This window comes from Cupriavidus sp. 05N39 (assembly GCF_056397325.1).
The window spans coordinates 1-57671 of the sequence record NZ_JBFTNE010000023.1 but is presented as its reverse complement, the minus strand read 5'-3'; the positions used below and the strand labels follow the sequence as shown (position 1 = coordinate 57671).

Here is a 57671-nt window from a genome sequence, read left to right as displayed (position 1 = left end):
AGGCAGCGCTCACCGATCGGCGTTGTGTTTAAGACCGAGTGCCCTTCTCAGGCCAGCCAGCGCTTGCGGCGGCGATAGCTTTTCACGTCGCGGAAAGAACTCCGCCCGCCGCCCTCGCCGTCGTTCGCCGCCACGCCCAGGTAGAACTCCTTCACATCCTCATTGGTGCGCAACGCCTCGGCCGCGCCATCCATCACCACGCGGCCGTTCTCCAGGATGTAGCCGTAGTCGGCATAGCGCAGCGCCACCATGGTGTTCTGCTCGGCCAGCAGGAAACTGACCTTCTCGCGCTGGTTGAGGTCGCGCACGATCTCGAAGATCTCCTCGACGATCTGCGGCGCCAGGCCCATCGACGGCTCGTCGAGCAGGATCATGCTGGGCTTGGCCATCATGGCCCGGCCGATCGCGCACATCTGCTGCTCGCCGCCGGAGGTGTAGCCCGCCTGCGATTTGCGGCGCGTCTTCAGGCGGGGAAAGTACGCGTAGATGCGTTCCAGCGCATCGCGCGTCTCGCTGCGCGACAGGCCGCGCGTATAGGCGCCGGTCAGCAGGTTTTCTTCCAGCGTCAGGTGGGCAAAGCAATGCCTCCCTTCCATCACCTGGATGACGCCGCGCTTGACCAGCTCGTTGGGCGTGAGCCGGTCGACCCGGTTGCCGCGATATTCGATCGAGCCCTTGGTGACGTCGCCGCGCTCGGCATGCAGCAGGTTGGAGATGGCCTTGAGCGTGGTGGTCTTGCCCGCGCCGTTGGCGCCCAGCAGCGCCACGATCCGCCCTTCCGGCACGTCGAGCGAAACGCCCTTGAGCACCAGGATGACGTGGTCGTAGATGACTTCGATATTGTTGACGGACAACAGGCTCATGATGCGGCTCGGTTGGTGGTTCCTGGCTGGCTTCATCCCCGCTCCCCCGTGCGCGGGAGAGCGGAGTCAACAACAAACGCCTCGCGGCGCCCGCTCAAGACTTCATGCACGTAGGCGAAATGCCCTTCTCTTTCGCGAACTGCGCGGCACTCGCCTTGAACAGCGGATGGATCAGGTTCTTGTTGCCTTCGATCCAGTCCGACACCACCACCCACTTGGTGCCATCCCACTGCTGGATCTTCACCTTGCCCGAACCCTCGTGGTTGTCGCAGCTGGTCTTGATCTCCGGCAGCAGGCCGGTCGCGCCCAGTTGGGCAAGTCGCGCGTTGGTCAGGTTCAGGTTCTCGAAGGCCCAGCGCATGTCATCGCCGCTCATGACCTTGCCCTTGCCATACTTGGCCTGCGCCACGCGGATCGCTTCCACCGTCACCACCGCGGCGGACACGCCGCGGTTGTAGAGCACCGAGCCGACCTTGTTGCGGTCCTGCATATTGCCCTTGCCGGCGCCGTAGACCACCTTGTCGATATCGGCGATCACCGGCACGGCCTTGCCGGCCACGTTCCAGGTCGCGCTCATATAGCCCTTGGCTGCGTCACCGGCGGGCAAGGTGTCTTCCTCGGAGCCAGCCCACCAGGAGCCGACCATCTTGTCGCGTGCGAAGCCCACCTTCTGCGCGGCCTTGAGCGCGGTCTGGTTCATCACGCCCCAGCCCCAGAAGATCACGTAGTCGGGATTCTCCTGGCGGATCTTCAGCCACTGCGCGCCCTGCTCGTTGCCGGGGTGCGCCACCGGGATCTCGACGAGGTTGAACTTGCCGAGCTTGGCTTCGGCCTCCAGCGCCACGATCGGCTCCTTGCCATAGGCCGAGTCGTGATACAGGTAGACGATCTTCTTGCCCGCCAGCGAGCCGCCGCTCTTGGAGGCCAGGTACTTGACGATGGCCGAGACCTGCATCTGGTAGGTGGTGACCAACGGGAAGGCATAGGGGAACACCGAGCCGTCGACCGCATCGGTACGGCCATAGCCCATCATGACCAGCGGCACCTTGTCGGCCGCGGTCTTGTCCACCAGCGCGTAGGAAATGCCGGTCGACATGGTGTGATACGCGGTGCCCTTGCTGGCGGCGCTCTTGCTCTTGAGCCGCTCATAGCACTCCACGCCCTTGGCGTTGTTGTACTCCGTCTCGCACTCTTCCCATGAGAGCTTGACGCCATTCACGCCGCCTTCCTTGAGGTTGACGTAGTTAAGGTAGTCGACGAAGCCGCCGTAGAAGGACTGTCCGTTGGCGCCATAAGGGCCGACGCGATAGCTGGGCAATGCGATGAACTGCTCGCCGCTTTGCGCCTGCACCGCCAGCGGCGCCAGCAGCGCCGCGGACGCTCCCACCGCCAGGGCAATGCGCTGCAGATTGCGAATCAGGATGGTCATGACTGTCTCCTTCACCTTGGCAGGTGTGTGTTTGTTATCGAATACCCGTTTGTTTGATCCGGCCTGGAAAACGTCAAAGCGTCAGTGCGTTGGTACTTAATGGGGGAATGGCCACAGCCGCAGCTTCTCCTTGGCGATCTGCCACAGCCGCGCGAGACCGTGCGGCTCCACGACCAGGAAGAAGATGATCAGCGCGCCGAACACCATCAACTGGATATGCGACACCGCGGCATTGGTAAAAGGCAGGTGCAGCAACGCGGCCAGCGGCGGCAGCGCGTTGTCCAGGAAGATCGGCAGCAACAGGATAAAGGCCGCGCCCAGGAAGGAGCCGAGGATGCTGCCCACGCCGCCGATGATGATCATGAACAGCACGCGGAAGGACAGGTCGAGCGAGAAGCCGTCGGGTTCGACCGAGCCCAGGTAGCAGAACGCATAGAGCGCGCCGGCCACGCCGCAGTAGAACGAGCTGACGGCGAAGGCCAGCAGCTTGGTGCGCATCAGCGGAATGCCGATCACCTCGGCCGCCACGTCCATGTCGCGCACCGACATCCATGCGCGCCCGGTGGACGAGCGCACCATGTTCTTGGCGGCGATGGCCAGCACCGTCACCAGCATCAGCACGAACAGATACTTCTTTACCGGGGTGTCGATGGCGATGCCGAACAGGTTCAGTTGCTGCGCGGTGATCACGCCGGAGGAACTGTTGTTGGAGAACCAGGGAAACTTGGTCAGCGCCCACACCACGAAGAACTGCGCGGCAAGCGTCGCGACAGCGAGGTAGAAGCCCTTGATGCGCAGCGACGGCAGCCCGAAGGCGACACCCACCAGCGCCGCCGACAATCCCGCGAGGATGAAGGTCAGCAGCACCGGCAGCCCTTCGATGCGCAACTGGAAGTTGTAGGCGGCATAGGCGCCCACGGCCATGAAGGCCGCCGTGCCGAGCGAGAGCTGTCCCGCGTAGCCGGTCAGGATATTCAGCCCGAGCGCGGCCAGCGCGAAGATCAGGAACGGGATCAGGATGGCCGAGAACCAGTATTCCGAACCGGTCAGGGGAATCGCGATGAAGGCCACCGCCATCAGCACCGCAAAGCCGATGCGGTCCTGGCGGATGGGGAAGATCTGGCTGTCGGCCAGGTAGCTGGTCTTGAACTGGCCGGATTCACGGTAGAACATGGGTTGTCTCCTGGGGCAAAGGCCGGTCAGACACGATCGATATGTTTCTCACCGAACAGCCCCTCGGGCCGCACCAGCAGGAACAACAGCGCAAACACGTACGGGAACCAGCCCTCGATGCCACCGAAGTTGCCCCCGAAGGCGGACTGAAAAACGGGCGGGATGTAGATCTCGGCGAGCTTCTCCGAGGCACCGATGATCAGGCCACCGACGATGGCGCCCGGCACCGAGGTAAAGCCGCCGAGGATCAGCACCGGCAGCGCCTTGAGCGCCGTCAGCGTCAGCGCGAACTGCACGCCATTGCGCGAGCCCCACAGCATGCCGGCCACCAGCGCGACGAAGCCCGCCACGCCCCACACGATGGCCCAGATATGCTGCAGCGGAATCCCCAGCGACAACGCGGCCTGGTGATCGTCAGCCACGGCGCGCAGCGCGCGGCCCACCTTGGTGTACTGGAAGAACAGGGCCAGCGTGCCCACCAGCAGGCCGGCGATGCCCGCCGCCGCCAGGTCGAACTTGGACACCACGATATTGAAGCGCGTCAGGATGGATTCGATCGGCTCGTCGACGATGCCAAGGTTGATCGGGCGGACTTCATTGCCGAACAGCAGCGGCCCCAGTCCTTCGAGGAAGAAGGACAGCCCGATGGTCGCCATGAACAGCGTGATCGGCGGCTGGTTGACCAGCTTGCGCAACACCAGGCGTTCGGTGCTGATGCCCACCACCACCATCACGCCAAACGCGCCGATCACCGCCGCCCACATCGGCAGGCCCTTGTCCATCAGCCCGACCACCGCCAGCGCGGCGAAGTAGACCATCGCGCCCTGCGCGAAATTGAATACGCCCGACGCCTTGTAGATCAGCACGAAGCCCAGCGCCACCAGCGAGTACATCAATCCCGACAACAGGCCGCCGATCAGGATTTCAAAGAAGAACGTCATGGTTATCCTTGTATCGTTCCGTGCGTTGCGTCTGTGTCAGTGACCGGCGCCGAGGTAGGCGCGGATCACGTCCGGGTTGGCCTTTACCGCCTCCGGCGTGCCGTCGCCGATCTTCTTGCCGTAGTCGAGCACCACCACGCGGTCGGAGATATCCATCACCACGCCCATATCGTGTTCGATCAGCACGATGGTGGTGCCGAACTGGTGGTTCACGTCCAGGATGAAGCGGCACATGTCCTGCTTCTCCTCCACGTTCATGCCTGCCATCGGCTCATCGAGCAGCAGCATGGAGGGCTCGGCCGCCAGCGCGCGCGCCAGCTCCACACGCTTTTGCAAACCGTAGGGCAGGCGTCCCACCGGCGTCTTGCGGATGGCCTGGATTTCAAGAAAGTCGATCACCTCTTCGACCTTCTGACGGTGGCGCATTTCCTCGTTGCGCGCGGGGCCCCACCACAGCGCATTGGCCAACAGGCCGCTGCGGAACCGGGTATTGCGCCCCGTCATGATGTTGTCGAGCACGGTCATGCCCTTGAACAGCGCGATGTTCTGGAAGGTGCGCGCGATGCCCTGACGGGCCGCGGCGGTGGGATGCATCTTGCGCCGTTCCTCGCCGCGGAACACGATGCGGCCCTGCTGCGGGTGATAGACCCCRTTGATCACATTGAGCATCGAGCTCTTGCCCGCGCCGTTGGGCCCGATGATGGCGCGGATCTCATGCTCGCGCACATCGAAGGAGATATCGGTCAGCGCCTTCACGCCACCGAAGGACAGCGAGATATGCTGCAGGTCGAGTATCACTTCGCCGGCCTGCCGCGCCTGCGCCTGCGCATGCTCGGCCTGCACACCGCCTTGCAGCTCCGCCGTGGCTCCCGCCACCGCGGACGCACCGCTCCACACCGGCTGGCCGTCGCCGCCGCGCTCTACGCCTTTCCATGCCATTTGCGTCATCCTCCCGCCCCTGCTCATGCCGCGCGTGCCGCGCCGGCGGAGGCCGGCGGGATGCGCTTCACGTCAACCAGCTTCAGCGTGGCCGATACACTGCCCTCGCGGCCATCCTCGAACTTCACGCGCGTCTCGATAAACTGCTCCGTCTTGCCGGCGTACAGCGCCTCGACCAGCACGCCGTACTTCTCGGCGATGAAGCCACGCCGCACCTTGCGGGTGCGCGTGAGCTCGTCATCGTCGGGATCCAGTTCCTTGTGCAGGATCAGGAAACGCGAGATCTGCGAGCCGGCCAGCATGGCATCGGTGGCGAGATCGGCATTCACCTGCTCGACGCACTCGGCGATCATGGCGATCACTTCCGGCTGCGCGGCAAGATCGATGTAGCCCGCGTACGCCAGGTGGCGCCGCTCGGCCCAGTTGCCGACCGCTTCGAAATCGATATTGATGAAAGCGCACACGCTGTCGCGGCCAGTGCCGAATGCCACCGCTTCCTTGATGTACTGGAAGAACTTGAGCTTGTTCTCGATGTACTTGGGCGCGAACATGGCGCCGTCCGACAACTTGCCCACATCCTTGGCGCGGTCGATGATCTTGAGATGGCCGTCGGCATCGATCACGCCCGCGTCGCCGGTCATGAAGTAACCATCGTCGTTGATCGCCTCACGGGTGGCATCGTCGCGCTTGTAGTAAGCCTTCAGCAGCCCCACGCCACGCACCAGCACCTCGCCGTTGTCGGCAATGCGGATCTCCATGCCCGGCGCGGCCGGCCCTACCGAATCGAACTTGACGTTGCCGTCCGGCTGCAGGCAGACATAGGCGCAGGTTTCAGTCTGGCCGTAGAACTGCTTGAGATTGACGCCGATCGAACGATAGAAGCGGAACAGGTCCGGCCCGATCGCTTCGCCCGCCGTGTAGCCCACGCGGATGCGGCTCATGCCCAGCACATTGCGCAGCGGCCCGAAGATCAGCGCTTCGCCCGCGGCGTAGCGCAGCCGGTCGGCCAGCGCCACCGGCTTCCCGTCGAGGATGTCGGTGCCGCAGCGGCGCGCCACGCCCATCGCCCAGTGGAACAGCTTGCGCTTGATCCAGCCCGCGTCTTCCATGCGGATCATCACCTGCGTGAGCAGGTTTTCATAGATGCGCGGCGGCGCGAAGTAATAGGTGGGACCGATCTCGCGCAGGTCGGTCATCACCGTCTCGCGCGATTCCGGGCAATTCACCGTAAAGCCCGCCGTCATGGCCTGCGCGTAGGAGAACAGGTTGTCGCCGACCCACGCCATCGGCAGGTAGGACAGCACATCGTCCTTCGCGGTCAGGCCGTCGAAAGCGCAGCCGTTGCGCGCCGAGCCGATCAGGCCGTGGTGCGAATGGCACACACCCTTGGGCTTGCCGGTGGTGCCGGAGGTATAGAGGATGATGGCGGTGTCGTCGGGCGCGCCCGCGGCAACGGCCTGATCAAACAGGCCCGGATTGGCGCGATCGAATTCACGGCCGATTTCCTGCACGCGCTGGTACGACATCAGCGCCGGATGATCGTAGTCGCGCAGCCCGCGCGGGTCTTCATAGATGATGTGCCGCACCTTGCGGCCCTGCGCGGCGAGTTGCTCCTCCACTTCGAGCAGCTTGTCCACCTGCTCCTGGTCCTCGACGATGGCAAAATCGATCTCGGCATCGTTGAGCACGTAGATCATCTCGCCCGCGATCGCGTCCTGGTACAGCGGCACGGGCACGCCACCCAGTGCCTGCGCCGCGCACATGGCCCAGTACAGGCGCGGCCGGTTGTCGCCGACCACCGCCAGGTTCATGCCGCGCGCAAAGCCCAGCGCGGCCAGTCCGCACGCCAGCGCACGAACCTCCTGCGCGGTCTGCGCCCAACTATAGGTTTGCCAGATTCCGAGATCCTTCTCGCGGTAAGCCGGGCTTTCCGGCCGCTGCTGCGCATGCGCAAGCAGCAGGCGCGGGAAGGTCGTCGCCGACGGTTCCTGCATCGCTGTCTCCTGTCCCTCCGAGGCGGGGATCCGCCACCGGTGTCAAGCCTGCTTCCGCTGGTTATACTTGGCCTGTTCTGCCCGGCGCGGATTCTGCCGCAGCGCAACAAGTCCTTCGTGCCTTGTCCTGGCGCGCACTCGCGGTTGGTGTGATCGTAAGATAGTGCATGCCATTTCCCCCGGTTGTCACGCCGATGACAATTCCGGGTTAATCCCTACGGGAAGGTTTTCCAGCTCATGCTCAACGATTTTGTCGACCGCTGCGTGTGGGCAGCCGACCTCAGTCCGGAACAACGCGACGTGGTCCGCCGCGCCATGTGCGTGCGCGAATATAGCCAGGGCGACTACGTCTGTCACAAGGGTGACAAGGCCGAGCACTGGCTGGGGGTGCTGGAAGGAATCGTCAAGATCACTACGGTGTCGCCTTCCGGCAAGTCGGTGACATTCACTGGTGTGCCTACCGGCGGCTGGTTCGGCGAAGGCGCCGTGCTCAAGGGCGAGATCCGCAAATACGATGTGATGGCGCTGCGGCGCTCGCGGATTGCTTTTCTTCCGCGCGAGACTTTTCAGTGGTTGCTGGATACCAGCCTGCCGTTCACGCGGTTCCTGCTGACGCAGTTCAACGAGCGGCTGGGTCAGTTCATTGCCGCCGTGGAATATGAACGGCTGCTCGATATCGATTCGCGGGTGGCGCGCGCGGTGTCGTCGCTGTTCAACGAGCACCTGTACCCTGGCCTGGGGACCACGTTGGAGATTTCGCAGGAAGAAATCGGCCTGCTGGCGGGCATATCGCGGCAGCGGGCCAACCAGGCGCTCAAGGTGCTGGAGCAGCAGGGACTGGTGAAGGTCGACTATGGCGTGATCGAGGTATTGGACCTGGAAGGGCTGCGGCAGTACGGCGAGTAGGACCGCCGCGCCCCTCGCGGCCACCTTGCGCCACGACCCGCTGCGGTTTGTCGCGCAATCAACGGAATACGCCGACCGCCTCCACCAGCCGGTTGGCCTGCTGTTTCAGGCTCTGTGCGGCGGCCGCGCTCTGCTCCACCAGCGCCGCGTTCTGCTGGGTGATGCGGTCGAGGTCGCCGATGGCATCGCCAACCTGGCTGATGCCCGCGCTCTGCTCGGACGTAGCCAGGCTGATCCCGGCGATCAGGTCGGAGACGCGCCTGACCTGGGCCACGATGTTGTCCATGGTCTGGCCGGCGTCGTTGACCAGTTGCGCCCCCGAGTCGACCTTTTCCACGCTGGCGCCGATCAGCGCCTTGATCTCCTTGGCCGCGCTGGCGCTGCGCTGGGCGAGCCCGCGCACCTCACCGGCCACCACCGCGAAACCCCTGCCCTGTTCCCCCGCCCGCGCGGCTTCCACCGCGGCATTCAGCGCAAGGATRTTGGTCTGGAAGGCGATGCCGTCGATCACGCCGATGATGTCGGCGATCCGTTTCGAGCTACTGCTGATTTCCTCCATGGTCGCCACCACCTGCGACATCGCCTTGCCGCCCTTGGCCGCCTCGGTGCTGGCGGAGCCGGACAGCGCGTTTGCCTGGGCCGCGGTCTCGGCATTGCTCTTGACCGTGGCCGTCATCTGCGTCATCGACGACGCCGTATCCTGTACGTTGGATGCCGCCTGCTCGGTGCGCTGACTCAGGTCGCTGTTGCCCTGCGCGATCTCGCTGCTTGCGCCTTGCACGTTCAGCACCTGCTCGCTCACGTCGTCGATCAGCCAGCGGAACATCAGGCCAAGCTGGCTGATCGTGCGCAGGGTCATGCCGATCTCGTCCACGCGGTCCATATGCTCGACCTGCTGGCTTTCGCCTGACGCGACGCGCAAGGCCTGTGCCATGACCCGCTCCAGCGGCCGCGAGATCTGCGCCTCCAGCCAGCCGGAGACCAGCAGCAACATGGCGGCAACGATGCCGCTCAGGCCGGCCAGCGGCATCCCGCGCATGCCAAGCGCCGCCGCGCCAATGACCAAGGCCGGCAGCAAGGTCGCCAGGGCGCCGCGGATGCGCCAGCGCACCGGCATGGTCTTGAAGGCCGACGCCCACCGCTTCCAGCCGCCCTGAATGATCAGGCCCTTGTGGAAACGCCGCTGACCCGCACTGCCCTCGCGAAAGTCCTGGTAGAGCCGGGCGGCGGCGTCAATCTCCTCGCGCGATGGCCGCGTGCGCACCGACATGTACCCCACCGGCTTGCCGTTGCGCACCAGCGGCATGGCATTGGCGCGTACCCAGTAGTGGTCGCCGTCCTTGCGCCGGTTCTTTACCAGCGCCGTCCAGGGCTCGCCGCCCTTGAGCGTGGCCCACATGTCGGCGAACGCCTCGGCCGGCATATCCGGGTGCCGCACGATATTGTGGGGCTGACCCTGGATTTCCTCGCGCGTGARGCCACTGACATCGACGAAGGCCGCGTTGGCATAGGCAATGCGACTGCTGGTGTCGGTGGTCGACATCAGCGTCGCATTCTCAGGCAGTTCGTATTCGCGCTGCGAGACGGGTTGGTTGTTGCGCATAAAGATTCCCCATCGGTTTTCCAAAGCACGCGACGCACAGGCAGTGCCACGACTGCGGCGGCGCGTAGTGCATTTCAGCGTTTACGGAAATGTCTATACAAAGCTTTAGCGATTAGGGACAAATTAAGACATTCACCCAGTTTCAGCTGGATCGAAATTGATTCCACTCAGTGTTAATTGGCTTTATCGCCGCCAAAGGCTTGACAATATTTTTTAATACGATCGTTCTATTTAACGCCTGTTGATACCGATTCTTGTTTGAAAATTCAAGCAGACAGCAAATCGTCAGGAACCGGAAGGGGCATGGTTCATTGATCACGACATGCTGGAGAACCGGCAGGCAGGGGCGTTCCGCAAACGAAAAAAAACTGGCGACGGATCGCTCCATTGCCAGTTTTCTTAGCTTCCCCCCGCCCCGTGGAAGGGGGGCTTTCCATCTCTTACTGCTTCAATATCACTTGCTGTAGACGTACACGCCGCGGCCCGTCTTGCGGCCGAGATAGCCCGCTGCCACCATTTCGCGCATCAGCATGGCCGGACGGTATTTCGGGTCGGCAAATTCGGTGTACAGCACCTCCATCACCGCCAGCATCGTATCCAGGCCGATCATGTCGGCCAGCGCCAGCGGGCCGATGGGGTGATTGCAGCCCAGCTTCATGCCTTCGTCGATCTCTTCCGGCGACGCCAGGCCTTCACCCAGCACGCAGAATGCTTCATTGATCATCGGGCAGAGAATCCGGTTCACCACAAAGCCCGGGTTGTTCTTCACGGTGATCGGGTACTTGCCCAGCGCCTTGGAGAGTTCTTCCACCAGCGCATGCGTGGCATCGCTGGTCTGCAGGCCGCGGATCAGTTCCACCAGCGCCATCATCGGCACCGGATTGAAGAAGTGCATGCCGATGAAGTTGCCCGGCCGGGTCGTGACCGCCGCCAGCTTGGTGATCGAGATCGACGAAGTATTGGACGCCACGATCACGTTGTCGCCGACAATGCTGTCGATCTGCTTGAGGATCTTGACCTTGAGGTCGAAGTTCTCGGTGGCGGCTTCGATCACGATGTCGGTGGCCTTGAGCGATTCATAGGCGGTCGAGCCCTTGATGCGCGCCAGTGCGGCTTCCTTGTCGGCTTCGCTGATCTTGTCCTTCTTGATCAGGCGGTCCAGGCTGCCCGCAACGGTGGCGATGCCCTTGTTCACCGCTGCGTCGCTGATGTCCACCATCACCACGTCCAGGCCCACTACGGCGCATGCTTGCGCGATGCCGTTACCCATGGTGCCGGCGCCTACGATGCCAACTGTCCTGATTCCCATCTTCTCTTCCTTGTTGCTGGTTGCTTGATGCAGATCCGGCCCGCCGCGGGTGCGGCGGGCCGGTGGTTCATAGGGTCAGGCGTCGCGCAGCGCGGCGATGATGCGATCGGCGTGCTGGCTGAGGATTTCCGGATCCTGCATGTCCGTGCCGTGGCCGCGCAGCGTGCGGTCGGCATAGCGGGGCACGATGTGGAAATGCACGTGCGGGACGGTCTGGCCCGCGGCGCTGCCGTTGAACTGGCCGATCGAGATGCCGTCCGGCCTGAAGGCGGCGCGCACCGCGCGGGCTACGCGCTTGGTGGTGCGGATGGCGGCTTCGGCGCCGGCGTCGGAGAGGTCGAAGATCTCCGCGGCCGGCTCCTTGGTCACCACCAATACGTGCCCGTCGGACTGGGGCATGATGTCCATGAAGGCAACGGTGTCGGCGTCTTCATACACCTTGTTGCAAGGCAATTCGCCACGCAGGATGCGGGCGAAGATATTGTTGGGATCGTACACGGTGCTCCTGATTGGTCTTGTCTTGATCTTGTCTTGATCTTGTCTTGGTATTGGCTTGGCCCTGGCGCTTGGCGGCCGCGCCATGGCCGCGTTATGGCGGCGTTATGGCGGCGTTATGGCCTTACGCAAACGTCAAGTTTAACGCAGGGGCCCCGCATGAAACAGCCCCTGGCCGACACATCACATATTGCGCCGGTACTGTCCTCCCACCTCGAACAGCGCATGGGTGATCTGCCCCAGCGAGCACACGCGCACCGCATCCATCAGCACCGCGAACACATTGTCGTTGTCGATCACGGCCTGGCGCAAACGCTGCAGCGTCGCAGGCGCCGCATCCGCATGGCGCGCATGGAAATCCGCCAGCCGCGCGAGTTGCCCCTGCTTCTCCTCCTCGCTGGAACGCGCCAGTTCGAGCGTCTGCGTGGCGGGCTCGCCGTTGGGATTGCGGAAGGTGTTGACGCCGATGATGGGCAGCGTGCCGTCATGCTTGCGCTGCTCGTAGTACAGCGACTCCTCCTGGATCTTGCCGCGCTGGTAGCCGGTCTCCATCGCCCCCAGCACGCCGCCGCGCTCGGCGATGCGCTCGAACTCCTGCATCACCGCCTCCTCCACCAGATCGGTCAGCTCGTCGATCAGGAAGCTGCCCTGGTTGGGGTTCTCGCATCTGGCCACGCCCCATTCGCGGTTGATGATGAGCTGGATAGCCAGCGCGCGGCGCACCGATTCGCCGGTGGGCGTGGTGATGGCTTCGTCGTAGGCGTTGGTGTGCAGCGAATTGCAGTTGTCGTAGATCGCGATCAACGCCTGCAGCGTGGTGCGGATATCGTTGAAGTCGATCTCCTGCGCATGCAGCGAGCGGCCGGACGTCTGGATGTGGTACTTGAGCTTCTGGCTGCGTTCGTTGGCGCCGTATTTGTCACGCATCGTCACGGCCCAGATACGGCGCGCCACGCGGCCCATCACGCTGTATTCCGGGTCCATGCCGTTGGAGAAGAAGAACGACAGGTTGGGCGCGAAATCGTCGATATGCATGCCGCGCGCGAGATACGCCTCCACATAGGTGAAGCCGTTGGACAACGTGAATGCCAGTTGCGAGATGGGGTTCGCGCCGGCCTCCGCGATGTGATAGCCGGAGATCGACACCGAGTAGAAATTGCGCACCTGGTGATGCACGAAGTAGGCCTGGATATCGCCCATCACCTTGAGCGAGAACTCGGTGGAGAAGATGCAGGTGTTCTGCCCCTGGTCTTCCTTGAGGATGTCGGCCTGCACCGTGCCGCGCACGTTCTGCAGCACCCACGCGCGGATCTTGGCCTCCTCGTCGCTGGTGGGATCGCGGCCGTTGTCGGCGCGGAACTTGTCGAGCTGCTGGTCAATGGCGGTGTTCATGAACATCGCCAGGATGGTGGGCGCGGGCCCGTTGATGGTCATCGACACGGAGGTCGACGGGCTGGTCAGGTCGAAGCCGTCGTACAGCACCTTCATGTCGTCGAGCGTGGCGATCGACACACCCGAATTGCCGACCTTGCCGTAGATATCCGGTCGCGTATGCGGATCCTCGCCGTACAGCGTGACCGAGTCGAAGGCGGTGGACAGGCGCTTGGCATCCATGCCCTCGGAGACCAGCTTGAAACGGCGGTTGGTGCGGAAGGCATCGCCCTCGCCCGCGAACATGCGGGTGGGATCTTCGTTCTCGCGCTTGAAGGCGAACACGCCGGCGGTATAGGGGAAGCTGCCGGGCACGTTCTCGCGCATCAGCCACCTGAGCACTTCGCCATCGTCCTCGAAGCGAGGCAGCACCACCTTGCGCACCGTAGTGCCGGACAAGGTGGTGGTGGTGAGCGTGGTGCGGATTTCCTTGTCGCGGATCTTCACCACGTACTCATCGCCGCTATAGGCCTTGCGCATCTCCGGCCACATCGCCAACAGCTTGCGCTCCTGCGCCCCCAGCGCGGCGTCGCGCTCCGCGGCGAGCGCCTGCAGCGCGTCGGCGGCATCGCCCGGCGTTGGCTCCGGCGCGGCCAGCAGCATGCGGCGCGCCTCGCGCAGTTGCTGGCGCTCGCGCGCCAGCCGGCTTTGCGCGTCCACGCGGCGGTGGTAAGCGCGCATGGTGTCGGCGATCTCCGCCAGGTAGCGGTTGCGCGCCGGCGGCACGATCACGTTCTGCCCGGTGGAGATGCGTCCGCTCAGCAGCGGCAGCACGCCAGCCGGCGCGCGCATGCCGCGCGCGCACAGCGCTTCGCGCAGGCCTTGGTAGAGCATGGTGACGCCGTCGTCGTTGAAGCGGGACGCCTGGGTGCCGTACACCGGCATCTCCTCGGGCTTTGCATGCCACTGCTCGCGGTTGCGCTGCACCTGCTTGGCCACGTCGCGCCACGCGTCGCGCGCGCCCTTGCGGTCGAACTTGTTGATGGCGACGAAGTCGGCGAAGTCCAGCATGTCGATCTTCTCGAGCTGGCTGGCGGCGCCGAACTCGGGCGTCATCACGTACAGCGACAGGTCCGCATGCGGCACGATGGCCGCATCGCCCTGGCCGATGCCCGAGGTCTCGACGATGATCAGGTCGAAGCCACTCGCCTTGCACGCTGCCAGCACATCCGGCAGCGCCTGCGAAATCTCGGAGCCGGCCTCGCGCGTGGCCAGCGAGCGCATGAAGATGTTCGGATGATTGATCGCATTCATGCGGATGCGGTCGCCCAGCAACGCGCCGCCGGATTTGCGGCGCGAGGGATCGATCGAGATCACCGCGATCGACAGCGCATCCTGCTGGTCCAGCCGGATGCGGCGGATCAGTTCATCGGTCAGCGAGGACTTGCCGGCGCCGCCGGTGCCGGTGATGCCCAGCACGGGCGTCTTGACCTTTGCCGCTTCGGTGCGCAGCGCATCGGCCAGCGACGGTTCCGCCTTGYCGTTTTCCAGCGCGGTGATCACTTGCGCGAGCGCACGGCGGTCGCCGCCCTTCACCGCGTCGAGCGTGGTCGGCGCATAACGCGCGAGGTCGATATCGCAGCGCTGCACCATGTCTGCGATCATGCCCGCCAGGCCCAGGCGCTGGCCGTCTTCCGGGCTGAAGATGCGCGCCACGCCATAGGCCTGCAGTTCGCGGATCTCGTCCGGCACGATCACGCCCCCGCCGCCGCCGAATAGCTGGATGTGCCCGCCGCCACGCTGGCGCAGCAGGTCGATCATGTACTTGAAGTACTCGACGTGCCCGCCCTGGTAGCTGGAAATGGCGATGCCCTGCACGTCTTCCTGCAGAGCCGCACTGACCACTTCCTGCACCGAGCGGTTATGCCCCAGGTGGATCACCTCGCAGCCCGAAGACTGCAGGATGCGCCGCATGATGTTGATGGAGGCATCGTGGCCGTCGAACAGCGAGGCCGCGGTGACGAAGCGCACTTTGTTGACGGGGCCTTTCGGTCCCTGCGCCTGATGGGAAACGCCGGGTTGGGCGCCCTTCTGCACATCGGAAAGATCGGTCATTTGTCTCCACCATGTTCGGTGTTCTGGCTGCTCGCTTGACGCCCATGTCTGCCGCTCTGGAGTCGGCTCGGATCCCGCATGCGAACGGTCTGGCTGGCGCCGGCCCGGCGGCTTGATTATATGACGTTTACGTTAACGGCAATCAAGCCAGGGACACCCTGCTTGCCGCGCGGCGCGGGCTGCCATGACGAACATCCTCGCACAGTTGGCGAGACGGTGTGATGGATTCTGAGGGAGAAAACGGGCGGGGCGGCGGCATCCGCGGCGCGCGCAAGCGGCCTCGGGCTCCGTGGGCGGGCCGGGAACCGGCGCGCCCGTTGCCGGCCGGCGCGGGGCCACGTGCCCGCGCGAGCCAGCCTGCATCACGTCAGAGACCCGGCTCCGGGCATTCGCCCGCGCCGTTGCCCCGGCGCTCGGCAAACCGGCGCTTCAGCGCGCCAGTCATCCCGCCCAGCCAGCGCCACCACAGGGGGGCGGCCGACTCGGCGAGCGTGAAGCGCGCGCCTTCGCTCTCGCCCGACAGCCATACCGTCGCGCCGGCCGGCAGTGCGTACACGGCGCCCGGCAGCAGCCAGATATCGGCGTGATGGCCCTCCAGTGTCAGCCACAGGCGCCCTTCCAGCACCTTGACGCTCTGCCCTTCGGGGGCGCGCCAGCACACCGGCCGGCCGGGTTCATCCAGTTCGAAGATCCGTAGTTCGCGCATTTCGCTACTCCTTTCTGCATTGCGGTGATGTCTCGTGCCGCCCGGCCTGGCCGGTGCCGGCCCCCTCCTCCGCATGCCTTCCATTATTCACAGCGGCTACTACAATCCCATGAACAGTTGCGAACAGTTTTCCATGCACTGTTCAGTAGTTTTTCCTGACACTTTGCAAGCGCGCCCGTCATGAAGCTGACCCTAGTCCCCGCCACCGGCGTGCCCCTGACCGACCAGATCGTCAACGAGGTCAAGACCTGGATCAGCACGCGCGAGGTGCGTCCCGGCGCCCGCCTGCCGTCGATCCGCCAACTGGCGGCGGAGCACGGCATCAGCCGATTCCCGGTGATCGAGGCCTATGACCGGCTGGTGTCGCAGGGCCTGCTCGACTCCCGCCACGGCTCGGGCTTCTTCGTCGCGGACAGCCCGCTGCTGGCGCGCGCCGCCAATGGCTGGTCGGACCCGAAGCTGGCCGAGGACCTGTCGGACCATATCCTGGAGCAGTTCAATCACCCCAGCGCCACCCTCAAGCTGGCGGGCGGCTTCGTACCCGAAACCTGGCGCGACCTGGACGGGCTGACGCAGGCGATCCGCCAGGTCTCGCGCACCGACGTCTGCAGCGTGATCCATTACGCCACGCCGATGGGCCTTCCGGAACTGCGCCAGCATGTGCTGACCCGCGTGCGGCAACTTGGCATCGCCGCCGAACTGCCGCAGGTACTGATCACCACCGGCGCCAGCCAGGCGCTGGACCTGGTGGTGCGCCGCCTGCTCAAGCCAGGCGATACGGTATTCGTGGAAGACCCCGGCTACTACAACCTGTTCGGCCTGCTGCGCCTGCACGGCGTGCGGCTGGTGGGCGTGCCGCAAACCCGCAATGGCCCGGACCCGGACGCCGCGGAGGCGTTGCTCCGCGAGCACAAGCCCAAGCTGTTCTTCACCAACAGCGTGCTGCAGAACCCGACCGGCTCGACCCTGGCGCCGCCGGTGGCATTCCGCCTGCTCGAACTGGCACGGCGGCATGGCTTCCGCTTTGTCGAGGACGATATCTTCTCGGACTTCCAGACCCACTTCACCGATCGCCTGGCCACGCTGGACCAGCTCGAACATGTGATCTATATCGGTGGCTTTTCCAAGACGGTGTCGGCCTCGCTGCGGATCGGCTACCTGGTCGCCGACAAGGCGCTGGTGAAGGAACTGGTGGACGTGAAGGTGCTGACCAGCGTGGCCGGCTCGCATTTCGCGGAAGCCGTCACCACGGCCTTGCTGGAGCGGGGCGCCTATCGCAAATACATGGAGCGGCTGCGCCTGCGGGTGCGGCAGGCGACCGCCGGCGCGGTGCGGCGCCTGGGCGAGTTTGGCTGGGAGGTGTTTTGCGAACCGGCGGGGGGCAATTTCCTATGGGCACGCGCACTCGGAATCGATGATTCACGCGAACTGGTGACGCTCGCGGAGCGGCACGGCGTGACGCTGGCGCCCGGCAATTACTTCCGGCCGGGCGGCGAAACCTCGGCCTGGATCCGCATCAACTCCGCGTTTGTCGAGGAGCCACGCGCGCTGGCGTTCCTGCGGGAGGCCGGCGCGCGCGAACTGTAACGGGGGCGGCGTCAGCCGCCGTGCAGCACCGCGTTGCGGCGCGCGTAGAGGAAGTAGATGGCCAGCCCGATCGCCAGCCAGCTGGTGAACGCGATCCAGGTCAGCGCCTGCAGGTGAGCCATCAGGAACAGGCAGAAGCCCACGGACAGCAGCGGCACCACCGGCACACCGGGGCAGCGGAAAGCGCGCGGCAGGTCCGGCCGGGTCTTGCGCAGCACCAGCACCGCCACCGAGATCAGCGTGAAGGCCGACAACGTGCCGATATTGATGAGCTCCGCCAGCACGTTGAGCGGCACGAACGCCGCGATAAACGCGAACACGATGCCCACCGTCCAGGTGGCGAAGAACGGCGTGGCATGCACGGGATGCACCTTCGACAAGCGCTCCGGCAGCAGGCCGTCGCGCGACATGGCGAAGATGATGCGTGTCTGGCCGAAGGTCATCACCAGGATCACCGTGGTCATRCCCAGGATGGCGCCAAGATCGACGAAGCCCGCCACCCAGTTCTGCCCGGCATACTGCAGCGCAAGCGAGACCGGGTGATCGATGCCGGCGAACTTGGCGAAGGGCACGATGCCCGTCATGATGGCCGCAACCGTCACGTACAGCACGGTGCACACGGCCAGCGAGCCGATGATGCCGATAGGCAGGTCGCGGCGCGGGTTGCGGACTTCCTCCGCGGCCGAGGTGACGGCGTCGAAGCCAATGAAGGCGAAGAACACCAGCGCCGCCGCATTGAAGATGCCGTCCAGCCCGAAGGGCGCGAACGGATGCCAGTTGGCCGGCTTGACGTGCCACACGCCCACTGCGATGAAGAGCAGCACCACCGCGATCTTGATGGCCACCATCACGTTGTTCAGGCGCGCCGACTCGCGCACGCCGTAGGACACGATCCAGGTGATCAGCAGCATGATCACGGCAGCGGGCAGGTTGAACAGCGTCTGYGCGCCCGGCACAGCACCGGGTGCGGCGGTGAGCATGACCGGCAGGTGAATGCCGAAGCCTGCCATCAGCGACTGGAAATAGCCCGACCACCCCACCGACACCGCCGAGGTCGCTAGCCCATACTCAAGCAGCAGGTCCCAGCCGATCATCCACGCCACGATCTCGCCGAGCGTGGCGTAGCTGTAGGTGTAGATGGAGCCGGAGACGGGGATCGCGGACGCGAACTCGGCATAGCAGAGCGCGGCAAACCCGCAGGCCAGTGCGGCGATCACGAAGGACACGGTCAGCGCCGGGCCGGCCGTGAGCGCGCCGGTGCCCGTCAGCACGAAGATGCCGGTGCCGATGATGGCGCCGATTCCCATCAGGATCAGGTCAACGGGACCGAGCACTTTTTTCAGGCCGTCGTCGCGGGCAGCGGCCAGCATGGCCTCGATGTTCTTGGTGCGGAACAGACTCATCGGCGGGTACTCCTGACGCGCTGGGCGGCTTTGAAAAGCGGCGTATTTTAGCGCGGTAGGGTGGGCGGATTCGTCACTTTCGGGGTGGTCGCTGTTTCTTTGGGCGGCGATGGCTATTGCACCCAACAGCCATACGACATCCCCCCTGCGGGGGGCTGCCGGTCACTCTTCTTTGCTTCGGCAAAGAAGACTAACGAGAAGAAAGCCGACCCTGCCGGGGGCAGAGCAATAAGGCTCTCGAATATCGGTGGTTTCGTCGTACGGCCCAGAGTGCCGGCGGGCATCTGCCGGTACCGGCTTGACTGACCACGAACCTGCCAGCTTCCGGGATTGACGGTGGGGCCCCCGGTAGCGGACATCACTTGCTTCAAGCCGTCTGTCGCTCGCGGAGTGACCGGCCACGAAGTTGCAGGCGCACCGGTTCCGTCGTGGGCGCGGTGGCACCGGATTGATATGCCCGAGACCTTGACCACCGCGCCCGCCCCACCACGAAACCATTGACTGGCGATGTGTCGTGATGGCCCGTGCCGGTAACGGCAGATTGCCGAATGGGCAAGGTTCCGCTACCGGGGGCCGTACTACGAATCCCGGAAGCTGGCAGCGTCGTGGCCCGTCAAACCGGTTCCGGCAGATGCCAGCAGAACTGTGGCCGTACGACGAAACCAGCACCCCTAGCGCCCGCGATTGCTCTGCCCCCGGCAGGGTCGGCTTTCTTCTCGTTAGTCTTCTTTGCCAAAGCAAAGAAGACTAACCGGCAGCCCCCCGCAGGGGGGATGTCGTATGGCTGTTGGGTACAAGAGCCAACACCGCTCAAAGAAACACCGACCAACCCCGCAAAAAAACGTGACCCCCACCATCATCCAGCCAAAACCAAAACCCTCACTTAGCCACCGGCATCGTAAATTCCGCACCCTTGCCGATGCTGTCCGGCCAGCGCTGCATGATGCTCTTGTACCGCGTATAGAAGCGAATGCCTTCTTCACCGTAAGCATGGTGATCGCCGAACAGCGAACGCTTCCACCCGCCAAAGGAGTGCCATGCCATCGGCACCGGAATCGGCACGTTGATGCCGACCATGCCAACCTGGATCTGGCGCGAGAAAGCGCGCGCCACGCCGCCGTCGCTCGTGTAGCACGACACGCCATTGCCATACTCGTGCGCGTTGATCAGGTCCACCGCCTGGGCAAAGTCATGCACCCGCACCACCGACAACACCGGCCCGAAGATCTCTTCCTTGTAGATCGTCATGTCCGGCGTGACATTGTCGAACAGCGTGCCGCCGACATAGAAGCCATCTTCATGCCCTTCGACCTTGTGGCCGCGGCCATCGGTCACCAGCTTCGCACCTTCTTCCACGCCCTTGGCGATATAGCCTTCCACCTTGGCCTTGTGCGCGGCGGTCACCAGCGGACCCATCTCGGCATCGGCTTCCATGCCGTTGCGGATCTTCAGCGACTGCGCGCGTTCGGCCAGGCGCGGGACCAGCTTGTCGGCGACGTCGCCCACCGCCACGGCTACGGAGATCGCCATGCAGCGTTCGCCCGCCGAGCCATAGGCCGCGCCGATCAGCGCGTCCACCGCCTGGTCGAGGTCGGCGTCGGGCATCACCACCAGGTGGTTCTTGGCGCCGCCCAGGGCCTGCACGCGCTTGCCGTGCTTCGTGCCCTCGGTATAGATGTACTCGGCAATCGGGGTCGAGCCGACAAAGGACAGCGCCTGCACATCCTTGTGCGCCAGCAGCGCGTCGACGGCTTCCTTGCCGCCCTGCACCACGTTGAACACGCCGTCCGGCAGGCCGGCCTGCTTGAGCAGGTCGGCGATCAGCAGCGAGGGCGAGGGATCGCGCTCGGACGGCTTGAGCACGAAGGTGTTGCCGCAGGCCAGCGCCACCGGGAACATCCACATCGGCACCATCACGGGGAAGTTGAACGGCGTGATGCCGGCCACCACGCCCAGCGGCTGGCGCAGGTTCCAGTTGTCGATGCCGCCGCCGATGTTGTCGGTGAAGTCGGTCTTGAGCAGGTTGGGAATGCCGCAGGCGAATTCCACCACCTCGATGCCGCGGGTGACTTCGCCCTTGGCGTCCGAGAACACCTTGCCGTGCTCGCGCGTGATCAGCGCGGCGAGGTCGTCATGGTGGCGGTCGAGCAGCTCCTTGAACTTGAACAGGATGCGGGCGCGCTTGAGCGGCGCGGTCTCGGACCAGGCCGGGAAGGCCGCGTGCGCGGCGGCTACCGCGGCATCCACGTCCTGCGCGGAGCCTAGCGCCACGCGCCCGGCCACCGCGCCGGTGGCGGGGTTGAATACGTCGGCATAACGGTCCGACGAGGCGGCGCGCACGGTGCCGCCGATGTAATGCGCGATGTCGGCGATCTGCCGGTTTTCTGCGATGTTCACGTCAGTGTTCCTTGTGTTGTTCCTGCCATGCGTGCGTACTTACTGCACGTCTTGCAGGACCTTCTTCACGGTGTCGAACATTTCGCCGATCTGCTCTTCCGTGATGATCAACGGCGGCGAGAAGGCGAGGATATCGCCGGTGTAGCGCACCAGCACGCCGCGTTCCAGGCATTTGAGGAAGGCCTCGTAGCCGCGCGCGCCGGGCTGGSCGGGACGCGGCTCCAGTTCGATGCCGGCCACCATGCCGAGGTTGCGGATGTCCTTCACGTGGGGGGCGCCGCGCACAGCGTGCACAGCGGCTTCAAATTTGGGCGCCAGTTCGGCGGCACGGCCGAACAGGTTCTCGTTCTTGTAGATATCCAGCGTGGCGATGGCCGCGGCCGCTGCCAGCGGATGGCCGGAATAGGTGTAGCCGTGCAGGAACTCGATCGCGCCCGGCGCGGCGGAGTTGACCACGGTGTCGTGCACTTCGCGCCTGACCGCCACCGCGCCCATCGGCACGGCCGCATTGTTGATGGCCTTGGCCATCGTGATCAGGTCCGGCGTGACCTTGAAGCGCTCGGCGGCGGTGGCCGCGCCCAGGCGGCCGAAGGCGGTGATGACTTCGTCGAAGATCAGCAGGATGCCGTGCTTGCTGGTGATCTCGCGCAGCTTTTCGAGATAGCCCACCGGCGGCACCAGCACGCCGGCCGAACCGGCCAGCGGCTCGACGATCACGGCAGCCACGTTCGACGGATCGTGCAAGGCCAGGATGCGCTCCAGGTCCTCGGCCAGGTGCCCGCCCCATTGCGGCTGGCCCTTGGAGTAGGCAGCCTCGGCAATATTGAGCGTGGCCGGCAGGTGGTCCGTGCCAGGCATCAGGTTGGCCGAGAAGACCTTGCGGTTGCCGCCGATGCCGCCCACCGCCATGCCGCCGAAGCCCACGCCGTGATAGCCGCGCTCGCGGCCGATAAAGCGGGTGCGCTGGCCTTCGCCGCGCGCGCGATGGTACGCCAGCGCGATCTTCAGCGCGGTGTCGACCGATTCCGAACCCGAGTTGGTGAAGAAGATGCGGTCCAGCCCGGACGGCATGATGGCGGCCAGCTTGGTGGCGGCCTCGAATGTCAGCGGGTGGCTCATCTGGAATGGCGGCGCATAGTCCAGGGTCTGCACCTGGCGCGCGACCGCTTCCGAGATCTCCTTGCGGCAGTGGCCGGCGGCCACGCACCACAGGCCGGCGCAACCGTCGAGGATCTGGCGGCCGTCATGCGAGGTGTAGTACATGCCGCTGGCCGAGGCGAGCAGGCGCGGCGCCGCCTTGTACTGGCGGTTGGCGGTAAACGGCATCCACAGGGCATCGAGATCGGGGATCACGGTCTTGGCGGCATCCATACGTCCTCCTCAGGGCATTGGCTCGGGCGGCGGCGGTTGCGCCGCACCGGGGTTGTCGAGTGATTCTGGCGAATGCGGCCACTGTAGCGGCCCGGCCCGGCTTAAAGAATATACGGTCGGCAAAACATCACCTGACCGTACAGTTAAGACTATGACAACTGTACAGAATTCAAAAGGCGCGCTACATGCCGGCTTGCCGCCATGCCCGGCCCTGGCGCGCCCCGCGGCGCGCAATCCCGCCCCGGAAGCCATGTTCGCGCTGCGGTGCCGCAATGCCGCGCGGGACGAAGACGCTTCCCATCGCACCACTACGGCCACTAAACTGTACAGGTTGATTCTGACATATGACGCATGCTAAACCTTGAACTGGTCCGCAGCCGGCGCAGCGGGGACACCCTGACCGAACAGATCGTGGCCGGCATCGCCAGCCTGATCGACCGGCGCGTGCTGCGCGCCGGCGTGGCGCTGCCCTCGGTGCGGCGGTTCGCCCAGCAACACGGCGTCAGCACCTTCACCGTGGCCGAGGCCTACGGCCGCCTGACCGCGCTGGGCTACCTCGGCGCGCGCGCGGGTTCCGGCTATACGGTGGCGCACCGCCACGCGCCGGCCGGCCAGGCGCCAGCGGCGCGCTGGGAGGCACCGGGGCTGAATGCCGCCTGGCTGTTGTCGGACGTCTTCGCCGACCATTCGGTGCCCATCAAGGCGGGCGCGGGCTGGCTGCCCGGCGACTGGCTCAACGAGGAGGGACTGCACCAGGCCATGCGCGCCGCGGCGCGGGTGCCCGCGGCGCAGGTCTCGGGCTATGGCCATCCTTACGGCTTTGGCGCGCTGCGCGAGCATATCGCCGCCGGCCTCAGCCAGTACGGCATGCCAGTCCAGGCCCAGCAGGTAGTGCTGACCCAGGGCGCCACGCAGGCGCTGGACCTGGTGGTGCGCACCTTGCTGCGGCCGGGCGACACGGTGCTGGTGGAAGACCCGTGCTACTGCAACCTGCTGCAGATCCTGCGCCTGGCCGGGCTGCAGGTGATCGGCGTGCGCCGCACCGCCAGCGGGCTGGACACCGACGCGCTCGACCACGCCATCAGGAGCCATGCACCGCGTGCCCTGTTCGTCAACACCGTGCTGCAGAATCCCACCGGCGGCACGCTTACCAGCATGAACGCGCACCGCGTGCTGCAACTGGCCGAGCAATACCGGCTGCTGGTCGTGGAGGACGATATCTACCGCGAACTGGCGCCCGCCGGCTCGCCCATGCTGGCGGCCATGGACGGCCTCTCGCACGTGATCTACATCAACGGTTTTTCCAAGACCATCACGCCGTCGCTGCGGGTGGGCTACCTGGCAGCCAGCCCCGATCTGGCCAAGGCGCTGGCCCGCACCAAGATGGCGGTGGGGCTGACGTCATCGGAAGTGACGGAACGGCTCGTGTATTCGGTGCTGACCAGCGGCCACTACGGCCGCCACGTGGCGGCGCTGGCCGAACGGCTGCGCGCCCAGCAGGACCGGATCACGGAGAAGATGGAAGCGCACGGGCTGGAAGTGCTGCTGCGCCCGGAAGGCGGCATGTTTGCCTGGGCACGGATGCGCCCGCGAGACGGGAACGAGCAGGCCGCCCTGTCAGGCAACCGGCTGGCAACGCTGGCACTGGAGCACGGCATCTGGCTGGCACCGGGCTCCTACTTCGAGCCGGAAGAAGGCGACTCGCCCTGGATACGGTTCAATGTCGCGACCACCGACGCGCCCGCGCTATGGCGCTTTTTCGACACGCTGCGCGGCGCGGATAGCCGGGGGGCGGAGACCGGACTTCCCGAGCCGGCCTCGCGCGCCGCGCGCAATCCGCGTGCCGGCATGGTCAAGCTGGCCTGAGCGCCGGCCCGGGCCAGCCGCCGTTGCCGGTTCAGAAGCGATAACGCATGTAACCCGTGTAAAAACCGCTACCCGGATTGGGCTGCTTGATACCGGCATTGGAGACATGCTGGTAGCGGAAGCCGGCTTCGTAAGCAGTCTTGGGGCCGAATGCCATGCCTACGCCGATCATGTCGGAGAACTGGAACAGGCTGCCGGAGCGGTGCTCGTCGGAGGTGGCCTTGTGGCTCATCATGCGCACGCCTACCGAAGCTTCCAGGAAGGGGACCAGCGAGCCGCCGCGCTTTTCCAGGCGAAAGATCGGCGAAAAACCGAACTCGGTCACATTCTGGGCATTGGTGCCGCTGCGGGCATTCCATTCGGCCAGTTCGGCCTCCCACTGCAGCTTGACCAGCCAGCCCTGCGGGTTGCCCCAGGCAAAGCCTGAATCCCAGTTGACGCCGATTTCGTACTTGTTGATGTTGTGGCCAGGATCGCGGCCGAAGGCCACGTGCACCCCGGGATCGGCATGCGCCAGCGCGCTGGTACCAAGGGCAGCCACGGCGCCAAGCGCCTTGATATGCGTTACAAGCCGGTGGGCAAGGCCGGCGTTCTTCTTATCTCTGGTCATGTACATGGTGGGTGGTGAATACCGCGAAGAATGGCAAGTCCTAGCGAAAACCTTGCCACCTCCCAGCGGCAAGGCCGACCACCCGTACTCAGGACCAGAGGCGTTCCACCACCCAGCTCGCGGTCACGCAGATCGCGAGCCAGGCGCTCATGCATCCGGCAATAAATCGGTAAGTCATGTCAATTTCCGCAACAAACGCCTGGGGACAAGCGAATAATTCCGGAATTATACATCCATCCATGAATGTATGTTGAGGGCTGACGCGGATTCGGCTAGGACCTGACTTAATGGTCAGGGATTATGCGCCTCCGGGCGGCGTAATGCTTGCGGTACCAAAGCCCTGTTGCCGCGCCGCGTCAACCCTCCTGGCCTGTGGTGCCCGGCGGCACCCGCCTCTCACCCCACCGTTGCGTATTCCAGCGTCTTTGGCGTCTTCACGATCACCTCGGGGCGTTCGCCCACCACCACCGTATCGTCCAGCCGGAAGCCCCCCAATCCGTAGACATAGATGCCGGGCTCGGCCGAGTACACCTCGCCCGGCAACAGCGCCCGCGTATTGAAGGCCATGTCTTCCGGGTACTCGTGCAGCATCAGGCCGACCGCGTGGCCTGTGCGGTGAAAGATGTACTCGCCCAGGCCCGCGCGCTCGATCACGGCCTGTGCCGCAGCGTCCATATCGCAGACGCGGCGTCCGGTCACCGCGGCCGCTACCGCGGCATCGGTGGCTTCGGCGGCGACCTCGTAGCAATGTGCCTGGCGCGCATCCGGCCTGCCGCAGAACCAGGTGCGTTCGTTCTCGACGTAGTAGCCATTCAGGCGCGGCAGGATCAGGTTGACGATAGTGTCGCCGGCCGCGATGCGCGCCCCGCACGCGGCGCCGTCGCCATGCGGCGACGCCGAGGCGGGCCCCGTCAGTGTCCAGCACTTGAGAATGTCGAAATCCTCGCCGGGGAAACGGCGCGCCGCTTCCTCCACCATCAGCGCCGACATGGCGTGGTCCAGCTCCTGCACCAGCCGGCCTGCGCGGATATTCTCGCGATAGCGGTCCTGCACCCAGTCGGTCAGCGCCCCCAGTTCACGCATCACCTGCAGTTCCTCGGCATGCTTGACCCAGCGCATGCCGCGCATCTCGGCCAGGGCCGGGCGCAAAGTAAGCTCGGGCAGGTAGCGCTGCGCCGCCGCCAGGATCGGGTGCGCCACATCGACGGCAATGCGCGAACCGCCCAGCCCGTGCGCGGCCAGCAGCGACGCCACCACCTCGGGCAACTGTGGCGCCAGCGCCAGCCGCCGCGCGACGCGCGGATGCTCGGCATAGTAGGTCACATCGCGCAGCCAGACCTTCTCCTTTTCCGCGCACAAGCGCATATGGTTGGTGGATAGCTCGTTCATCACCGCGAAGGGCTCGCCATTGCGCGGCACGAACACAAATACGGGGCGTTCCCACGGCCAGACATCAAGCTGGAAATTGGTGGCGAACTGGAAGAAGTCCGGGGTGGCGAATACCAGCGCGTCAACGCGGAGGCGGTCCATCAGCGCGTGCATCATGGACAGTCGGTAGTCGCGCACGGCGGTCGTGATCTGGGGCATGTCTTGTCTCCTTGAAAGTCGGTGCGGTAAAGCCAGGCGTGGTGCGGATGCGTGGTGCGGATCAAAGGGCGATGCCGAGCTTGCGGATCAGCGGGCCCCAGGCCTGCGCGTCGCGCTGCATATAGCGCTGCACTTCGTCAGGCGGGCCCTTGATCGGCTCCAGGAACTGGTTGGCCAGCTTGTCCTTGAACGCGGGCTCGTCCATGGCCGCATCGATGTCGGCATTGATCTTGCGCACCAGCGGCGCCGGCGTGCCGGACCTGGCGACGATGGCGTACCAGCCCGGCACCGCCACGTCGTAGCCAAGCTCCTTGAATGTGGGCACATCGGGCAGCGCCGCCAGGCGCCGCTCGCCGGTCACCGCCAGCGGCACCAGCTTCTTGCCGGTGATATAGGGCTGCACGCCCGCCAGCACGTTCATCATCGCCGGGGTCTCGCCCGACATCAGGCTGGTCGATCCGCCGGCGCCGTTGAACGGCACATGCTGCAGCTTGATGCCGGCGCGCTCGGCCACCAGTTCCATGGCCAGATGCGTGGAATTGCCGATGCCACCGGAGGCATAGCTGATGCCGCCCGGCCGCGCCTTGGCCAGCCGCACGAACTCCGCGAAGCTGGTGGCATGCATGGCCGGCGCCACCACCAGCACGAAGGGCGAGTTCGCCAGCATCGCCACGCCGGCCAGGTCGCGCTGCGGCACATAGGGCAGCGAGGGATACAGGAAGGGATTGAAAGCCAGGTTGGAAACGCCGGCGAAAAACAGCGTGTAGCCGTCGGCCGGTTGTTGCAGCACGTAGTTGATCGCCAGTACGCCATTGGCGCCTGGCCTGTTTTCCACCACCACGCTGCGCCCCCAGCGCTTGCCAAGCGCTTCAGCCAATGCGCGCGCAAGCACATCGTTGCCGGTTCCGCCGGCCTGCGGCACCACGAGCCGCACGGGGCGCTGCGGCCACGCCTCCGCCCAGCCGGCGGCGCCGTATGACATTCCCGCCACGGCTAGCGCGGCGCCCACTATCAGCGTTCGTCTCTTCACATCGTTCTCCTCTCGAATCCCCTGGACGCGCCTCATGACGGACCCATCCGGTTTACTGTACCATGTGGTACACGCAAAAGAAAACAGGACCGGCACAGGGCCTGCCATCGCGGCAAGAGCCGGTGAGAAAGCTTGAAGGGGAAGCGGAGACGCATTGCCGCGGCAGCGGCAACAACTGCTGCGCGGCGCCGTGATGGCGCCGCGTCGGGATCAGGCTTCGTGGCCGGGCTTTGCGCCCGCCGCCCTGGGCGCGTTCTGCATGCGCGCGAAATACTTCAGCGCGGCGGTGGTGCCCTTGCGATCGCCCGTGGTGACGAGATCCAGCAGCAGCCCGCGCATCGTGGCCACCTCGACTCGGGCACGCAGCTTCGCCTCGCTGGTGCTCAACCCGAGCTGCTTGTGAAAGCGCTCGGTCAGCGCGCCGGTCCAGCTGCCGATCACGTCATCGAGGAAGACATGGAAGCGCTCGCGATCGCGAATGGCGCGCCCGTAGATCTCGAACAGCAACTGGATGATGGGGAGGTAGTTGTCCGCCGAGTAGCGCGCCCAGGCCACTTCCAGCGCCCGCGCGGGATCGGCCTCGCTGGCGGCCAGGCTGGCGCGCGCATCCAGTTCGGCATGGCGGATGCGGCGCAGCACCGCTTCCCAGAACTGGTCGCCGGAGCCGAAGTAGTAGATCAGCATGCGGTGGCTGGTACCGACCGCTTCGGCGATATTGCGCAGCGACAGGTCGCCGATGCCGTGCTCCAGCACATGACGCACGGCGGCGTCCAGCAACTGGATGGCCTGGTCGCTGGTGGCGCGGCTTTCGGCAAGCGTATCGGCGGCGGGGTTCTTGCGGGGCGGCATGGATGGGTGAGACGCGATCGGTCGGGCACGGGTGCGAAGACAGCGAGTGTAAGCCAGGCCGGCGCGTCATGCATCCACCTCCTGCCGCGCGTCCGGCGCGCTCAGCCTGCGCCCAGCAGGAAGGGCAACGTCTCCTCCAGCAGCAACGCCGGCGCTTCCTCGGCGATGTAATGCCCGCAAGGCAGGCTCTTGCCATCCACGCTGCGCGCCACCTTGCGCCACTCTTCCAGCGGCGCGAAGCAGCGGCCCACGGCGCCCTGCTCGCCCCACAGCGCCAGCATGCTGCACTCGACCTTGCGCCCCGCGGCCAGGTCGGCGCGGTCGTGATCGAGATCGACCGAGGCGCTGGCGCGGTAGTCCTCGCACAAGCCGTGCGCCGCGCCGGGCAGGCTGAGGCAGCGCAGATACTCGGCCATGGCCGCCGGCGTGAACGGCGCCAGCCCGGCGCTGCGGCTGCCCATGGTGTTACGCAGGTAGAGCGCCGGATCGGCCTCGATCAGCGTCTCGGGAAACGGCGCGGGCCGGATCAGGAAGAACCAGTGGTAGTACGCCAGCGCGAACTGCAGGTTGGTCTGCTCGTACATCGCCAGCGTGGGCGCGATATCGAGCGTGACCAGCCGCCGCACGGCATCCGGATGGTCCAGCGCCATGCGGTGGGCCACGCGCGCACCCCGATCGTGCGCCATCACCAGGAAGCGCTCGAAGCCCAGCGCGCGCATCACCGCCACCTGGTCCTGCGCCATGCTGCGCTTGCTGTAGTTGGCATGGTCGGGCAGCCCGGCGGGCTTGCCGCTGTCGCCGTAACCGCGCAGGTCGGTGGCGACCACGGTGAAATGCCGGGCCAGCGCGCCGGCCACCTTGTGCCAGATCACATGCGTTTGCGGATGGCCGTGCAGCAGCAGCAAGGCCGGGCCCTGGCCGCCGACGAAGGCGTTGATCTCGACTTCGCCGCAGCGGATGCGGCGCGGGGTGAAACCTTCGAACACAATCGGTCCTCCTTCAGGCGGACAGCCGCGCCATGGTCTTGGCGGCGACGTCCTGCAGCCAGGGCTGCGCATGGTGATGCCGCCGCGCGAACCCGGCGATCCGCGACGACTGTGCCAGCGTCGCGCCGATCATGTCCAGGCCCTGGCGGAACAGGGTGCGATGGCGCTCGGCCAGCGTGAAGCCGGCGCGCACGGCGCCCGCGCTCACCGTCATGGCCGCGAGGTCGATCTCGATCCGGACCGGCGCCTCGCGCGACACCTCGACCATCAGCGCATCCACTTCGGCCTGCGGCAGCATCACCAGCAGCAGGCGGTTGTTGATCGCATTCGAATAAAAAATCTCGCCAAAGCTCGGCGCGATCACCGCGCGGATGCCGAATTGCTGCAGGCCCCACACCGCGTGCTCGCGGCTCGAACCACAGCCGAAGTTGGGGCCCGCCACCAGCACGCCCGCGCCCCGGTAGCGTGGCTGGTTGAGCACGAACTCCCGGCGCGGCGCGCCCTGCGCGTCGAAGCGCATATCGTAGAGCAGGCCACGGTCCAGCCCGGCCTTGTCGATGATGCGCAGGAACTGCTTGGGCATGATCTGGTCGGTGTCGAGATTGCCGATGGGCAGGGGCGCGCCGAGGGCGGCGATCAGATCGGCATCAGGGTCAGGCATCGAATCAGGCATCGGTATGCTCCAGGCGGCGTACATCGGTGATGCAGCCGGTCAGCGCGGCGGCGGCGGCCATCGCGGGACTCATCAGGTGGGTGCGCCCGGCGCGCCCCTGGCGTCCCTCGAAATTGCGGTTGGTGGTGGAGGCGCAGCGCTCGCCCGGCGCGAGCACGTCGTCATTCATGGCCAGGCACATGGAGCAGCCGGGCTTGCGCCACTCGAAGCCGGCATCGAGCAGTACCCGCGCAATGCCTTCGTCCTCGGCCTGCCGGCGCACCGCGCCCGAGCCGGGCACCACCATCGCGCGCACGCCTTCGGCCACCTTGCGCCCGCGCACGATGGCGGCCACCGCGCGCAGGTCTTCGATGCGGCCGTTGGTGCACGAGCCGATAAACACGCGCTGCACCGGCAAGCCCTCGAGCGAGGCGCCCGCCTGCAGGCCGATGTAGCCGAGCGCCTTGGCGGCGGCGCTGCGCGCCGTTTCGTCGGCCGCTTCCTCCACCAGTGGGACGCGCGCGTCGATGGGGATGGCCTGGTCGGGACTGGTGCCCCAGCTCACATAGGGCGCGACGTTGCCGGAGTCGAATCCCAGCTCGCTATCGAAGCGCGCATCCGCATCCGAACGCAGATCGCGCCAGCACGCCAGCGCGCGCTCGCGCATCGTTGCGTCGATATCCGCTGCGCGTGCCAGCACGTAGTCGATGGCGCGCGCATCCGGTGCGATCAGCGCGCCGCGCGCGCCGGCTTCCACCGTCATATTGCAAAGCGTCATGCGCGCCTCGATGGTGAGCGCATCGATGGCACTGCCGGCAAATTCCACCACATAGCCGCGCGCGCCCTGGGCGCCGATGCGGCTGATGATGTGCAGGATCAGGTCCTTCGCGGTGACGCCGCGCGGCAGCATGCCGTCCACGCGGATACGCATGTCCTTCGCCACGCGGTAGACCAGCGTCTGCGTGGCCAGCACATGCTCCACCTCCGACGTGCCGATGCCGAAGCCGAGCGCGCCCAGCGCGCCGTAGGTGGTGGTATGGCTGTCGCCGCACAGCACCACCATGCCGGGCCGGATCATGCCGTGCTCGGGCGCGATCACGTGCTCGATGCCCTGCAGGGCATAGTCGGTGTCGAACAGGGGTATGCCGTGCTGCACGCAGTTGCGCTTGAGATTGCGCGCCTGCAGCGCCGAGGCGGGGTCTTGTATGCGGCGCGGGCTTTCCGCATGAGTGGGGATGACATGGTCCACCACCGCCACCTGCTGGCCAGGCGACGGCACGCCCCGGCCCTGCGCGGCCAGCCCGGCGAATGCCTGCGGGCTGGTGTACTCGTTCATCAGGTGCAGATCCGCGTAGAGCAGCACGTGATCGGCGTCGAGCGCGGCCACGGTATGCGAATCCACCAGCTTGCGATAGAAGGTAAGGCCTGACATGGGGCTCTGCCTGCGTTGAATGGCGTTGAATTGGGTTGAAGAGTATCGAGAGACCAGTTTAACCATTGAACCCATCGCTATAATTTCATCTACAGACTTTCATTCAGTCGCCAGATTCACCAATCCCCGGCCTAACCGCATCGTTCCGCATCGTGGACAACTTCTCGGACCTAGCCTTCTTCGTCACCCTGGTCAAGCGCGGCAGCCTGGCCGGCGCGGCCCAGCAATCCGGCATCACGCCATCGGCGGCCAGCAAGCGGCTGACGGCGCTGGAAGCGCGCCTTGGCGTGCGCCTGCTCAACCGCACCACGCGCCGCCTGAGCGTGACGCAGGAGGGCGAGGCTTACCTCGCGCAGGGCGCGCGCATCCTGGCCGAACTGGAGGAACTGGAACAGGGCCTGGGCGGCAGCCGGGTAGCGCCGCGCGGGCTGCTGCGGGTCAACGCCACGCTCGGCTTCGGCCGGCGTCACGTGGCGCCGGCAGTGGGCGCCTTCCTGCTGGCCTGCCCGGAGGTGGAGGTGCAGCTTGAACTGACCGACCGGCCGCTCAACCTGGCCGAAGCCGGCTTCGATGTCGGCATCCGCGTGGGCGACCTGCCCGATGCGCGCCTCGCCGCCAGGCCTCTTGCCCACAATCGCCGGCTGCTGTGCGCATCGCCGCGCTACCTGGCCAGCCACGGCGCGCCGGGCTCGCCGCGCGAACTGCAGCAGCACCGCTGCATCGTGATCCGGGAAAGCGATGCCACCTACGGCACCTGGCAACTGCGCTCGGCGAGCCGACAGGAGACCGTCAAGGTGCGCGGGCCGGCCAGCACCAACGACGGCGAAGTGGCGCTCGGCTGGGCCTTGCAAGGCCACGGCATCCTGATGCGCTCCGAATGGGAGGTGGCGCCGATGCTCCGGTCCGGGCGGCTGCGGCAAGTGCTGCCCGACTGGGAAACGCCGCCCGCCGACGTATTCGCGGTATTCCTCACGCGCGACCACCTCACGGCCAAGGTGCGCGCCTTCGTCGATTTCCTGGCGGAGCACTTCGCGGCGCACCGCGTGCAGGGCGCGCCTTATAGCGGGTGGTAGCCGCCCGCCGCTAGCCGCGCAGGAATGCCAGCGCCAGCCCGGCGGCGCCGCAAGCGAGGATGACGGGGATCACCCCGGCCTTGAAGCGGAACAGCGCCACCGCCGCGGCCAGCCCGATCAGGGCCGAAGGCCAGTCGAAGCGCCCGTGCAGCCCGGCGKGCCACAGCACGTGATAGGCGAAGAACACCGCCAGGTTGACGATCACGCCCACCACCGCCGCCGTGATGGCGGTCAGCGGCGCGGTGAACTTCAGGTTGCCGTGCGTGCTTTCCACGAACGGGCCGCCCAGCAGGATGAACAGGAAGGACGGCAGGAAGGTGAAGAAGGTCACCACCGTTGCCGCCGCCATGGCCGATGCCACCGCCGCATCGGCGCCGAGCACGGTATGCGTCCAGCCGCCGACAAAGCCAACGAAGGCCACCACCATGATGAGCGGTCCGGGCGTGGTTTCCCCCAGCGCCAGCCCGTCGATCATCTGCGGCGCGGTAAGCCAGTGGTAATGCTCGACCGCGCCCTGGTAGACGTACGGCAGCACCGCATAGGCGCCGCCGAAAGTCATCAGCGCGGCCTTGGTGAAAAACCAGCCCATTTGCGTCAGCGTGCCCTGCCAGCCGTAGCGCCATGCCAGCGCGCCGGTCGCCAGGGCCCAGATCGCCAGGAAAACCGCCAGCACCCGCGCGAATCGCTTCCAGGTGAAAACGGCATGCGCCGGCGTGGGCGTGTGGTCGTCCAGCAACGCGGGCCCGAAGCCGGCCTTGCCCGCGCCATGCCCGCCGCCGCTGGTGAAGCGCGCCGGCGCGAACCGGCCGCCCACATGGCCGATCACGCCCGCGGCCAGCACAATGGCGGGGAACGGCAACCCGAGCGCGAAGATCGCGACGAACGAGGCCGCCGCGATCGCCCACAGCCAGCTGTTCTTCAGCGCCCGCGAGCCGATCCGCCAGGCGGCGGACACCACGATGGCCGTCACCGCCGGCTTGATGCCGTACAGCACGCCCGCCACCGCCGGCACCTCGCCAAAGCGCATGTAGATCCACGACAGCAGCATCAGGATCAGCAGCGAAGGCAGCACGAACAGCCCGCCGGCGATCACCCCGCCCCAGGTGCGGTGCATCAGCCAGCCGATATAGGTCGCCAGTTGCTGCGCTTCCGGGCCGGGCAGCACCATGCAGTAGTTGAGCGCGTGCAGGAAGCGGCTCTCGGAGATCCAGCGGCGCCGCTCGACCAGGTCCTCATGCATGATGGCGATCTGCCCGGCGGGCCCGCCGAAGCTGATAAAGCCCAGCTTGAGCCAGTACCAGAAGGCCTGGCGCAAGGTAATGGCGGCGGGGGCGACGGCGTCTGGCGTGGTGCTAGTTGCTTGCATGAGTGCGGTTCTTGGGATGGTTCGCCAGCGGCAGGTCGGGCGCATAAGATAGCAGAGACTTGTGTCAGCAACCCACACCGCCGTCAGGGATGAGGCGGCTTTGCAACGCCGGGACTGATACCCTTGCGACACCCCCAAGGAAAGCCATGCATAGCAACGACCTGTCCCGCTGGACCCACAGCCACGTATTCGACACCGGCAACCGCGCCGCCGAGCGTGGCACCCGCCTGGTGATGCTGATCACCGCCGTCACCATGGTCGCCGAAATCGCCGCCGGCCTGTGGTTCAACTCGATGGCCTTGCTGGCCGACGGCTGGCACATGAGCTCGCACGCGCTGGCGATCGGGCTCACCGCCTTCGCCTACGCCGCGGCGCGCCGCTATGCCGCGGACAAGCGCTTTGCCTTCGGCGCGTGGAAGATCGAAGTGCTGGCCGGCTTTGCCAGCGCGATCTTCCTGCTCGGCGTGGCCGCGCTGATGGTGTTCGGCTCGGTCGAGCGGCTGTTCAGCCCGCAGGCCATCCACTACCGCGAAGCCATGGCGGTGACCATCGTCGGATTGCTGGTCAACCTCGGCTGCGCGCTGATCCTCGGTGGCGCCCATCATGATCACGGCCACGGCCACGGCCACGACCACGCCCATGATCACGGGCACGATCACGGCAAACATCACGACCTCAACCTGCGCTCCGCCTACCTCCACGTGCTGGCCGACGCCGCCACCTCGGTGCTGGCGGTGCTGGCGCTGGCCGGCGGCTGGTGGCTCGGCCTGGGCTGGCTCGACCCGGTGATGGGGCTGGTGGGCGCCGCGCTGGTCGGCCACTGGGCACTGGGCCTGCTCAGGCAGACCGGCACGGTGCTGCTCGACCGCGAGATGGATCACCCGGTGGTGGAGGAAGTGCGCGAGGTGCTGGCCGGCTTCGACCAGGGCCCCGAAGGCACGCGCGTGACGGACCTGCACGTATGGCGCGTGGGCAAGCAGAAATTCGCCGTCATCGCCAGCCTGGTCACGCACGACGCCGCGCTGACACCCGCGCGCGTCAGGCAGGCGCTGTCGGTCCACGAAGAACTGGTGCACGTGACGGTGGAGATCCACCGCTGCGATCATGACGGCGCCACCGCGGCGCACCGGCACGCATGACCCACTGACGCACTACGCCAGCCCGCGCTGCGCGGCCGCCACGGCCGCCGTGCGGGTTTCCACCCCGAGCTTCTCGTAGATGTGTTCGAGATGCTTGTTGACGGTGCGCGGGCTCATGCCGAGGATCTCGGCCACGTCGCGGTTGGTCTTGCCGCGCGCCACCCAGACCATCACCTCGGCCTCGCGCGGCGTCAGTTCCGATGGCGGCGCGCTCGTGGCCGCGTGCACCGGATGCGCGGCGAGTTCCACCACCATCACGCCCGCCGTCGCGCCTGTCAGCCGGCGCAGGGACAACCCGCCCGGCAGCAAGCCCGGCGCGGCCACATCCTCCTGCAGCGCCCGCAGCGCTGCCACCAGCGGCGCCGGCAACGGCGCGCCGGGCAGGCAGGCCACCCAGCCCTGCGCCTGCATCAAGGCCGCGGCGCTGGTGTTCATCCACATCAGCTGGCCAGCGGTATCGGCCGCCAGCATCGCCACCGCGCTGCCCAGCACGGCCGCGCGCGCGCTGCGCGCCAGGCGCGCCTTGGCGGCATGCGAGCGCACCCGCGCCACCACCTCGGCAATCGCCACCGGCTTGGTCACGTAGTCGCACGCGCCCACCTCGAATCCGCGCACGATATGCCCGGTCTCGCCCAGCCCTGTCATGAAGATCACCGGCAGGTCGGCATGGCGGTCCATCAGCGCCGCGCAGGTGGCAAAGCCGTCCATGCCCGGCATGTCCACGTCGAGCAGCACCGCGTCGGGCTCGAAGAGCGCCAGCGCATCGAGCGCGGCGTCGCCGCTGTGCGCGGCATGCACCGCCATGGCCTCGCCGCCCAGGGCGCGCGTGAGGAAGCCGCGCGCGTCGGCATTGTCGTCCACCACCAGTACGCGGGTCTGCAGGTCAGGAGCGGGATTCATGAAGCGCCTCGCCAAGTGAGTGAGTCAGTGCAGCGCCATCGCTGCGTGCCAGTGCAAGCATGCGGGCCGCCCATGCGGCGGCAGCGTCCGCGCCTTCGGCCAGCTCGGAAAGCTGCGCCTCCAGCGCGCGCTGCCGCCCGGTGGCGCCGAGCAGCAGCAGCTCGCGCAGCAGCTCGGCCGATGGCAGCGCGTGTACGGCGGCGGCCTTGCTCTCATGCTGCACCGCGCTCGCCAGCGCGCGCCGGACCACCTCGATCAGTTCCACCTCGCGCACCGGCTTGCTGACGAAAGCAAAATAGCCGTGCGTGGCACGCGCTTCCTCGGTGTTCTCGTGCGCATTGGCGGAGACGATCACGACCAGCGGCGGACGTTCCCGCGCGCGCAGCAGGCGGCACAGGTCCCAGCCGGACGCATCGGGCAGGTTGAGGTCCAGCAGCACCAGTTGCGGCCGCAAGCGCTGCACCGCCGGCAGTACCGCCGCGCCCTCCCCCACCTCATCCACCGCCAGCCCCAGCGGCGCCAGGAAGCCGAGCAGCACCGCGCGATGCGCGGCGCGGTCGTCCACCACCAGCACCCGCGCATCGGCCGGCAGGCGGGTGCGCTGCGCGGGCACCCGGCGCGCCACCGGCGCCGTCACGGCGGGCAGGTACAGCCGTGCCGTGAACTCGCTGCCGGCACCGGACGCGCTGCGCACGCGGATCTCGCCGCCCATCAGGTCGGCCAGCAGCCGCACGATGGCCAGCCCCAGGCCGATGCCGTCGCGGTCGTCGTGGCCACAGGCCCGCTCGAACGGGTCGAAGATGCGCTCCTGGTCGGCCGCGTCGATGCCCGGACCGGTATCGCTCACCACGATGGTGGCCATCTCGCGCTGGTGGCGCACGGCGAGCGTCACCGCACCCTGCTCCGTGAACTTGATGGCGTTGCTGACCAGATTGATGACGATCTGCCGCAGCCGCTTGGGATCGCCGTGCACGTACGCAGGCAGCACGCCTTCCACGCGGTAATGGAAGGCCAGCCCGCGCGCCGCGGCAAGCGGGCGGAACATGCGCACCAGTTCATCGAACAGGCCTTCCAGCGCCAAGGCTTCCTGCGCCAGGCGCAGCTTGCCGGCCTCGATGCGCGACAGTTCCAGCAGGCCATCGACCAGACTGGAGAGATGCTCGCCGGCACGCCCGATGGTGCGTACGTCTTCGCGCAATGCCGGCGGCAGCGGCCCCGCGCGCAACAGCAGTTGCGAATAGCCGAGGATCGAATTCAGCCCCGCGCGCATCTCGTGGCTCATGCCGGTGATGAAGCGGCTCTTGGCCACGTTGGCCTTCTCCGCGACTTCCTTCGCGCCCTGCAGCAAGGCATCGGTATGGCGGTGCGCGTCGATTTCCTTTTGCAGCAGCATGTTCTGCCGCTCCGATTCTTCCTGCGCCACGCCCCGGCTTTCGTTGGCCAGCACCAGCCACCACGCCGCCACCGCCGCGAACAGCAGCAACCCGGCAAAGATCTTGAGGAACAGCCCGGCGCGCGGCAACGTGGCCGCCGCCAGCGCGCCCGACAATTGCTCCTGCGTGTACAGCAGCCACAGGAAGGTGCCGAACACGAACACCATGCCCGCCAGCACCAGGCAGAACTGGCCGATGCGGCGCGCCATCACCGGCGGCGTGCCGGCCGGCAGCACGCGCGTGAGCGCGGTGACGATCTGCTCCTGCGCGCTGGCGCCGGGCTTGCAGCGGTCGCCGCAGCGCGCGTCCAGCGTGCAGCACAGCGAGCAGATCGGGCCGCGATACGCGGGGCAAGCTGCTACGTCCTCCACTTCGAAGGGATTGCGGCAGATGGTGCAGCGGACCACCTTGTGCCGCGGGCCGAAGTCCACCGGCGAGCGCGCGATGAAATAGCGGCTCTGGGTAGCGAAGGCGATCACCGGCGGGATCACGATGGCCAGCACCAGCCCCACCCCGATCGAAGCCGGCCGCAGCGTCTCGCCGAACGCGCCCAGGTGCACCAGCATCGATCCCGCCGACGCCAGCATCATCGCGCCGAAGCCGGCAGGGTTGATATCGAACAGGTAAGCGCGGCGGAACTCGATGGTGCGCGGCGACAGCCCGAGCGGCTTGCTGATGACCAGGTCGCCGACAATGGCGCCGACCCACGCCACGGCCAGGTGCGCGTAGAGCGCCAGCACCTGCTCCAGCGCCTCGAACACGCCCATGGCCATCAGCATCACCGCGATCAGCACATTGAAGGCCAGCCACACCACCCGGCCCGGATGGCTGTGCGTGAGCCGTGCGAACACGTTCGACCATGCCAGCGAGCCGGCGTAGGCGTTGGTGATGTTGATCTTGGTTTGCGAGAGCAACACGAAGAGGCCGGTCAGCACCACCGCCGCCCAGCCCGGCCACGCACCCCCGAGCGCGCGCGAGAAGCCCGCCAGGTACATCTGGGTGGGCTCCAGCGCGTGTGCGATCGGCACCTCGGCCTGCAGCGCGACGAAGGCGAGAAGCGCACCGCCCGCCATCTTGGCCGCGCCCAGCACGATCCATCCGGGCCCGGCGGCGATCAGCGCGCTCCACCAGCGCCAGCGGTTGCGCGGCGTGAGTTCCGGCATGAAGCGCAGGAAATCCACCTGCTCGCCGATCTGCGCGATCAGCGCGGACGTGACCGTGGCCGCGGCGCCGAAGGCGTGCCACGAGAAGCCGTCGCCTTCCGCCAGCCGCCCGTTGAAGGAAAGGAAATCGGTGTAGAGCCCGGGCTCGCGCCACCAGATCACCGCATACGGCAGCACCAGCAGCAATAGCCACAGCGGCTGCGTCCACAGCTGGATGCGCGAGATCAGCGTCACCCCGTGCGTGACCAGCGGGATCACCACGATGGCCGACAGCAGATAGCCCAATGATCGCGGCAGCCCGAACAACAGTTCAAAGGCCTGCGCCATGATGGCCGCTTCCAGCGCGAAAAAGATAAACGTGAAGCTGGCGTAGATCAGCGAGGTGATGGTCGACCCGAGGTAGCCGAAGCCGGCGCCGCGCGCCAGCAGGTCCATGTCCACGCCGTGACGGGCCGCGTAATAGGAGATCGGCAGCCCGGTCAGGAAGATCGCCAGGCTGACCATGCCGATAGCCCACATGGCGTTGGTAAAGCCATAGCTCAGCGTGATGGCCGCGCCGATGGCTTCCAGCGCCAGGAAGGCCACCGCACCAAAAGCGGTATTGGCCACGCGAAAGGCGCTCCATTTGCGGAACGTCCTTGGTGCAAAACGCAGCGCGTAGTCCTCCAGCGTCTCGTCTGCCACCCAGCGGTTGTAGTCGCGCCGGATCTTGCTGATGCGCTGTACGGGCTGGCTGGCGGCTGGCATGGGGGTCGGGACTCCAGAAGACGCTCGCGTGGGTCGTGCCGGGCAGATGCAAGAGCCGTGCCGTGCACCACGATGCATCGCGGCGCGCGAATCGTAGCGCAGCCGGGCTGCGCATGCGCCTACGTTGAATGACGTATGGAAGGCGCGGTTGCACTGCACCATGATCCGGCCACAGGGTGATTCATTGCCTATCCGGCCATCGTATGCGGTCAACGTATTCGGTCAACGTGCGTGGCCAATGCCGTCCTACCTCACCACGCCTCCAAGGAGCGTCAATCATGCGTGACAAAGAAACGAACGGTTCCCCTCCCTCCCAAGATGCCGATGCCGTCTCGCCGCAGCGGCGCCGCATGATGCAGGGCCTCGCCGCGCTGCCGGCCCTGTCTCTTGCGGGCATGGCCGGCCTGAGCGGCCAGGCGCGCGCCGCGGTGCCTACCTCGGTAGCGAACACCACCAGGCTGGCCGTCACCGACACCGAAGTCACCGTGGGCCAGTTGCACTCCGCCACCGGCACCATGGCAATCTCCGAGACCGGCTCGATCCAGGCCGAACAACTGGCCATCGACCAGATCAACGCGGCGGGCGGCATCCTCGGGCGCAAGATCAAGGTCATCAAGGAAGACGGCGCCTCCGACTGGCCCACCTTCGCCGAGAAGTCCAAGAAGCTGCTGGTCAACGACCGCGTGGCGGCCGTGTTCGGCTGCTGGACCTCCGCCTCGCGCAAGGCGGTTCTGCCGATCTTCGAGAAGGAGAATGGCCTGCTCTACTACCCGACCTTCTATGAAGGGCTGGAGCAGTCGAAGAACGTCATCTACACCGGCCAGGAAGCCACGCAGCAGATCATCTGGGGCCTGGACTGGGCGGCCAGGCAGAAAGGCGCCAAGAGTTTCTTCCTGATCGGCTCGGACTACATCTGGCCACGCACTTCCAACAAGATCGCGCGCAAGCATATCGAGAACTTCCAGAAGCTCAAGGTGGTGGGCGAGGAGTACTACCCGCTTGGCCACACCAACTTCAACTCGCTGATCAACAAGATCAAGATCGCCAAGCCGGACTGCATCTACGCCATCGTGGTGGGTGGCTCCAACGTGGCCTTCTACAAGCAGCTCAAGGCCGCTGGCATTACGGCGGACAAGCAATTCCTGCTGACCATCTCGGTGACCGAGGATGAAGTGCTCGGCATCGGCGGCGAGAACATCGCCGGTTTCTACGCCGCCATGAAGTACTTTCAGTCGCTCGACAATCCCAACAACAAGTCTTTCGTGGATGCCTTCAAGAGCAAGTACGGCGGGAAGTCGGTGATCGGCGACGTCACGCAGGCGGCCTATCTCGGCCCCTGGCTGTGGAAGGCCGCGGTGGAGAAAGCGGGCAGCTTCGATATCGACAAGGTGGTGGCCTCCTCCCCCGGCATCGAGCTGAAGACCGCGCCGGAGGGCTATGTGAAGGTCGACCCCAACCACCACCTGTGGAGCAAGACGCGCGTGGGCCTGGCGCAGCTCGACGGGCAGTTCAAGGTGGTAGCCGAATCGCCTTCGCTGATTCCGCCCAATCCGTTCCCGAAGGGCTACCAGTAAGCGGGTTGACTGACCACCGGTTTGCCCCCCTCTCCCCAACCCTCTGCTCCCGAGGGGAGAGGGAGCAAGCACCGTCGGGCATCGCAAGCGGCACTGGCGCTTCTCGCCAGCTTCGATTTGCGCTGCCGGCACCCTTTCTTCTCCCCGATGGAGGAGCGCGACATGAATCTATCCGACATGCTGAATATCGGCCTGATGCAGGGCTTTGCCGGCCTGAGCCTGTTCTCGGTACTGCTGCTGATGGCGCTGGGCCTGGCCATCATCTTCGGCCAGATGGGCGTGATCAACATGGCGCATGGCGAGTTCATGACCATCGGCGCCTACACCATCTTCCTGGCGTCCACGCTGACCGAGCGCCTCGCGCCGTCGTGGATGCCCTTCTACTTTCCTCTGGCCATCGGCGCCGCTTTTGCGCTGGCGTTCTGTGCCGGCTGGCTGGCCGAGTGGGCACTGATCCGCCATCTCTATCGCCGCCCGCTCGACACATTGCTCGCCACCTGGGGCCTGTCGCTGGGCATGCAGCAAACCTTCCGCTCCACCTTCGGCCCGAAGGAGGTCAGCCCCACGCTGCCCGAATGGCTGATGGGCTCGTGGGCGCCGGCGCCGGGGCTGGATATCCCCATCAACGGCATGTTCGTGATGGCGCTGACACTGTTCGTCACGGGCATGGTGTGGCTGGCGCTGTATCGCTCGCGCTGGGGGCTGCGGGTACGCGCCACCACCCTTAACCGCGCCATGGCCAACGCGGCCGGCATCAATACGCGGCGAACCGACCGGCTCACCTTCGCGATCGGCTGCGGCATCGCCGGCGTGGCGGGGGCGGCCTTCACCACCATCGGCTCCACCGGCCCCACCAGCGGCTCGCTCTACATCGTCGACTCCTTCCTGGTGGTCACCTTCGGCGGCGCGGCCAGCCTGCTCGGCACGGTGGCATCGGCATTCGGCATTGCCCAGGCGCAATCGATCAGCGAGTTCTTCCTCACCGGGTCGATGGCGCGCGTGCTGACGCTGCTGCTGATCGTGACGATCCTGATGATCCGTCCGCAAGGCCTGTTCGCGCCGGCAGTGCGGCGCTGAAGACGCCGCTGCGCCGCCACTCACCAAACCTGCACAGGAGCTTGTGATGTCGCCCTCCTCTTCCACCGCCCGCCTGTTGCGCGGCGAATTCGCCGGCTACCTTGTGCTGGCCGTGGCGCTCCTTGTCGTCATGCCGCTGGCGCTCGACGTGTTCCGGCTCAACCTGATCGGCAAGTACCTGAGCTACGCCTTCGTCGCCATTGGCCTGGTCATGCTGTGGGGCTACGGCGGCGTGCTGAGCCTTGGCCAGGGCGTGTTCTTCGGCCTGGGCGGCTACGCCATGGCGATGTTCCTCAAACTCGAAGCGTCCGACGCGAAGAGCACCGCGATCCAGTCCACGCCCGGCATCCCCGACTTCATGGACTGGAACCAGCTCACCGCGCTGCCGTGGTGGTGGGAGCCGTTCCGCCACCTGCCATTTGCGCTGGCCGGCGTGATCGCGATTCCGGTGGCGCTGGCCTTTATCGTCAGCTTCGCCATGTTCCGCCGGCGCGTGGGCGGGGTGTACTTCGCCATCATCACGCAGGCGGTGGCGCTGATCCTCTCGGTGCTGATCATCGGCCAACAGGGCTATACCGGCGGCGTCAACGGCATCACCGACCTCAAGACCATGCTGGGCTGGGACATCCGCAGCGACGGCGCCAAAGTGATCCTGTACTTCGCCAACGTGGCGCTGCTGTTCGGCGCCATCGCCGTGTGCCGCGGGATCCAGCGCAGCAAGCTCGGCGTGCTGTTGCTGGCGATGCGCGACAAGGAAGACCGCGTGCGCTTCTCCGGCTACGACGTGGCCATGTTCAAGGTCTTCGTGTTCTGCCTGGCCGCCGCGCTGTCGGCGGTGGGCGGTGCGCTGTTCACGCTGCAGGTGGGCTTTATGTCACCGTCCTTCGTCGGCATCGTGCCCTCCATCGAAATGGTGATCTTTGCCGCCGTGGGCGGGCGCATGAGCCTGGTGGGCGCGGTGTGGGGCACGCTGCTGGTCAATTTCGGCAAGACGTATTTCTCCGAGAGCTTTCCCGACCTGTGGCTGTTCCTGATGGCGGCGCTGTTCATCGGCGTGGTGGTGGCCTTTCCCGACGGGCTGGCCGGCCTCTACAGCAAGTACATGTCGCGCCGCCGGACCATCGGCAGCCCGTCCGATCCCGCCGACCCGGCTGTGGAGGCGACTTCGCCCGCAGTACCGACGCCGCCCGCCGAAGGGATTCCCGGCCGTACCGCCTGAAGCCATCCGTCCAAAGCGAGGAAGACGCCATGAGCAATACCGATTTCATGCTGGCGGTGGAAGACCTGACCGTTTCCTTCGACGGCTTCCGGGCCATCGACAAGCTCACGCTGTATGTCGATCGCGACGAGCTGCGCGTGATCATCGGCCCCAACGGCGCCGGCAAGACCACGCTGCTCGATCTCGTGTGCGGCAAGACCCGCGCCACCGGCGGCAGTATCAAGTTCCGCAACCGCGAGATGACCGGCCTGCCCGAATACCAGATCGTGCGCGCCGGGGTGGRCCGCAAGTTCCAGACTCCTTCGATCTACGAGAACCTCAGCGTGTTCCAGAACCTCGCGGTTTCGTTCCCGCGCGGCCGTGGCGTGCTGGGCGCGCTCACGTTCCGCACCACGCCCGAGGTGCGCCAGCGCGTGGCCGGCGTGGCCGACGAGATCGGCCTGGCCGATGCGCTGGAGCGCGAGGCCGCGCAACTCTCGCACKGGCAGAAACAATGGCTGGAGATCGGCATGCTGCTGATGCAGGAGCCACAACTGCTGATGCTCGACGAGCCCATCGCCGGCATGAGCGTGCGCGAGCGCGAGCAGACCGCGGAACTGCTCAAGCGCATCAGCCGCGGCCGCGCGGTGATCGTGATCGAGCACGACATGGATTTCGTCAAGCGCATCGCCGACAAGGTCACGGTGATGCACCAGGGCAAGATCCTCGCCGAAGGCTCGATGGAGCAGGTGCAGAACGATCCGCGCGTGATCGACGTTTATCTTGGCCACTGAGCCCAGGGAGACCAGCATGCTCACAGTCGACAACGTGGTCGTGAACTACGGACAAAGCGAAGCGCTGCACGGCGTGTCGTTCGCTGCCGCGCAAGGCGAGACGGTAGCCATCATGGGCCGCAACGGCATGGGAAAGACCACGCTGTTCAAGGCCATGATCGGCATGTTGCCGGTGCGCTCCGGACAGGTCTGCGTGGACGGGCGAGACGTCGCGCAGGACGAAAGCTACAGGCGCGTGCGCGCGGGCCTGGCCTATGTGCCGCAGGGCCGCATGATCTTCTCCCACCTCACGGTGGAAGAGAACATCCTGACCGGCATGGAGCAAGGCAAGAGCCGCCGCATCCCCGAGGAAATCTTCGCCATGTTCCCGGTGCTGTTCGAGATGCGCCGGCGCAAGGGCGGCAACCTCTCCGGGGGGCAGCAGCAGCAACTGGCGATAGCGCGCGCGCTGGTGGCCAATCCCAAGGTGCTGCTGCTGGACGAACCCACCGAGGGCATCCAGCCATCGATCATCAAGGACATCGCACGCGCGCTCAACGAGATCCGCCGCACGCGCGATATCACTATCGTCTTCTCCGAGCAGGTGCTCAGCTTCGCGCTCGATGTGGCGGACCGCCTGCTGGTGATCGAAGGCGGCCGCTTCGTGCACGAGACCCAGCGCAACGGCACCGACGTCGAGCGCATCCGGCAATTGCTTTCGGTCTAGCCGGCAGCGCCTTTTTTTCGATTTCTTCCACGATTTCTTCACGCCCAACACCCACCAGGAGGCATGTCATGACGGACACCCTGATCAAGGTCGATCTGGCCGAATCCCCGTACGAGAATCCCAATGTCCACAACCGCTGGCACCCGGACATCCCGATGGCCGCATGGGTCAGGCCCGGCGACGACTTCATCCTGGAAACCTACGACTGGACCGGCGGCTTCATCAAGAACAACGACTCSGCCGACGAYGTGCGYGACATCGACCTGTCCATCGTTCACTTCCTGAGCGGCCCCGTCGGCGTGGAAGGCGCCGAGCCCGGCGACCTGCTGGTGGTGGACCTGCTCGACATCGGTGCCAAGGCGGAGAGCCAGTGGGGCTTCAATGGTTTCTTCTCCAAGCAAAACGGCGGCGGCTTCCTGACCGACCACTTCCCGCTCGCGCAGAAATCCATCTGGGATTTCCACGGTCTCTACACGTCGTCGCGCCATATACCCGGCGTCAACTTCGCCGGCCTGATCCACCCTGGGCTGATCGGCTGCATGCCGGACAAATCGCTGCTGGAGACCTGGAACAAACGCGAGATCGACTTCATCGCCACCGACCCCGATCGCGTGCCGGCGCTGGCCAACCCGCCCTTCGCCGCCACGGCGCACATGGGCCGCCTGCAGGGCGATGCGCGCGACCAGGCCGCGGCGCACGGCGCACGCACCGTGCCGCCGCGCGAACATGGCGGCAACTGCGACATCAAGGACCTCTCGCGCGGCGCCAAGGTGTATTTCCCCGTCTATGTCGACGGCGCTGGCCTGTCGGTTGGCGACCTGCACTTCTCGCAAGGCGATGGCGAAATCACCTTCTGCGGCGCCATCGAAATGGCCGGCTGGGTGCATATGCGCGTGTCCCTGATCAAGGGCGGCATGGCCAAGTACGGCATCAGGAATCCCATCTTCAAACCCAGCCCGATCACGCCGAACTACAACGACTACCTGATCTTCGAAGGCATCTCGGTGGACGAGGCCGGCCAGCAGCATTACCTGGATGTGCATGTGGCTTACCGCCAGGCCTGCCTGAACGCCATCGAGTACATGACCAGGTTCGGCTACTCGCGGGCGCAGGCGTACTCGATCCTGGGCACGGCGCCGGTGCAGGGGCATATCAGCGGCGTGGTCGATGTTCCCAATGCCTGCGCCACGCTGTGGCTGCCGACTCAGATCTTCGATTTCGATATCCGGCCGAGCGCGCAAGGGCCCGTGAAGCACATCACGGGCGATGTGGACCTGCCGATTTCGCCGGACGTTTGACGGCACTGCCGGGCGTGCCCTCGCACCACGGCGCGCCCGGGAACATTCGAGACACGGAGACTGCCAGATGCCAACCTACGATTACCGCTGCCCGGGCTGCGGCGATTTCGCCGCCATGCGTCCCATCGCGCGACGCGACGAACCATGCGCCTGCCCTGCCTGCGGCGGCTTCGCCGACCGCGCCCTGGTTGCCGCGCCATCGCTGGCCAGCATGCCGGCGGCATCGCGCCGGGCGCATGCCATCAACGAGCGCAGCGCCGCCGCGCCGCGCGAATCGGCGCGCGGCGGGCATGGGCCGGGTTGTGGTTGCTGTGGGAGCAAGGTGACGCTGGCCGGGGCGCCCGGCGCGGCGGCGAATGCGCCGAAAGGAAAGCCGGCCGGACGGCCCTGGATGATCAGCCACTAGGCATGCTTTTGGCTGCTGGCTGCCCCGGCGCTGGCCGATCGCGGCCATGTGATGGAGGCAGGCCGCGTGGTGGCGAACGGTCCCGCCGGCGCGCTGGCGCAGGCTTGCCTCGGCGGCCACCAGGCCATCCGGCGATCCGGCGGGCGTCCCGCCACAAGGCGAATCAGCCTGCTGGCCGCGCCTCGCCGTCGAACAGATGCAGGAAGCGATCGAGGATCAGCAAGTGGTCCTCGAACATCTGCTCCTCCAGCGCCAGCAGTTCGTGCTGCGGCACCCAGCGCACCGCGGCCGCGTCGTCGGCCGCGGCCACCGCGGGCAGCGCATCGAGCGTCAGGTCGAAGAAGAAGGCGTGGGTCAGCGTGCGTCCGCGCAGGCTGCGCTCGGGGTGATCGAACAGCGCCTGGGCGCGGCACGATTGCTGCAGCGCCGCCTTCGGCAAGCCGAAGCGCGTTTCCTCGTCGAGTTCACGCAGGACCGCATCCGCCACGCGTTCATGCTGATCGAGGAAGCCGCCGGGCAGCGCCCATGCGCCACGGCCCGGCTGTCCGCCACGGCGGATCAGCAGCACCTGGCCACAGCAGCGCACCACGGCATCCACGGTCACGAACACCGGCGGATAGGGCGCGGCTGCCCACCGCATCTTGTGGTCCTGCAGGAAGCGATATTCCGCCAGCAAGGTCGCGAAGGCCCCGCCCGCGGCAAACTCGCGCAGGAAGGCGGCAACCGGCGGCGGCAGTACATGCACCAGTTCGCCCAGTTCGCCCTGCTGCTCGAACCACTGCTGGCGCACGTCGGCCGCATTGAACTGCCCGAAGCCTGGCTGCGGCACCAGGTCCCAGCCGGGAAAGTCATTGAGATAACCCGAAGACGCGCCCTTGAAATGCCCGAACAGGCCGACGCGCGGGGCATCTTGCGCAGCCGCCGCCAATGCCGGCTGGACGTCCGGCACGGCGTCCACTGCCGCGCGCACCGCAGCCGTCCAGCGCACGCTCTCGCCATAGTCCCGCACCGCCACGAAGCGCAGATCGGCAACACGCGCGGCATCCCATCCGGCCACCGCGCCCTCGATCATCTGGCGGCGCTCGCCGGCGGTGAACGGATTTTTCACGGTACGGGCCCCGCCCGCCGAACCCAGCACCACGATCACCGTGCGGGCCTGTGCCAGCGCCTGGCGCAGCATGGCGAAATGGCCATTGTGGAAGGGCTCGAAACGGCCGATATAGACCAGGTATCCGAAAGGCTCTGGTCTTGTCTGCTTTGTCTGGTTTGTCTGGCTCGGCTGGTTCATCGATACGTCATGCAGGTCATTTCAGCTCGCAGCACATGCACAGCGGCAACGTCCCCTCCTGGCGCCGGAACTCGCGCGAGGCGCGCACTTCGGGCGCCAGGCGATCCGCCGAGATCAGAGAGAACCCGTAGCGGGCAAAGTAGCTTGGGCAAGTGGCGCTCAGCAGCACGGCGCGCGTACAGCCGTTGGCGCGCGCGCGCATCAGCACGGCGGAAACCATATGGGAGGCGATGCCATGATCGCGGTAGGGCGGCAGCACGGCGACCGAACGCACGACAATGGTTTCCCCATAGCCTTCGGCGGCGGCGCAACCGACGATCGCGCCGTCGAGCAGGGCAATATGGAACAACGCCAGCGAGGGATCGAGATCGTCGCTGGCGAGGCCACAGGTTTCAAGGACTTCCGCGATCGCCGGCCAATCGGCCGGTTGTGCGACGCGAAGACGCAGATCTCTTGTCATTGCATTTATCTCCCCGCCACGCACGATGGCGGAGGTTGTCATGGATGGACTGCGTTGACTTCACACTACATGATTCGGGCGACATGTTCCAGCCGGGCAAACGGCATAACGCGTATCTGATTCGCCGAATGCGGCGCTCGTTTGTGTGCGTCATGCCGGGAGAGACAGGGGGAGCGGATCCTGAGCCGGCGCGCGGAGGTTGCGCTTCTGCGCGCGCGGCATGGATGCCTGAAGGGACTTCCGCGGGTTTTGGGAATTGCTTCCGGCGAGTTCGACCGGACCGTCGGCAATCGCCTTCCGGTGGAACCCGATATCAACAGAAAAAACAAAAGCCCTGAAAAATCAGGGCCTTGCTGGAGGCGGGGGAACGGAATCGAACCGCCGTGTACGGCTTTGCAGACCGTAGCATAACCACTCTGCCACCCCGCCGCTGCCGGGATGCCTCGATTGGCATCCGCTACAGTGCGGGGCGCAGTGTAGCCGGAAATAAAAAACTCTGCACGGCACCCGACCGGCCGGCTTTCAGCGCGAAAGAATCGACATGGTGATTCGCGAGACGCACACCGTCTTGCCTTCGTCGTTGCGAATGTCGATGGCCCACACATGGGTGGTGCGGCCGATATGGACCGGGGTGGCGGTGCCGGTCACATAGCCGGTTCGCGCCGCGCGCACATGGTTCGCATTGATATCGAGCCCTACGCAGTATTGCGTTGCGCTATCCAGGCACAGGCTGGCGGCGCAACTGCCCAGCGTCTCGGCCAGCAGCACCGAAGCCCCGCCATGCAGGATGCCATGCGGCTGCACGGTGCGGCGGTCCACCGGCATGCGCGCACTGAGCGACGCCTCGCCGATCTCGGTGAACTCGATACCCAGTTGCTCGACGGCGGTGTCCTTGTGACGGGCCTGGAGGTCTTTCAGGGACGGGGTCGATTTCCACAGCATGCACGGTCTCCGATGTTGTTTGTCCCGCATTCTAAGGCACCAGTCCATAGGGGTTCACGTGGCCCGTCTTGCCCGGAAAACACGGGCCCGGCGGGTTGTGGCCGGCGCGGCGCCGGCCACGGCAACGCGATCTCCAATTCCCCAACGCATTTGAGACAATGCGCCGTCGCGGTTAAGCGTTAAACTGACATGCGTTGTATGGTCAACATGCACTTAAAATCACTTTAAAGGCAGGGACGGCCGCGCACGTGACAAAGACCAATGCCCGGCATGGCGGCACCAAGCCGCGCCGGCGGCGTTTAATTATCGGGATTCTCAATCCAGCCTGGATTTCAACAAGAGCTCCATGACGTCGTTTACGTATGATGCTGTGCTAGCGGACGAGCCTCCTGGATGGCCAGCATCCGACCGGAGCACGCCCTCGTCGGCCGATGTATCGGCGCGCGACGCCTGGGCGCTGCTCGAAGCCACAGGCGGACTTGCCCTGCAAATCGATGTCACGGGCTACATCATGCTGGCAACGGAAGCATCGGCTCAGTTGCTGGCCTTTCCCCGGGAATACCTGCTCAAGTCCTCGATACTGGATGTGGTCTCGTTCGAACAACGCGAACAGCTCGCCGAGCTGCTCCTGGCCTGCGAACAAGAGGGTTCCTGGCAGCGCGGCCGGATCCGGTTCTCCGGCGGGGTGGGCGAAAGCCGATGGCTGGACCTCCGGGTCTGCCGGTACGCAAATGAAGACGGCGGTGTTTGTCTGTTGTTGTTTGGCTACGACATTACGCACTGGGTTGACAATGAACAGCGACTTATCGAGGCATCCTTTCGCGACCCATTGACCGGCGTGGGCAACCGCGCATTCCTGCGCGAGCGCATTTCCGCTTACTTTGCCGAAGACGGAACGGGAAAGACGCCGTTTGCGGTCGCCTTGATGGACCTCGATGGGTTCAAGAAGGTGAATGACTCGCTGGGCCATGAATTCGGCGATGCCTTGCTAAAGCAAGTCAGCGTGCGGCTGCTGGACGCCGTTCGCCCCAAGGATGTGGTCGCGCGGCTGGGCGGCGACGAGTTTGTGCTGCTATTGGACGGGATCGCATCGGAAGCGGCGGCCATCGGCCTGGTTGAAAGAGTGATACATGCCTGCAGGCAGCCCTTTCATCTCGCAGGCTGCCAGATCCGTGTCACCACCAGCCTCGGACTGACCTTCGGCACGCACGCCCATCAGTCCGAGTCGCAACTGCTCAAGCGCGCTGACCTCGCCATGTATGACGCAAAGGCGCAGGGCAAGAACCGCTATTGCGTCTACACGCCGGAGCTTGAGCATCGCCTGGATGAACAGTTCCGGATAGAGCAGGGCATGTTCGAGGCCGTCCAGAACGGCGAGTTCCTTCTCCACTATCAGCCCATCGTGTGGCCCGGTTCAGGCGAGGTCTGCGCAGTCGAGGCGCTGATGCGATGGGAGCACCCGACGGGGCCAGTCCCCCCGAGCGTGTTTATCCCGGTTGCGGAGCATAACGGCCTCATCAACCACCTTGGGGCATGGGCCCTTCGCTGCGCCTGCGCGCAGCTGGCAAGCTGGGATGCGCTGGGCCTGCATGTGGGATATATATCCGTCAACGTCTCGCCGGTTCAGTTCAGGCACCCGGGATTCGCGGATAGCGTCAGAAGGGCGATCAAGGACGCTGGCATCAGTTCGCACCGGCTGGTCCTGGAGATCACGGAAGGCGCACTGATGACCGACCCCGAAGCGGCCCAGGACTTGCTGATGGAGCTGCGCGCCCTGGGAGTCCGGTTCGCGGTGGACGACTTCGGGACGGGCTATTCCAGCTTGTCTTACCTTCGCCGCTTCCCGCTCTCGGCTTTGAAGATCGACAGGAGCTTCGTCGCGGACATGATGGACTCGCCGCACGCCAGGACCATTGTGTTTGCCGTGTTGTCCCTGGCGCGGGAACTCGGGCTGGTCGCCATCGCGGAAGGCGTGGAATCAAAGGAGCAAAGCCAGTTGCTGGCCGAACAAGGGTGTGAGCTGGTACAGGGGTGGCGCTACGCAAAGGCAATGAGCCCGGTCCAGTTCGTGAAACAAACGCAAAGCGGAAAGCTGCGCCTTGGCAGCTCGCAAGTATTCTCGAAGTAGACGCCGCTATGCAAAACAAGCAGTTCTTCGATGCGCTATGGAACCGGATGGCCCAGCAAGGGGATTTCCCCACGCTACAGTTCTGCATCGACAACGTATTCAAGACGCTGAGCAGCGATATCAGCGTCGGCGAGATGGCCGCTGCCGTGCTCTCCGACTTCAGCCTGTCGCAAAAGGTCATTCGCCTGGCCAACTCCGCCATGTACCGCTCTTTCGGGGGCGAGGTCACGACGGTGTCGCGCGCCATCCTGGTCCTGGGCGTCGATGCGATCAGCCATCTCACGCTGGGGGTCCAGTTGCTGGACTATTTCTCCGGCGTGGCAATCAACCGCCCCCAGGCCTCCCACGAGCTAAAGCAGGCCCTGATCGCAGGCGAGCTCACGCGCTCGCTCAGCAACGCGCAAGGCATCGGACAGGCCGAGGAGGCCGTCGTTTGCACGCTGATGCACCACATGAGCCGCCTTCTCCTCATCTTCTACTTTCCTGAAGAATGGGAACAGATCCGGGCCTTGTGCGAGGGAGATGCCATGCAGGAAAGCGAAGCCTGCCAGCGAGTCCTTGACGTGACCCTGGAGGATATCGCGGAGGCGGCGGCCATTAAATGGCGCCTGCCCGCCGTGATCGCGAACTCGATGCTGCGCAAGCGCTTCGATGCGGATTCCGTACTGGAATCCCATGCCGACTGGCTGGGCGCCATCGCCGACGTTTCCGCCCGGGCCGCCGCAATGCTCGCCAGCGATGCGCCCGAGGCAGCCGTCCAGGCCTTGCTCCTGACTCACGCGGAGGCGCTGGGCCTGCAAACCGCCGCGGTCGAAGGCGCGGTGAAGCAGGCCCTGGCATTGAACGTGTCCATGGCACATGCGGAGTCCCCGGATACAGACGATGCGGGCGATGCGAACCCTCCCCGGAACGCAGGCAAGCCCAAGGATGCGCTCAAGCGGCTCCAGCAGAGTCTCCTTGAGGTACAGCGCGAGGGCAGCGGACTGCCGGTATCCGAACTGGCTCCGCTGGTGCTCGAATCGGCCATGCGGGCGCTGAATTTCTCGCACTGTTTTCTCATGCTGCTCAATCCGATGGCGAAACGCTTTGGGGCGCGCGTCGGATTTGGCGAAGGCATGCGCGAGAAGATGGAGGCGCTATCGTTTGAAGAGGGATTTGTCCCCGATATCTTTCACTTCGCGGCCATCGCGCACAAGCCCCTGCTCTTCGAAGACTCCTTCGACAAGGAATTGGCACACCGCGTGCCGCGCTGGTATCGCGAGCAGATGCCCGATGCCAGGTCCATCCTGGTGGCGCCCGTGATGATCAAGAACCGCTGTGTCGCGATGATCTGCGGAGACTGGGGCACGACGGTTTGCGCGGGCGGACTGTCCGACGATGAAATGGAATCGTTCGATCTTCTGACGCGGGAAATCTCGTCGAGCTTTCTCCGCTCTGCCGAACACCGGTAGCCCTGGAGCGCGCGGGCGAGCGCGCGCCGCGCCGCCGCGACGTTGGTGGATACCAAAGTAGGCAACTCACCGATAGCGCGCGGCGGGTGCCGAGGCCATGCTGGACGCAGTATCTGAACATGGCTGGCAAGGCGCGCCACATCGGGCGCGCGCCCTTGCGTTGCCGCCAACATGGAAGCGCACTTGCAAATGCCGGCGATGCCACCGGCCCGGCCAGGCAGTCCTGGCCATGCCGGGCGGCGCGGCTTGCCTCCCTTACTCCACCGTGACCGACTTGGCCAGGTTGCGCGGCTTGTCCACATCAGTGCCGCGGGCGCAGGCCGTGTGGTAGGCCAGCAGTTGCAGCGGCACCACGTGCAGGATCGGCGAGAGGTCGCCGTAGTGCTCGGGCAGGCGGATCACCTGGATGCCATCGGTGGACTGGATGTGGGTGTCGCTGTCGGCGAACACATACAGCCGGCCGCCACGGGCGCGCACTTCCTGGATGTTGGACTTGAGCTTTTCCAGCAGGGCGTCGTTGGGCGCCACCGTGACCACGGGCATGGCCTCGGTCACCAGCGCCAGCGGGCCATGCTTGAGTTCGCCGGCGGGATAAGCCTCGGCATGAATGTAGGAGATTTCCTTGAGCTTGAGCGCGCCTTCGAGGGCAATCGGGTAATGCAGGCCACGGCCCAGGAACAGCGCGTTCTCGCGGCGCGCGAAGTCTTCGGACCAGGAGATGATCTGCGGCTCCAGCGCCAGCACGCCGTGCAGCGCCACAGGGAGGTGGCGCAGGTTGGCCAGTGCGGCGGCCTCGGCCTCGGCCGTGAGCTTGCCGCGCACCTTGGCCAGCGCCAGCGTCAGCATGTACAGCGCGGCGAGCTGGGTGGTGAAGGCCTTGGTCGAGGCCACGCCGATCTCGGTGCCGGCGCGGGTGAGGAAGCGCAACTCGGTCTCGCGCACCATGGCGCTTGTGGCGACGTTGCATACCGCCAGCGTGTGGGTGTGGCCCAGCGACTTGGCATGGCGCAGCGCGGCCATGGTGTCGGCGGTTTCGCCGGACTGCGAGATCACCACGACCAGCGCACGCGGGTTCGGCACGGTCTCGCGGTAGCGGTACTCGCTCGCCACCTCGACCTGGGTCGGGATCTTGGCGACGGATTCGAGCCAGTACTTGGCGGTGCAGCCCGAGTAGTAGCTGGTACCGCAGGCCAGGATCAGCACGTTGTCGATTTCGCTGAACACGCTTTGCGCATTGGCGCCGAAGAGTTCCGGCGTGATGGCTTCGATGCCTTCCAGCGTGTCGCCGAGCGCGCGCGGCTGCTCGAAGATCTCCTTTTGCATGAAGTGGCGGTACGGGCCCAGTTCCACGGCAGCGGCGTGGGTTTCGACCACGCGCACTTCCCGCTCGACCAGGTGGTCGTGCACGTCGTGGATCGTGGCGCCCTCGCGGGTGATCTCCACCACGTCGCCTTCTTCCAGATAGATGATGCGGTTGGCGGTGCCCGCCACGGCCAGCGCGTCGGAAGCCAGGAACGACTCGTTGTCGCCCAGCGCCACCACCAGCGGCGAACCGGCGCGGGCGCCGACCACGCGCTCAGGGTGATCCTTGGAGAACACGGCGATGGCGTAAGCGCCGTGCAGGCGCTTGGTCACCGCGCGCACCGAGGCGAACAGGTCGCCGCGCGTGGCGCTGCTCGGATATGTGTAGACCTGGTGGATCAGGTGGGCGACGACCTCGGTATCGGTCTGCGACTCGAAACCATAGCCGGCGGCGCGCAGCTCTTCGCGCAGCGGCTCGTAGTTCTCAATGATGCCGTTGTGCACCAGTGCGATGGTTTCGCCCGAGAAGTGCGGGTGGGCATTGGTGGTGTCGGGCTTGCCGTGCGTGGCCCAGCGCGTGTGCGCCACGCCGGTCAGGCCGGACAGGCCGGACGCGCGGGTCTGCTCGTCCAGGTCGGCCACGCGCGACACCGTGCGGGCGCGTTCGAGCGCGCCATCGCGCACCACCGCCACGCCGCAAGAGTCATAGCCGCGGTATTCGAGGCGACGCAGGCCTTCGATCAGGACCGGAACGATATTGCGCGAGGAAACCGCGCCGACGATGCCGCACATATTCTTCTCCCACGGGGTGCGGACACGGCCGCACCGGATGATTGCTGCGAGGACGGCGGCGCCGTCGCCCGAGGATTGCCCGTGCCGCCCGCCCTTATCCGGGCAGGTCGGCGGCGGGACTCATTTTTTTGCTTGCTTGACCGGCCGCTGCCAGGCATCGATGGTCATTTGCTTGGCGCGCGACAGCGTCAGCTTGTCGGCCGCCGCTTCCTTGGTCAGCGTGGTGCCGGCGCCAATGGTGGCTCCGCGGCGCACGGTCACCGGGGCGACCAGTTGCGTGTCGGAGCCGATAAAGACATCGTCCTCGATCACGGTGCGGAACTTGTTGGCCCCATCATAGTTGCAGGTGATGGTGCCGGCGCCAATATTGACGCGCGAGCCAACTGTGGCGTCGCCCACATAGGCAAGGTGATTGGCCTTGCTGTGCGCCGCGATCTGGCTGTTCTTGACCTCGACGAAGTTGCCGATATGCACGTCCTCGGCCAGCACCGTGCCGGGGCGCAGGCGCGCGTACGGGCCGATGCGGCCTTCCGCGCCGACGCTGGCATCCTCGAAATGACAGAACGGTTGCACCCGTGCGCCGGCACCCACGGTGCTGTTGCGAATCACGCAGTTGGCGCCGATATGCGCGCCGTCTTCGAGGTGCACCCGCCCCTCGAACACGCAATTGACATCGATCGTGACGTCGCGCCCGCAGGTGAGTTCGCCGCGGATATCGATCCGCGCCGGGTCCAGCAGCGTCACGCCGGCTTCCAGCAGCCGCTGCGCCAGGTTGCGCTGGTGGATACGCTCGAGCTCGGCGAGTTGCACCTTGCTGTTGACGCCAAGTGTTTCCCACAGCGCGGCGGGCTGTGCCGAGACCACCTCGACGCCGTCCGCGACCGCGCGCTCGACGGTATCGGTAAGGTAATACTCGCCCTGGGCGTTGTCATTGCGCAACGTGGACAGCCAGCGGCGCAGGTGGCCAGTGGGCGCCAGGATGATGCCGGTATTGATCTCACGGATGGCGCGCTGTTGCTCGCTGGCATCCTTTTGCTCGACGATGYGCACGATGCGGCCGTCTTCGCGCACGATTCGGCCGTAGCCGGCGGGATCATCCATCTCTACGGTCAGGATGCCGAAGCGCCCGTTGCCGGCCTCGGCCACCAGGCGCTGCAGCGTGGACGGCTCGGTCAGCGGCACGTCGCCATAAAGCACCAGCGTGGGCTGGCTGTCRTCGAGCARCGGCAGCGCCTGCRYSACGGCGTGMCCGGTKCCCAGCTGCTSGGCCTGCWGGGCGAAGGCGACGTCTTCCGCGCCAACGGCTTCGCGCACGCGCTCGGCGCCGTGTCCCACCACCACCACAAGCCGCGTCGGCAACAATTTGCGCGCCGTATCAATCACATGCGCGAGCAATGGCCGGCCAGCGAGAGGATGCAGTACCTTGGGCAACGCGGAGTTCATCCGTTTGCCCATGCCTGCAGCGAGAATGACGATATTCACAAGGAGGGTCCTAAGTGAGTGTGTCCAAAAACCCGTTTGAAGCGCTCCCCCGCGATGGCCGGGGACGCGTAGCGTCGGCCAGGGTCCTGGCCCCAGCCCCGGTGCGCGGGGTAACGCCTGCGGCGACCCGGAATGGCGGGCGCGAACAGGCACCCAAACGCGCGGAAAAGGATTCTATCATGGGCGTTTTACGCCGTTTGACGACGTTTCCCCACCTGCGCGGGGACCGGATCCGGCGCCTCTTCCTGGCCACGGCCGTGCTCGCCCTGACGGCCTGCAGCGCCATGAAACTGGGCTACCAGCAGGGCGACCGGCTGGCCTACTGGTGGATCGACAACTACGTCGACGTAACCGCCAGCCAGGAACCGCTGACGCGCGATGCCATCGCCCGCTTCTTTGCCTGGCACCGCAAGGACCAGTTGCCCGAGATCGCCGGATTGCTGCGGCAGGCCAAAAGCGAAGTGCAGCAACCGGTATCCGCCGCGGCAGTGGGCAAGATCCAGGACGACGCCCAGCGGCTGGCGCGCGTAGCGTTCGACCGCTCCACGCCCGACGTGGCCGACCTGTTGCTGACGCTGACCCCGGACCAGATTGCCCGCATGGAGAAGAAATTCGCCGATGCCAACGCCAAGTACCGCAAGGAATACCTGCGCCCGGACCCGGCGGCGCGCGAAGAGGCCCGCTTCGACAAGATAATGGACTACGCGCGGCTGGTCTACGGGCGCTTTTCAAGTGACCAGGAAGCCGCCATCCGGCGCGCCATGGCTCCGGTGGTGCAAGGCGCCGAGGCGCGCTACGCCGAACGCCTCAAGCGCCAGCAGGAATGGCTGGCGCTGGTGCGGCAGGTGCAGGCCGAGCATCCGCCCAAGGCCCAGGTGGTCGAGATGCTCAAGCGCTATGGCGATCACTGGCAGAACCCGCCGACCAGGGAGCGCAATGCGCGTCATGACGCCAATAACGAGGCTGGACTGGCGTTGACTGTCACTATTGCCAACCTGACAACGCCGGAGCAGAAGGCACATGCGGTGGAGCGGTTTCAGAAATGGATTGATGATGCCAATGCGTTGATGCGTGATGGGGGCAATACTGTGGCTGCGCCTCGGCCGGCTCGGGCGGAGAATTGATTTTTTGGGGGGCCTTTTTGTAACTCGTTAACTGCTTAACTTCAACTTCAACTTCAACTTCAAAAGCCTAAAGTCAAAGGCAGTTTCACCTCCCCTGCGGGGAGGCGACCTACTTTCTTGTCTTGCCAAGAAAGTAGGCAAAGAAGGCGCGCCGGATGGGGCGACACCCCCTCGGGATCCGGCGAAAAGAGCGGCCGGGACCCAAACTCGCATC

General features: G+C 65.9%; 44 protein-coding genes and 1 tRNA gene. 15 read left to right on the top strand and 30 right to left on the bottom strand.

Going from position 1 to position 57671, the window contains the following annotated elements; genetic code table 11:
• Window positions 1-47: 47 nt before the first annotated feature.
• The 6 genes from AC1DN0_RS13640 to AC1DN0_RS13615 form a co-directional block, all read right to left on the bottom strand.
• Complete coding sequence (locus tag AC1DN0_RS13640; protein WP_441630697.1) at window positions 48-863, bottom strand: ABC transporter ATP-binding protein; 816 nt, start codon at window positions 861-863, stop codon at window positions 48-50.
• Between the two features lie 94 nt (window positions 864-957).
• The gene (locus AC1DN0_RS13635; RefSeq protein WP_441630695.1) at window positions 958-2292 is read right to left on the bottom strand and encodes an ABC transporter substrate-binding protein; all 1335 of its coding nucleotides are present in this window, start codon (window positions 2290-2292) and stop codon (window positions 958-960) included.
• Between the two features lie 96 nt (window positions 2293-2388).
• The gene (locus AC1DN0_RS13630; protein WP_035875779.1) at window positions 2389-3465 is read right to left on the bottom strand and encodes a branched-chain amino acid ABC transporter permease; all 1077 of its coding nucleotides are present in this window, start codon (window positions 3463-3465) and stop codon (window positions 2389-2391) included.
• 26 nt (window positions 3466-3491) lie between these two features.
• Complete coding sequence (locus AC1DN0_RS13625; RefSeq protein ID WP_035875777.1) at window positions 3492-4406, bottom strand: branched-chain amino acid ABC transporter permease; 915 nt, start codon at window positions 4404-4406, stop codon at window positions 3492-3494.
• Window positions 4407-4442: 36 nt separating this feature from the next.
• Window positions 4443-5354 (bottom strand): ABC transporter ATP-binding protein, encoded by a 912-nt coding sequence (locus tag AC1DN0_RS13620; RefSeq protein WP_035875775.1) that lies wholly within the window; start codon window positions 5352-5354, stop codon window positions 4443-4445.
• 14 nt (window positions 5355-5368) lie between these two features.
• Window positions 5369-7339, bottom strand: coding sequence for an AMP-dependent synthetase/ligase (locus AC1DN0_RS13615; RefSeq protein WP_441630691.1), 1971 nt, complete (start codon window positions 7337-7339; stop codon window positions 5369-5371).
• A gap of 237 nt (window positions 7340-7576) precedes the next feature.
• Between AC1DN0_RS13615 and AC1DN0_RS13610 the strand changes: the two genes are divergently transcribed.
• Window positions 7577-8245 (top strand): Crp/Fnr family transcriptional regulator, encoded by a 669-nt coding sequence (locus tag AC1DN0_RS13610; protein ID WP_441630689.1) that lies wholly within the window; start codon window positions 7577-7579, stop codon window positions 8243-8245.
• A gap of 58 nt (window positions 8246-8303) precedes the next feature.
• Here AC1DN0_RS13610 and AC1DN0_RS13605 read toward each other — a convergent pair whose 3' ends face one another.
• From AC1DN0_RS13605 to AC1DN0_RS13585, 5 genes are all read right to left on the bottom strand, one after another.
• Entirely contained in the window at window positions 8304-9848 is a 1545-nt protein-coding gene (locus AC1DN0_RS13605) for a methyl-accepting chemotaxis protein (protein ID WP_477145782.1), read from the bottom strand.
• A gap of 454 nt (window positions 9849-10302) precedes the next feature.
• Window positions 10303-11157, bottom strand: a complete 855-nt coding sequence (locus tag AC1DN0_RS13600; protein ID WP_045236126.1) for a 3-hydroxybutyryl-CoA dehydrogenase — start codon at window positions 11155-11157, stop codon at window positions 10303-10305.
• A gap of 75 nt (window positions 11158-11232) precedes the next feature.
• A complete protein-coding gene (locus AC1DN0_RS13595; RefSeq protein ID WP_441630684.1) occupies window positions 11233-11655 on the bottom strand; it encodes an HIT family protein in 423 nt (140 codons plus the stop codon).
• A 180-nt stretch (window positions 11656-11835) separates the two neighbouring features.
• Window positions 11836-15138 (bottom strand): fused isobutyryl-CoA mutase/GTPase IcmF, encoded by a 3303-nt coding sequence (icmF, locus tag AC1DN0_RS13590; protein ID WP_477145781.1) that lies wholly within the window; start codon window positions 15136-15138, stop codon window positions 11836-11838.
• Between the two features lie 367 nt (window positions 15139-15505).
• Complete coding sequence (locus tag AC1DN0_RS13585; protein ID WP_441630680.1) at window positions 15506-15844, bottom strand: DUF2917 domain-containing protein; 339 nt, start codon at window positions 15842-15844, stop codon at window positions 15506-15508.
• Between the two features lie 180 nt (window positions 15845-16024).
• Between AC1DN0_RS13585 and AC1DN0_RS13580 the strand changes: the two genes are divergently transcribed.
• The gene (locus AC1DN0_RS13580; protein WP_441630679.1) at window positions 16025-17431 is read left to right on the top strand and encodes an aminotransferase-like domain-containing protein; all 1407 of its coding nucleotides are present in this window, start codon (window positions 16025-16027) and stop codon (window positions 17429-17431) included.
• Window positions 17432-17442: 11 nt separating this feature from the next.
• Here AC1DN0_RS13580 and AC1DN0_RS13575 read toward each other — a convergent pair whose 3' ends face one another.
• From AC1DN0_RS13575 to aptA, 3 genes are all read right to left on the bottom strand, one after another.
• Window positions 17443-18834 (bottom strand): amino acid permease, encoded by a 1392-nt coding sequence (locus AC1DN0_RS13575; protein WP_441630677.1) that lies wholly within the window; start codon window positions 18832-18834, stop codon window positions 17443-17445.
• A gap of 879 nt (window positions 18835-19713) precedes the next feature.
• On the bottom strand, window positions 19714-21231 hold the full coding sequence (locus tag AC1DN0_RS13570; RefSeq protein WP_035869886.1) for a CoA-acylating methylmalonate-semialdehyde dehydrogenase: 1518 nt from the start codon (window positions 21229-21231) through the stop codon (window positions 19714-19716).
• A gap of 39 nt (window positions 21232-21270) precedes the next feature.
• Window positions 21271-22602: an omega-aminotransferase AptA gene (gene aptA / locus AC1DN0_RS13565; protein ID WP_477145780.1), complete on the bottom strand. Its 1332-nt coding sequence runs from the start codon at window positions 22600-22602 to the stop codon at window positions 21271-21273.
• 351 nt (window positions 22603-22953) lie between these two features.
• On the opposite strand from aptA, the gene AC1DN0_RS13560 reads away from it, so the two are divergent.
• Complete coding sequence (locus AC1DN0_RS13560; protein WP_441630673.1) at window positions 22954-24468, top strand: aminotransferase-like domain-containing protein; 1515 nt, start codon at window positions 22954-22956, stop codon at window positions 24466-24468.
• A 31-nt stretch (window positions 24469-24499) separates the two neighbouring features.
• On the opposite strand, the gene AC1DN0_RS13555 is transcribed toward AC1DN0_RS13560, so the two are convergent.
• The 7 genes from AC1DN0_RS13555 to leuC form a co-directional block, all read right to left on the bottom strand.
• Window positions 24500-25078, bottom strand: a complete 579-nt coding sequence (locus AC1DN0_RS13555; RefSeq protein ID WP_052685852.1) for an acyloxyacyl hydrolase — start codon at window positions 25076-25078, stop codon at window positions 24500-24502.
• Between the two features lie 396 nt (window positions 25079-25474).
• Window positions 25475-26665 carry a M24 family metallopeptidase gene (locus tag AC1DN0_RS13550; protein ID WP_441630671.1) on the bottom strand — a complete coding sequence of 397 codons (1191 nt, stop codon included), beginning with the start codon at window positions 26663-26665 and terminating at the stop codon, window positions 25475-25477.
• Between the two features lie 61 nt (window positions 26666-26726).
• The gene (locus AC1DN0_RS13545) at window positions 26727-27695 is read right to left on the bottom strand and encodes a Bug family tripartite tricarboxylate transporter substrate binding protein (protein WP_441630669.1); all 969 of its coding nucleotides are present in this window, start codon (window positions 27693-27695) and stop codon (window positions 26727-26729) included.
• Window positions 27696-27905: 210 nt separating this feature from the next.
• The gene (locus AC1DN0_RS13540) at window positions 27906-28544 is read right to left on the bottom strand and encodes a TetR/AcrR family transcriptional regulator (RefSeq protein ID WP_035869903.1); all 639 of its coding nucleotides are present in this window, start codon (window positions 28542-28544) and stop codon (window positions 27906-27908) included.
• Between the two features lie 101 nt (window positions 28545-28645).
• Window positions 28646-29530: an alpha/beta fold hydrolase gene (locus AC1DN0_RS13535; RefSeq protein ID WP_441630667.1), complete on the bottom strand. Its 885-nt coding sequence runs from the start codon at window positions 29528-29530 to the stop codon at window positions 28646-28648.
• A gap of 13 nt (window positions 29531-29543) precedes the next feature.
• Window positions 29544-30203, bottom strand: coding sequence for a 3-isopropylmalate dehydratase small subunit (gene leuD, locus AC1DN0_RS13530; protein ID WP_441630665.1), 660 nt, complete (start codon window positions 30201-30203; stop codon window positions 29544-29546).
• Window positions 30196-31614 carry a 3-isopropylmalate dehydratase large subunit gene (gene leuC / locus AC1DN0_RS13525; protein ID WP_477143416.1) on the bottom strand — a complete coding sequence of 473 codons (1419 nt, stop codon included), beginning with the start codon at window positions 31612-31614 and terminating at the stop codon, window positions 30196-30198. The genes leuD and leuC overlap by 8 nt, the downstream gene beginning before the upstream one ends.
• Window positions 31615-31766: 152 nt before the next feature.
• Here leuC and AC1DN0_RS13520 point away from each other — a divergent pair, with 152 nt between their 5' ends.
• Window positions 31767-32687, top strand: coding sequence for a LysR family transcriptional regulator (locus tag AC1DN0_RS13520; protein ID WP_441630661.1), 921 nt, complete (start codon window positions 31767-31769; stop codon window positions 32685-32687).
• 10 nt (window positions 32688-32697) lie between these two features.
• Here the strand turns inward: AC1DN0_RS13520 and chrA are convergent, their stop codons facing one another.
• Window positions 32698-34053 carry a chromate efflux transporter gene (gene chrA / locus AC1DN0_RS13515; protein ID WP_477145779.1) on the bottom strand — a complete coding sequence of 452 codons (1356 nt, stop codon included), beginning with the start codon at window positions 34051-34053 and terminating at the stop codon, window positions 32698-32700.
• Window positions 34054-34199: 146 nt separating this feature from the next.
• Here chrA and dmeF point away from each other — a divergent pair, with 146 nt between their 5' ends.
• Window positions 34200-35192: a CDF family Co(II)/Ni(II) efflux transporter DmeF gene (gene dmeF, locus AC1DN0_RS13510; RefSeq protein WP_441630657.1), complete on the top strand. Its 993-nt coding sequence runs from the start codon at window positions 34200-34202 to the stop codon at window positions 35190-35192.
• A gap of 12 nt (window positions 35193-35204) precedes the next feature.
• Here dmeF and AC1DN0_RS13505 read toward each other — a convergent pair whose 3' ends face one another.
• Window positions 35205-36092, bottom strand: coding sequence for a response regulator (locus tag AC1DN0_RS13505; protein WP_441630655.1), 888 nt, complete (start codon window positions 36090-36092; stop codon window positions 35205-35207).
• Window positions 36076-39435, bottom strand: a complete 3360-nt coding sequence (locus tag AC1DN0_RS13500) for a hybrid sensor histidine kinase/response regulator (protein ID WP_477103634.1) — start codon at window positions 39433-39435, stop codon at window positions 36076-36078. The genes AC1DN0_RS13505 and AC1DN0_RS13500 overlap by 17 nt, the downstream gene beginning before the upstream one ends.
• Before the next feature lie 278 nt (window positions 39436-39713).
• Here AC1DN0_RS13500 and urtA point away from each other — a divergent pair, with 278 nt between their 5' ends.
• The 7 genes from urtA (at window position 39714) to AC1DN0_RS13465 (ending at window position 46488) form a co-directional block, all read left to right on the top strand.
• Complete coding sequence (gene urtA / locus AC1DN0_RS13495; protein WP_441635650.1) at window positions 39714-41009, top strand: urea ABC transporter substrate-binding protein; 1296 nt, start codon at window positions 39714-39716, stop codon at window positions 41007-41009.
• Window positions 41010-41171: 162 nt separating this feature from the next.
• On the top strand, window positions 41172-42086 hold the full coding sequence (gene urtB, locus AC1DN0_RS13490; RefSeq protein WP_441635652.1) for an urea ABC transporter permease subunit UrtB: 915 nt from the start codon (window positions 41172-41174) through the stop codon (window positions 42084-42086).
• Window positions 42087-42132: 46 nt separating this feature from the next.
• The gene (gene urtC, locus AC1DN0_RS13485; protein WP_441635654.1) at window positions 42133-43305 is read left to right on the top strand and encodes an urea ABC transporter permease subunit UrtC; all 1173 of its coding nucleotides are present in this window, start codon (window positions 42133-42135) and stop codon (window positions 43303-43305) included.
• Window positions 43306-43334: 29 nt separating this feature from the next.
• Window positions 43335-44078, top strand: coding sequence for an urea ABC transporter ATP-binding protein UrtD (gene urtD / locus AC1DN0_RS13480; RefSeq protein ID WP_477145778.1), 744 nt, complete (start codon window positions 43335-43337; stop codon window positions 44076-44078).
• Window positions 44079-44094: 16 nt separating this feature from the next.
• On the top strand, window positions 44095-44784 hold the full coding sequence (gene urtE, locus AC1DN0_RS13475) for an urea ABC transporter ATP-binding subunit UrtE (RefSeq protein WP_276287593.1): 690 nt from the start codon (window positions 44095-44097) through the stop codon (window positions 44782-44784).
• A 68-nt stretch (window positions 44785-44852) separates the two neighbouring features.
• Window positions 44853-46082, top strand: a complete 1230-nt coding sequence (gene fmdA, locus AC1DN0_RS13470; protein ID WP_035869950.1) for a formamidase — start codon at window positions 44853-44855, stop codon at window positions 46080-46082.
• Between the two features lie 67 nt (window positions 46083-46149).
• Window positions 46150-46488, top strand: coding sequence for an FmdB family zinc ribbon protein (locus AC1DN0_RS13465; protein WP_441635659.1), 339 nt, complete (start codon window positions 46150-46152; stop codon window positions 46486-46488).
• A gap of 163 nt (window positions 46489-46651) precedes the next feature.
• Here AC1DN0_RS13465 and AC1DN0_RS13460 read toward each other — a convergent pair whose 3' ends face one another.
• The 4 genes from AC1DN0_RS13460 to AC1DN0_RS13445 form a co-directional block, all read right to left on the bottom strand.
• Window positions 46652-47776, bottom strand: coding sequence for a bifunctional nicotinamide-nucleotide adenylyltransferase/Nudix hydroxylase (locus tag AC1DN0_RS13460; RefSeq protein ID WP_441635661.1), 1125 nt, complete (start codon window positions 47774-47776; stop codon window positions 46652-46654).
• Window positions 47777-47792: 16 nt separating this feature from the next.
• A complete protein-coding gene (locus AC1DN0_RS13455) occupies window positions 47793-48236 on the bottom strand; it encodes a GNAT family N-acetyltransferase (protein ID WP_441635662.1) in 444 nt (147 codons plus the stop codon).
• 354 nt (window positions 48237-48590) lie between these two features.
• Window positions 48591-48665: transfer RNA gene (locus AC1DN0_RS13450), tRNA-Cys, on the bottom strand.
• A 93-nt stretch (window positions 48666-48758) separates the two neighbouring features.
• Window positions 48759-49178, bottom strand: a complete 420-nt coding sequence (locus tag AC1DN0_RS13445) for a hotdog fold thioesterase (protein ID WP_045236150.1) — start codon at window positions 49176-49178, stop codon at window positions 48759-48761.
• Window positions 49179-49524: 346 nt separating this feature from the next.
• Between AC1DN0_RS13445 and AC1DN0_RS13440 the strand changes: the two genes are divergently transcribed.
• Both AC1DN0_RS13440 and AC1DN0_RS13435 read left to right on the top strand, forming a co-directional pair.
• Window positions 49525-51306 (top strand): putative bifunctional diguanylate cyclase/phosphodiesterase, encoded by a 1782-nt coding sequence (locus AC1DN0_RS13440; RefSeq protein WP_441635664.1) that lies wholly within the window; start codon window positions 49525-49527, stop codon window positions 51304-51306.
• 8 nt (window positions 51307-51314) lie between these two features.
• Window positions 51315-52757 (top strand): HDOD domain-containing protein, encoded by a 1443-nt coding sequence (locus AC1DN0_RS13435; RefSeq protein WP_441635666.1) that lies wholly within the window; start codon window positions 51315-51317, stop codon window positions 52755-52757.
• A 255-nt stretch (window positions 52758-53012) separates the two neighbouring features.
• Here the strand turns inward: AC1DN0_RS13435 and glmS are convergent, their stop codons facing one another.
• Together glmS and glmU are read right to left on the bottom strand one after the other, a co-directional pair.
• Window positions 53013-54851 (bottom strand): glutamine--fructose-6-phosphate transaminase (isomerizing), encoded by a 1839-nt coding sequence (glmS, locus tag AC1DN0_RS13430; protein WP_441635668.1) that lies wholly within the window; start codon window positions 54849-54851, stop codon window positions 53013-53015.
• A gap of 120 nt (window positions 54852-54971) precedes the next feature.
• Window positions 54972-56333: a bifunctional UDP-N-acetylglucosamine diphosphorylase/glucosamine-1-phosphate N-acetyltransferase GlmU gene (gene glmU / locus AC1DN0_RS13425; protein WP_477145777.1), complete on the bottom strand. Its 1362-nt coding sequence runs from the start codon at window positions 56331-56333 to the stop codon at window positions 54972-54974.
• A 179-nt stretch (window positions 56334-56512) separates the two neighbouring features.
• Here glmU and AC1DN0_RS13420 point away from each other — a divergent pair, with 179 nt between their 5' ends.
• Window positions 56513-57457, top strand: coding sequence for a DUF6279 family lipoprotein (locus AC1DN0_RS13420; RefSeq protein WP_441635671.1), 945 nt, complete (start codon window positions 56513-56515; stop codon window positions 57455-57457).
• Window positions 57458-57671 lie beyond the last annotated feature (214 nt).

Coding starts and splice junctions, on each gene's coding strand:
- AC1DN0_RS13500 (WP_477103634.1), bottom strand. CDS start 39,435: ATGCCAGCCGCCAGCCAGCCCGTACAGCGCATCAGCAAGATCCGGCGC.
- AC1DN0_RS13445 (WP_045236150.1), bottom strand. CDS start 49,178: ATGCTGTGGAAATCGACCCCGTCCCTGAAAGACCTCCAGGCCCGTCAC.
- AC1DN0_RS13435 (WP_441635666.1), top strand. CDS start 51,315: ATGCAAAACAAGCAGTTCTTCGATGCGCTATGGAACCGGATGGCCCAG.
- AC1DN0_RS13580 (WP_441630679.1), top strand. CDS start 16,025: ATGAAGCTGACCCTAGTCCCCGCCACCGGCGTGCCCCTGACCGACCAG.
- leuC (WP_477143416.1), bottom strand. CDS start 31,614: ATGTCAGGCCTTACCTTCTATCGCAAGCTGGTGGATTCGCATACCGTG.
- urtC (WP_441635654.1), top strand. CDS start 42,133: ATGTCGCCCTCCTCTTCCACCGCCCGCCTGTTGCGCGGCGAATTCGCC.
- glmS (WP_441635668.1), bottom strand. CDS start 54,851: ATGTGCGGCATCGTCGGCGCGGTTTCCTCGCGCAATATCGTTCCGGTC.
- AC1DN0_RS13615 (WP_441630691.1), bottom strand. CDS start 7,339: ATGCAGGAACCGTCGGCGACGACCTTCCCGCGCCTGCTGCTTGCGCAT.
- AC1DN0_RS13455 (WP_441635662.1), bottom strand. CDS start 48,236: ATGACAAGAGATCTGCGTCTTCGCGTCGCACAACCGGCCGATTGGCCG.
- AC1DN0_RS13505 (WP_441630655.1), bottom strand. CDS start 36,092: ATGAATCCCGCTCCTGACCTGCAGACCCGCGTACTGGTGGTGGACGAC.
- AC1DN0_RS13440 (WP_441635664.1), top strand. CDS start 49,525: ATGACGTCGTTTACGTATGATGCTGTGCTAGCGGACGAGCCTCCTGGA.
- AC1DN0_RS13465 (WP_441635659.1), top strand. CDS start 46,150: ATGCCAACCTACGATTACCGCTGCCCGGGCTGCGGCGATTTCGCCGCC.
- AC1DN0_RS13610 (WP_441630689.1), top strand. CDS start 7,577: ATGCTCAACGATTTTGTCGACCGCTGCGTGTGGGCAGCCGACCTCAGT.
- AC1DN0_RS13540 (WP_035869903.1), bottom strand. CDS start 28,544: ATGCCGCCCCGCAAGAACCCCGCCGCCGATACGCTTGCCGAAAGCCGC.
- AC1DN0_RS13585 (WP_441630680.1), bottom strand. CDS start 15,844: ATGCGCGAACTACGGATCTTCGAACTGGATGAACCCGGCCGGCCGGTG.
- AC1DN0_RS13550 (WP_441630671.1), bottom strand. CDS start 26,665: ATGCCCCAGATCACGACCGCCGTGCGCGACTACCGACTGTCCATGATG.
- urtB (WP_441635652.1), top strand. CDS start 41,172: ATGAATCTATCCGACATGCTGAATATCGGCCTGATGCAGGGCTTTGCC.
- AC1DN0_RS13460 (WP_441635661.1), bottom strand. CDS start 47,776: ATGAACCAGCCGAGCCAGACAAACCAGACAAAGCAGACAAGACCAGAG.
- AC1DN0_RS13560 (WP_441630673.1), top strand. CDS start 22,954: ATGCTAAACCTTGAACTGGTCCGCAGCCGGCGCAGCGGGGACACCCTG.
- AC1DN0_RS13625 (WP_035875777.1), bottom strand. CDS start 4,406: ATGACGTTCTTCTTTGAAATCCTGATCGGCGGCCTGTTGTCGGGATTG.
- AC1DN0_RS13555 (WP_052685852.1), bottom strand. CDS start 25,078: ATGACCAGAGATAAGAAGAACGCCGGCCTTGCCCACCGGCTTGTAACG.
- AC1DN0_RS13600 (WP_045236126.1), bottom strand. CDS start 11,157: ATGGGAATCAGGACAGTTGGCATCGTAGGCGCCGGCACCATGGGTAAC.
- AC1DN0_RS13630 (WP_035875779.1), bottom strand. CDS start 3,465: ATGTTCTACCGTGAATCCGGCCAGTTCAAGACCAGCTACCTGGCCGAC.
- urtA (WP_441635650.1), top strand. CDS start 39,714: ATGCGTGACAAAGAAACGAACGGTTCCCCTCCCTCCCAAGATGCCGAT.
- AC1DN0_RS13635 (WP_441630695.1), bottom strand. CDS start 2,292: ATGACCATCCTGATTCGCAATCTGCAGCGCATTGCCCTGGCGGTGGGA.
- dmeF (WP_441630657.1), top strand. CDS start 34,200: ATGCATAGCAACGACCTGTCCCGCTGGACCCACAGCCACGTATTCGAC.
- urtE (WP_276287593.1), top strand. CDS start 44,095: ATGCTCACAGTCGACAACGTGGTCGTGAACTACGGACAAAGCGAAGCG.
- AC1DN0_RS13420 (WP_441635671.1), top strand. CDS start 56,513: ATGGGCGTTTTACGCCGTTTGACGACGTTTCCCCACCTGCGCGGGGAC.
- leuD (WP_441630665.1), bottom strand. CDS start 30,203: ATGCCTGATTCGATGCCTGACCCTGATGCCGATCTGATCGCCGCCCTC.
- AC1DN0_RS13640 (WP_441630697.1), bottom strand. CDS start 863: ATGAGCCTGTTGTCCGTCAACAATATCGAAGTCATCTACGACCACGTC.